This is a genomic window from Photobacterium sp. 2_MG-2023, assembly GCF_030547675.1.
In the GTDB taxonomy this organism is placed as follows: Bacteria; Pseudomonadota; Gammaproteobacteria; order Enterobacterales; family Vibrionaceae; genus Photobacterium; species Photobacterium arenosum.
The window spans coordinates 1-57671 of record NZ_JAUOQQ010000009.1 but is presented as its reverse complement, the minus strand read 5'-3'; the positions used below and the strand labels follow the sequence as shown (position 1 = coordinate 57671).

The window sequence follows — 57671 nt, the reverse complement described above, 5'->3', positions numbered from 1 at the left end:
ATAATCACCGATGCGTTGTTTTGCTTCGGTAAAGTTGTGATAGCCTGTTGTTGGCACCCATTCCGTTTTTAAGCTCCTGAAGAACCGTTCCATAGGGCTATTATCCCAGCAGTTTCCACGTCTACTCATGCTTTGTGTTATCCGGTAACGCCATAGCAACTGCCGAAATTTACGACTGGTATAGTGGCTGCCCTGGTCACTGTGAAACATGACATTCTTGGGCTGGCCTCGATATTCAAATGCCATTGCCAGTGCCTGGCAGGTTAAATTACTGTCTGGCGAGTAACTCATCGCCCAGCCAACAGGCTTGCGGGCGAACAGGTCGATGACAACTGCCAGATAAGCCCAACGGTTGCCAGTCCAGATAAAGCTCACATCACCACACCATACTTGGTTGGGCGCGGTGACGGCGAACTGTCTGTCTAACAAGTTCGGGATCGCGACATGTTCCTGCGTCGCTTTCTTATAAGCATGGCTGGGCAATTGGCAACTGAACAACTGCATCGCTTTCATCAAACGCCCTGCACGGTAACGGGATAACGTAAAATCATGCGACTCATCATTGGTGATGATGTCCGCCACTGTTCTGGCCCCCGCAGAGCCATTGCTCTGGCGATGTGCTTCTCGTACTAAACTGCGAAGCTTGATAGCTTCAGGAGATGGGCGCTTGTCCCGCTACTGCCAGTACTTAAACGTGCTCCGGTGGACATCCAGCACCTTACACAACTGCTTTACCGAATAACGGCATTTCTTGCTCTGACTCAGTCTCTCGATTAACGCGAGTGTTTCATGGAGTCCGACATCAACAGAGCAGAAGCTTTTTTTAGAATTTCCTTTTCTAATTCAAGGCGTTCAACCTGCTTTTTGAGGTCTCTGATTTCACGCTGCTCAGCCGTCATTGGTGCGGCCTGTGGTGTTTTACCGGCACGTTCATCACGTAATTGTTTTACCCACTTGCCGAGAGTTGAATAACCCACACCCATAGCTTCGGCAGCTTCCTTATTGCTGTAACCTTGATCAAGCACCAGTTGTGCTGTTTCGAGTCTGAATTCCGGACTGAAATTTGGACCTTTCTTCTTCGCCATTTTGTCACCTAATCTATCTATAGCTGCAATCATAGCAGCTCTAATCAGGTGGCCAAATTAACTATGCCACTACATTCACCCCCGAACGTTTTGCCGATGCAGTCCGAGGTCACTGGGAAATCGAAAATCGGTTGCACTGGGTGCTTGATGTCACGATGAATGAAGATGCTTGCCAAATCTATCGTGGCAATGCCGCCGAACTCCTGGCTGGTGTGCGTCACATGGCTCTTAACATGCTTCGATTAGAAACAAGCAAAAAGGCGAGTATCAGGCGCAAGCAGAAAATAGCAGCCATGAATGTTGCCTATTTGGAGCAAGTAATACTAGCGGGAATCCAAGGTTTGGATAAAAACTGAGCATACGTGCTCTCGCCCTATGGTCGGACACCTGGCACGATACCGAAAAACTTGAAAATATTGAGGGAAAACGGGAAAAGATTGATCCTACCCAACAAGCGGAAAGGAAGCACTACCCCCCAGAGCAGTACTTAAGAAAACAGCAAAATATCCAGTACGGAAGAGGGATAAGAACGCCACTCGCTCTTAAGCGAGTGGCGTTAGCATAGATATGCGAGTTTTTAACGTGGATTACAAATTTATGCAGTTTCCAGTACCATTCTGCGTTGAAGCAAACGATAGCAGGCAATTGCAATCAACAAGACTGTCATACCTGATGCTATGGTGACCATAAAGCCAGCTTTTACTCCAAACTCATCGATAACCCAGCCAGCTACTGCAGCCCCCATTGCAACACCAATTCCTAATCCGGTAATCATCCATGTTAAGCCTTCAGTCAATTTAGAGGAAGGAACGATACTCTCAACTAACCCCATGGCAATAATCATCGTGGGCGCAAAGAATATACCTGCGGCAAACACTGAAGCCGACAGTGTTGCTATGTCGTAGACATAAAAAAGTGGTAGCGTCATAGCAGCAGTTGCAAAGGATGCAATCAGGAATTGTTTTGGCAGTGATGCATTGAGTTTATATGCACCAAATGCAAGCCCTGCGAGGCAAGAGCCAACAGCATAGACAGATAAAACAATACTTGCTGCAACGGGTTGACCTTGTTGTTCAGCAAACGCCACGCTAATCACATCAATCGTGCCGACAATTGTTCCCAAGGCAATCAAAGCAAGTACGAGCATTTTCATTGGTAGGGGTTTAAGCGCAGACTCTTTAGAAATATCAGACTCTTGGTGAACTGGAGGCTCTGTGCTTTTTTGCATTACGAACACCATCACACCAACTGCCAGAAATATAGCTGACATGAGTGGCCCTGCTTCTGGCATCACTGCGATACTCAAACCAACGGAGATAGGCGGGCCGATGATGAAACAGACTTCATCCAGGACTGACTCAAACGAGTATGCAGTATGAAGTCTGGGGGTACCGCGATGAATTTCTGTCCAGCGTGCACGGACCATAGCAGGCATACTTGGCATACATCCGGACAACGCAGCGAAAATGAATAGTGTCCAGTCTGGAGCTCCGTAATGAGCACACAAAAGAAGCAGTGCAATTGAGATAACACTAATGCCTGTTGCTATAGGAAGTACACGACTCTGGCCATATCGATCTACTGCACGAGAGATTTGCGGTGCGATGAGCGCCATAGTGAATGTAAATGTTGCTGCGACGGTGCCTGCCAACCAGTACGACCCTTTCATTTGTGACAGCATTGTAATGATACCAATCCCAGTCATGGATATTGGCATGCGAGCAACGAGCCCAGCGAGCGAGAACGCAATGGTTCCGGGAACACTGAATAGTTCTTTGTATGGGTTAGCCATATTTACTCCGATAGTGTTGTAAAAACTTTCAGACCGTCTACATACGGTACGTATGTAAAACATATTGACATACGATGTGTATGTCAATTATAAATGCAATAAATTTCTTAACAGGACTCGTTATGACCCGAAAATCCAGAGCGGAAATGATGGAAGAAACTCGATTGAAGTTGATTGCGACGGCGAGAGAGCACTTTGGTACCGTTGGCTATGCGCAAACTGTCATGGATGAGCTAACTGCAAAAGCTGGCCTCACGCGTGGGGCCTTATATCATCACTTTGGCGACAAGAAAGGGTTATTTTGTGCAGTGCTGGCACAACTTGACAGTGAGTTGGATGCCCGACTTGCAGATATTTCAGCAAGTGCTCCGGATGCTTGGAGTGCATTCACTGGACGCTGTCATGCTTATTTAAAGATGGCCATTGAACCAGAAGTTCAGCGTATTTTGTTAAGGGATGCTTCCTCAGTACTCGATGCCGATGAGCTACAAAGCATTCGGTTACACTGTGTAACTTCTATTGCGGACATGCTGAGGCGCTTAATGGATGCTGGGACGATTAAAAGTTCATCACCAGAAATGTTAGCGCGCCTGATTAATGGTGGTTTGATGGACACTGCGCTATGGATTGCAAAAAGTGAAGATGACGAGCAGGCGCTTAGTCAGGCTTTGAATAGTCTGGATGTATTGCTCCATGGCTTGAAAATCTGAATTGAAGGGTACTGATAGTAAGTCAGATGAATTTGACTGCTTGAGCGCCCGCTCTTGCGCTGAGTACAACATTTTAAGGTTGTTAAGAATTATTAATTGATCATTAGCGATACCGACAGATAGTGGTTATGATTGTTTTTGACTGGCGAGCTGGTAGGTAAGGGGTGAAGGAGGACACACCGGTCGTCACTCTATAGGGCTGACGAATTCCCGCCAGAGGAAGCAGGGACGGGCGAAGAGAGTACCGCTCCCTGATACGTAACGGTTGAGGATGCATAAAAAAACCAGCCCGCAGGCTGGTTTTGTCTGTTTGAGATCAGGAGCGGGTTATTTTGCCATTTCCGCTTCTGGTTGGCTTTCTTCCAGATCACAGGCGATAAAGCCGCCTGTCTGGTGCGCCCATAAATGGGCATAAATGCCGTTTTTGCTCAGCAGTTCCTGATGGCTGCCTTGCTCAACAATCTGGCCCTGGTCGATGACGATCAGGCGATCCATAGCTGCAATGGTTGATAAACGGTGCGCAATCGCGATGACTGTTTTGCCTTGCATCAGTTGGTACAGGCTTTCCTGAATTGCCGCTTCAACTTCTGAGTCCAGCGCTGAGGTCGCTTCGTCCATCACCAGAATCGGGGCGTCTTTCAGCAGCACGCGAGAAATGGCTATACGCTGGCGCTGACCGCCGGACAGTTTCACACCGCGCTCACCGACCTGTGCATCGTAACCGACATTGCCGTGCGGATCGGTCAGTGTTTCAACAAATTCATGGGCGTGTGCCTGACGGGTAGCCGCCCGCAGCTCTTCTTCTGTTGCATCGGGTCTGCCGTAAAGAATGTTTTCGCGAATAGAGCGATGCAGCAATGACGTATCCTGCGTGATCATTCCGATATTGCCGCGCAGTGAATCTTGCGTGACATCAGCGATGTTCTGGCCATCAATGCGGATGGCACCGGATTCCAGGTCATGGAAGCGCATCAGCAGGTTGACCAGCGTTGATTTACCTGCGCCAGAGCGGCCGACCACACCCACTTTCTCACCGGGTTTGATATGCAGATTCAGCTGTTCGATAACGCCTTTGTCTTTCTCGCCATAGTGGAAGCTGATGTTATCGAATTCAATGCCGCCCTGAGTCACATCAAGTGGCTGCGCATCGGTTTTGTCTTCAATCGATACCGGTTTAGACAGGGTTTTCATGCCATCGACGACAGTACCAATGTTTTCAAACAGCGCACCGATTTCCCACATGATCCATTTAGACATGCCCTGCACGCGCAGCGCAATACTGATAGCTACGGCAATAACACCCACAGTAACGGCACTGTTCATCCACAGCCCAATTGAGACAGTGGCAATCACGAACAGCAGCAGGTAGTTAATGGCATCGACACTCAAAATGAATTTGGTTGCCAGGCGCATCTGACGGTACACAGTATCCAGAAACCCCTGCATGCTTTCTTCGGCATATTCGGTTTCACGGTTGGTGTGCGAGAACAGTTTCACCGTGGTGATATTGGTATAGCTGTCGACAATACGGCCGGTCATCATAGAACGGGCGTCGGCCTGTTCGGTGGCGATTTTTTTCATTTTCGGTACGAAGTAGAACTGAATACCGATATAGGCCATCAACCATACCAGGATAGGCAACATCAAAATGATATCGGCATTTCCCATCATGACAATCATGGCGGTGAAATACACGCTGATGTAAACCAGCACATCCACCATTTTCATCACGGTTTCCCGGACGGCCAGCGACGTCTGCATGACTTTGGTTGCAAGGCGTCCGGCAAAATCATCCTGATAAAACGAGACGCTCTGGCGCAGCAGATAGCGGTGCGCCAGCCAGCGGATCGACATCGGATAATTCCCCAGCAGGGTCTGGTGCATGATCATTGAGTGAGTGAAAGCAAGGAAGGGGATCACCACCACAATCAGCAGACCCATCATCCAGAGTTTTCCGCTTTCTTCAGCCAGAAAAGTGTCAGGTGAGTGTTGAGCCAGCAGGTCAACCAACTGTCCCATGAAGCCTAATAAAGTAACTTCAACAATGGCAATACAGGCGCTGAGAACAGACATTGCCAATAATGGCCAACCGAAACCACGTGTATAGTAGCGGCAAAATGCCAGCAGGCTGCCCGGGGGCTGCTGAGGCGTTTCGTCCGGGAAAGGCGCCGTCAGTTTCTCAAAGAATTTAAACATAAATTATTGATTCCAATTGTGCATGTGACGCAATAGGCGATAGCCTTAAAGGATGGCCGTAAGCATTACGGCTGAACACTGTTTACTGTTTGAGTGCTCTTTAATGTGTCAGAAATAACGGCAATATTTTATCAGAATCTGACCATAATGACGCATCAATTTTAGATGTCCGGAGTGAATAGGCGAACAGAATGTCTGACAGTCAGGTTCAGTTAAAGATAAACATGCTGAGGTCAGGATTTGAACAATCCCAGGATCAATCATTGACGGTAAGTTTGCCTGCGGGCAAACACCTTGCTCTTTCCGGCCGTTCGGGCAGCGGAAAATCGAGTCTGTTACAGGTACTGGCTGGTTTACAGCCTGCCAGTTCAGGTCATTTTTTGTGGCAGGGGCAGGAAATCAGCCCCGGCAACTTGCGCTGGTGGCGGCAGCAATTCTGCTATTTACCTCAAGCGCCAGTGATGGGGGGCGAATCGGTGGGGGATGCCTTACGGCTGCCATGGACACTGAAAGCCGTGAAAAGCGATATGCCTGACGATAAGCGTTGTGTGGATGTGCTGCTGTCACTGGAGATTACCCATGGACTGGAAAAAGCGGTCAGTGCGTTGTCCGGAGGTGAAAAGCAACGGGTTGCTGTTGCCCGGGCACTGTTGATGGACCGGCCCATCTGGCTGCTGGACGAGCCGACTTCGGCGCTGGACAGTGCCAGCCGTGATAAGGTGATGGCCCAGCTGGCGTTACAGCCACTCACGTGTGTGTCTGTGTCACATGATCCCCACTGGCTGGCATCGGCTGAGTATCAGATTGAACTGGGAGTCAGTCATGAATAATGCCATTGCGATTTCAAACCTGTCACTGGCCGGTTTCTATCTGTTGTTGCTGGTGCCGCTGGCGCTGTTTTACCGCTGGCAATTGGGACTGAGTAAGCCGACCGTCACTGCCGTGCTTCGCATGACCTTGCAGCTTGCGGTGGTGGGTTTGTACCTGCAAACCCTGTTTGATTTCCAGCATCCCGGTCTGAATCTGTTATGGCTGGGAATCATGGTGACAGTGGCAGGTTTCAGTATCTGTCGTCGCGCGGGGATTGCGCTCGGAAAAGCGACACTGGCCGTGATCACTGGTTTGCTGGTGTGCTTATTTGTGGTGCTGCCACCTATGCTGGTGGGTTTGATCCATGCTGATCCCTGGTGGCAGGCGCAATATCTGATCCCAGTCGCCGGAATGATTCTGGGCAATGCCCTGACCGCTAATGTACTGGCGCTGGAGCGCTGGTATGCCAGCCTGAAAGAAAAAAATAACGAGTATCAGTTTTATCTGGCAATGGGCGCGCCGCACCCGATTCAACCGTTTCAGCGAGAGGCGGTCAAAGCGGCGTTAATGCCGCAGTTAGCCAGTATGAGCACTCTGGGGATAGTGGCCTTGCCGGGTATGATGACAGGTCAGATCCTCGGCGGCACGGAACCTGTTCTGGCGGTGAAGTATCAACTGGCGATCATGATCGCTATTCTTGTTGCCGTCTCTGTGAGTGTCGCGGCCACCTTAGGCATGATGAGCCGGTTTGCCTTTAACCGCTATGGACAGTTAGTGCTCTAGGGGCACAGAGTCAATCTGTGCTCTCAGCCATTGCACAAAACAGTCAATGGCCGCGGAATGGCGGTGGCTGATCAGGTAATAACCCGCATTGGCCTGCAGGGGAGCAAACGGTGACACCAGCCGGCCTTTGTTGACGTCATCACCTATCAATGCCTGCCGCGCCATGGCGACCCCCAGTCCGGCTTCGGCTGCTGCCATTGCCATGTCTGTCCGGTTAAAAAAGTGGCCTCGCCGGCTGTCGGCCTGTATGTGCATGCTGTTAAACCAGTAGCGCCACTCGGTATCCCGCTCCGCCTGACGCCACGGCATCGCATCATGCAGTAACGTCACCTGGTGCCAGGCCTGTGGGTGCAACCAGTCGAACTTTGCCTGATAATCGGGACTCATGACAGGCAGCAGGGATTCCGCCATCAACAGGCTGGTTTTGCCGTCATCTTTAATTTCGTCGTCACGTCGGTAATCAATCACTAAATCGCAATCTGTGTCCCGGCTGTCGACCAGGGCGCCATCGGCGTATGTCTGGATATTGATGTCAGGGTAGTGCTGATAGAAATCATGCAATCTGGGCACCAGCCATTTGAAGGCAAATGAAGGGGTAAGTCTGAGGCGAATTTCACCTTCGGGCTGGGGATCAGTCTGAAGCTCCCGAATAACCTCAGCAATGTCAGTCAGGCTCCGGCTGACAACCTGATGCAGCCGCTGGCCCTGCTCGGTCAGGATGATGCCTCTGGCATGACGTTGGAACACCGGGAAGCCAAGTTGTTGTTCAAGCTGCCGTATTTGCTGGCTGACCGCACCTGTCGTGATATGTAACCGACTGGCAGCACCGGTAAAGCTGGTGGTTCTGGCGGCGACATCGAAAGTAGCCAGCGCCGCCAGCAGGTTGCCTTTTATGACTGACATGTTTTCTTAATCTCTTCGGGTCGCGCTGACATTGCCAGTCAGCTAGGCTTTCAGTATAAGCTTATAGAATAACTATACGCTGATGTTAATAATTATCGATTGTTAAGGTGATGTAAATCGCGCAATCTGCGCTTTTATTAAGGTGTGGAGAGCGTATTTGCGTTTTCTTACCGAAACCCAGCCACAGCGAAGAGAGAGACGTATGGAAGTCATTGTATTAGGAAGCGGTGTTGTTGGGCTGACGTCAGCCTGGTATCTGGCGCAGAAGGGGCATCAAGTGACGGTTATTGACCGCCAGTCCCGCAGTGCAGAAGAAACCAGTTTTGCTAATGCCGGGCAGATTTCCTACGGCTACTCTTCACCGTGGGCAGCGCCTGGCATTCCGGCGAAAGCCATTAAGTGGCTGGTACAGAAACATGCGCCGCTGAAAATCAAACCGTCGTTATCGCCGGATTTGTACAGCTGGATGGGTAAGATGCTGGCCAACTGCAACTATGTCAGTTATCAGCGCAATAAAGCCCGCATGTTACGCGTCTCAAATTACAGCCGGGAAAGTTTGATTGAGTTGCGCCAGCAACACGATCTGCACTACGAAGGCCGTCAGAAAGGCACATTGCAATTGTTACGTACTCAAGCTCAGCTTGATGCGGTCGGTAAAGATATTCAGGTATTGGATGAAAGCGGTATACGGTTTGAACTTCTGGACGCCGCTGGATGTATCGCAGCAGAACCGGCGCTGGCTAAAGTGCGGGAGAAAGTGGCGGGTGGCTTGCGATTGCCGGATGATGAGACTGGCGATTGCTATAAATTCTGCCAGCAACTGACCGCTCTGGCTGAGCAGGCCGGTGTCACTTTTGTGTTTGATACCCCAATTAAAGGACTGCGCCATGAAGCGGGGCGCATTGTGGCTGTTGATACCGATAAAGGTGAGTTCAAAGCCGATGCCTATGTGGTAGCGCTGGGCAGTTACTCAACGGCTATGCTGGGCACCTTAGGTATGCAATTGCCGGTTTACCCGGTCAAAGGGTACTCGCTGACCATGCCGCTGAAAGACAGCGACGGCGCCCCTGTGTCGACCGTGATTGATGAAACCTATAAAGTCGCTATGACACGGTTCGATAACCGTATCCGTGTGGCCGGTACGGCCGAGCTGGCGGGCTTTAATCTGCACCTGACCGAGCAGCGCAAAGAAACCATCGCTATGGTGGTCAATGATCTGTTTCCTGAAGGCGGCGATCTGAATCAGGCCGAGTATTGGACTGGCCTGCGTCCGATGACACCGGATGGCACCCCGGTTATAGGCAAAACGCCTTTTGATAATCTTTACACCAATACCGGGCACGGCACGCTGGGTTGGACCATGGCCTGCGGGTCTGGTCGTTTACTGGCCGATATTGTCAGTGGTAATGACACGGATATCGACACAGACGGCTTATCTATCCACCGTTATCTGTAACCGGCACGTAAATGCTATCTCCCGGTCAGGCTGCGTCCGCCTGATCGGGGCTACTCCCTCAATCTACATATCTTCGCGTTATTCACGCCTTACTGCCCGCACTTGGGTGATTCAACGTCAGTATTCAATACCTACCAGGCATTTCACTGCGCCTATGCTAAAGCTTTGATATGACATCAGTTGTACTGTATCTTTACGGGCTTTATACCATGATGCGCAGAGTATCCTGACGCCATCTGGTTATCTGCAGTTAACAAATAAAGACAGCGCGCCGCTCTATCTCAAGGAAAGAGAGTGGCTTACTGTGAATCAGGGAAATCTGGATAATGCATAAACGATATGTGATGTCAGCCGTGGCAATGATGTTGACCATGTCTGGCTGTTCTTCAATCAGTGAAGAAGAATGCCGGCTGGGTGATTGGCATCAGCTGGGCTTGGCCGATGGCCAGAAAGGGAAAAAGAATTACTCGGCCATTTACAGTGAAGAATGTGCGGAATATGGTGTATCTGTTGATCTGAAATCTTACCAGCAAGGCCGACGTGAAGGATTAACCTCATACTGTACTTACGAAAATGGCACTCTGGTTGGTCAGTCCAATGCAAGCTATGACAATGTCTGTCCGGCAGACTTAGCCAGAGATTTTCTGTCAGGTTACACGCCTTACCATAATCTGGCCCAAGCGCAATCCAGGTTGGACTCGGCAGAAAGCAGTGTGAATAACTACAAAGCGAGGCTGGAAGAGGACACGCTGTCCAGTGATGACAGAAAAACATTTAAAGCGGAGCTGAAATCGGCCAAGTCGCGGATGGAGCGTGCGGAGTTTGATGTTAACCGTTTTGAATATGAACTTGCCGTTCATAAGATTGACAGAGAAATGACTCAGATTCATAGTCAACTGACCTCGGAAACACTGCCTCAAACGCAAAAGACAGCGCTGAATCAACGCCTTGCCAGTCTGAACAATCAGCGTAAATATTACGAGACCTTATCGACAACAGAAAATACGATTCAGAATATCAAAAATATTGCTGATTTATTTTAAATGTGACTGAGTGGTGATCTGAAACTGCCTTAGTGTTTATTATCATCAAATTTAGCATTAATGAATTTAATGTCTGTTTTTGGGTAAAAACACAGTTTAAATTAACAGTATTATCATTAGATAAAGAATCTTGTTGAGGTCAGGGTGTGATCTTGAGTTAAAACTTTAATTCTTGTTGCATAGCATGTGTGCACATAGTTTGAAGTCTGCCTAGATTTAACAAAACAACTCCAATTTAACATTTTTGCAACCTTGTGTTTCGTCAACAATGTGTTGGCTAACAACACACAAGGAGTCACACATGCAAGTATGCATAACAACAAAAAAGACGCTTCTCGCCACTCTCATCAGCTCAACCATGTTGACCGGTTGTTATTGGGATGACCCGAAAGAAGCCGCGGCTTACGTCAGTAGTGAAATTGAACATGAAGATGTGGTAGAGCATTTGGTGGAGTTGGAAGCGCGTGCCACGCCGACATCGGATGGCAGCTCTGTGACCCGTGCTGCCGGCTCAGACGGATACCAGTATTCTGTTGATTACATCATCGAAGTGATGAAAGAACACGGCTATAAAGTGTCTACACAGGAGTTTGATTTCCGCGCCTGGGAAGAGCTGGCCGGAACAACGCTCAATGTTGACGGCGCTGATCTGATTAGCACTCGTGAGGCTGGAGAAGGTGTTGAAGCAGACTATGCCGTGATGTCCTATTCGGGTGATTCAAATGGTCAGCTGGCTGGTGACATCGTATTTGTCACGCCGGATTTTAACTTTGACAGTCCGAATTACGATGATACCGATGGTTGTGAAGCCACTGATTTTGAAGGTAAAGCGATCACCGGGAAAGTGGCGGCCATCCAGCGCGGTGGCTGTAACTTCACAACGAAAGTGGTGAACGCACAAAATGCCGGTGCCAAAGCGGTGATCGTCTTTAACCAAGGGAACGATGAAGGCCGTAAGGGTGTGGTTAACGGTACGCTGGGCAGCGATACAGCGGCGACAGTACCTGCTTTCGGCGCCCGGTATGAAATAGCTAAACAGTGGTTCGATGCCAGCCAGACTCAGCCCGTCCCTGTGGTACTTGCGGTCGATGTCAAAGACGAAATGGTCGTAACCCAGAACGTGATTGCGGAAACCAGACGCGGTAATCCGAATCAGGTGGTGATGCTGGGGGCGCATCTGGACTCAGTACCGGAAGGGCCTGGTATCAATGATAACGGTTCAGGTACGGCCGGTTTGCTGGAGTATGCAATTACGCTGGCTGACACCAGAGCGCCAGTGAAAAACAAAGTCCGGTTCGCTTGGTGGGCAGCAGAGGAAGCAGGCTTAGTGGGTTCAGAGTATTACACTAACACATTGTTTGCCCCTATCTATGATCAGGCTCAGAACGAGATTCTGGCAGAACTGGGACTGGACGATCCCAGCCAGTTGACAGAAGAACAGGTTGAGCTGGTTGAAGCCCGCTACACTAAGCTGAATAAAGTGAAGCTGTACCTGAACTTTGACATGATCGGTTCGCCAAACTATATCTTCGGTGTCATGGATGGCGACCTGTCGGATACCAAAGACAGCCCGGACAATGCCTATACCGGTGATTTCAAACCGCCATACGGTACTTCCGACATTGAATCGACATTCAATGAGTTCTTTACGGCAAAATCTGAGTTCACTGTGCCTCAGGCGCTGTCTAAACGTTCTGATTATGCAGGTTTCGCTGATTGGGGTGTGGCGTTCGGTGGCCTGTTCACCGGTGCTGAGAAAGTGAAAACGGCTGAAGAAGTGGATCAGTTTGGCGGTGAAATTGATGTGGCTTACGACAGATGTTATCACCAGGCCTGTGATGATCTGAATAACGTCAGCCAGAAAGCCTTGTTCGTTAATACTCAGGCCCTGGCCTATGTGACGACTTACTATGCGTTCAGTAAGCCATTATTCCCTGAAGTTGCTGAACCGGCAGTGAAAACCATGTCGCGTATGCCAAGCGACATGAAACCAACGCAAAAACTGCGTATTGGTGAGAAGCTGAAAGCTGCAGAGAGTCATTCGGATCACGGTCACTTCCACGGTGACTTTGATCAGGATCGCCAGTAATGACCAGCGATTAACGCTAAACATAAACAGCCACGCAAATGCGTGGCTGTTCTTTTATATACGGCAGTATTACTCGGCTGTAATAATATCCATCACCAGCTTGCCATCTTCGCGAATCGGGCCGTCTTCTTTCGCGCCCAGTGTGTATTCAAACACGCCGTTTTTCATCCCGCCATCTTCACCGTGGAGCATTAGCATTAGCATCTCGCCGGTGTCGACAGGTTCCGTGAGAATGGTGACTACATCCTGTTTTGTCATGTGATTGATTTGAAAAGCAGCCAGCCATTTTTCTGTTAACAATCCCAGGATGGTTCAGGATTTTGCCGTGATTCGATGACAGGAAAAGTGAGCGTTTTGAGGTTTTCAGTGACTTTTTGTTATTGGAGCCATCTGATTCTGTAGTATTAGTCAAACGGTTGAATAATAGATGTATTTTATATGTGCAAGTGACCATATGATGAGGAGCATGATGATTTTAGGACGGGGTCAGACAACCTGTTCTGATCACATGTACAAATCGTACTTGTAATTTGTCACTGTGAATGGGTGTTAAATGTCCAATAAATATCAATTTTTCTGTGTGCCGAATACCGCTCGAAAAGCGTTTACCTACCTGAATATGTCCTCCCCTACGTTTGCTGAAGAGAAACAGGCATTACTGCTTCAGGGATTAGAGGTAGAAGATGATGTGATTTATGCCTCCAGCGCGGAAGACGCCGTCGATAAGTTTCGCTCCAACTATGTACATCACCTGGAAGAGTACAATGCATCAACAAACCTTTTTTACACTTTGCTCCATGCCTTTCGATGGCTGAAAGCTAAGCTGGCGGGCAAAAGTTAGTTGTCATTATGTCAGTGGGGAAACGCTGAGCATAGCGTGAGTGTACTCAGGTGATGGGACAATAAAAGCTGTTGATGTGAGCCTGCGAAATGGCTCTTGTCGATTACGGGTGAGAAAAAAAACCGCTGAATTAACAGCGGCCTTTTTTAGCTTGTCCTGGCGGGCAGAAACTGCCGTTGCCGCCATGATGGTGATCATCATAGTCACCATTGGTGGTGGCTTTGATGTTCACACCGTCTACTTCGCCTTCAACATGTGTCAGCTGACAACCGGTCAGAGACAGGCTGATGGTCAGTAAACCGAGCAGAGTTAATGATTTCATTGTTAACGCCATAAAATGGGAAAAGCGGGCACTGTAAATGATTTTCGCAAGGCCTGTGTTAGCCTGATGTCAATGATTGCTGAGCCTGTCAAAATCCGCCTCTGGCAGGATAATCTGACAATATTGTGAAAAATTAGTTTTCATTCTGGTAAAAAGTTCTGCAAAGCCATTGTAAACTGATAGTAACCTTTGAAATAGTGACCTTCTTCGTTGGCTACCTGTCAGGAGGCAAACATGAAACGGGTCTTTTATATCAGTGATGACCTGGATGAACTTGAGCTGGTTGAACATGAGTTGGAACTGAGTGGTTTTACTTCTCCGCAAATCCATGTTCTCAGTAACAAAGATGCTGATGTGTCGAGCCACAAGCATTTGCATCCGGTGCAATCTGTGATGCGTAATGACGTTGTGCACTCAACTGAAATTGGCGCTGTGATCGGGGCGATTGCCGCAGCCGGCGTATTAATTGCGGCCTATGCCTCCGGGGTGACAGATGCGGTTGGCTGGGCACCTTTCATTTTACTGGCGATTGCGATTCTGGGATTCATTACCTGGGAAGGGGGATTGTTTGGATTCCAGGAACTGCATTATCAGTTCCGCCGGTTTAAAAACGTCCTGAAATCCGGCAAGCATGTATTAATGGTGGATGTTGAGCCGGAGCAGGAACTGCAGCTGGCCAGTATTACGCTGGCGCACGACAAACTCAAACCTGCCGGAACCGGGAAGTCTCCTCCGCACTGGGTTGTCGCCATGCAGCAAAAATGGCAGCGTATGATGAAAACTCTGCCTTAATCGCTTGGTTCTGGCGCTGACAAGGTGTCTGCCGGGTCATTATCCGCCCGGCAGACTGAAAAACCATTCTCTGAGAGCAAAGATATAGCTTGCTTCGCTCGCCATCAGACCTACCAGGACGAGCAGGACTAACGGCGGAAGGAAAATGGTATACACCAAAGCGAGCCTTTCCCAGCGCATGTGCATGAACACGGCGGCAATCAGCCCGGCTTTCAGTGCCATAAACAGCAGAATAAGGCTCCACCGTAACATGCCCTGCAAATGGAAATAGTCGACCAGATACGAGAGGGTACTGAGCACAAAGAGCAGTCCCCATACTTTAAGATACAGGCTGATTGGATGCTGCTGCTTCACTGAATCATGAGTGAGTTCAGAATTTGCCATCATGGCCTCCTTGACGGTTTGCCTGAGTTACCACAGATAAAAAAAGGCGAATATAAATACCCACACCAAATCAACGAAATGCCAGTACAGTCCGGTGATTTCAACAATTTCGTATTTTCCCCCCTGTATTCCCGTGGCATGTGGATCCACCTGTTTTTTGTCATATTTCCCCAGAGCGACCCGAATGGCGACTATCGTCAGATACAGCACGCCCACACTGACATGCAAACCGTGAAAACCGGTGATCATGAAAAATGCCGCACCAAACTGCGATGCGCCTTCTTCATTTCCCCACGGGCGAACTCCTTCGGCAATGAGTTTGCTCCATTCGAACGCCTGCATACTGACAAAGGCCAATCCCAAAAGCGCGGTTAACAGCATCAGTAAGGCAGTGGACCAGCGCTTTCCCTGATAGCCGCAGTTGACGGCCATCGCCATGGTTCCGCTGCTGGTGATCAGCACAAAGGTCATAATGGCAATCAGGATCAGGGGGATGGAATGACCGGCAATCGTTAAGGCAAAGACCTCGCTGGTTGGTGGCCAGATGTCAGTCGTGGTCATGCGGACCGACATATAGCCCACCAGAAAACAGCCGAACACAAAGGTGTCGCTGAGCAGAAAAATCCACATCATGGTTTTGTTTGCCGAGACGTGAAATGCCGCACGATCGCCGGCATAGTCGTTGACGACCCCTGTCCAACCGGTTTGGCTGCCCAGGGTTGGCGTCCGGGATGGTTGGGTTTCACTCATAATCAAGACCTCTCGTTCTGCCGGCTGTGCGGATCAGGTTAATCGCAGTAAGCCCAGCAGAAACAGCCAGATGAATAACAGGAAATGCCAGTACCGTGCGCAGAGCTGGAGCCATAAATGCAGGTTGTCCCTTTGCCCCCGCCAGACCTGATACACCACTACACCCAGGGCCAGAACCCCACCGATTATATGCAGTGCATGCAGGCCGGTCAGGAGATAAAAAAAGCTGTTAGCCGGGTTGGCCAGCACGCCCTGGTTGATCTTGACCAGCGCCTGCCAGGCCCATAACTGTGCGAGAATAAAGCCGAGCGTAAAACAGACCGCCATTATCAGCTCGGTCTGGCAGGCGGCAAGGGCAGGCAGCAAACGGGCTTTACGGCCGGCAAGGTGCATGGCCACACAGCCCAGTACCAGCAGTGATGTGCTCAGCATCAGTTGCCACGGTTCATTGAGCGCTTGCCAGTCACTCAGCGTGTGGCGGATGTAATAGGCCACGGTAAACAAGAAAAACAAGGCGCCAATAACTCCCATGAGTACCCACAAACCGGTCGAGGCAATCGCATAGGTGCTGGCAGGCTGGTAGTGGGCATTCGGGGCCGGACTCAGGTTGCCCGACGCCAGTGTCGAGAGTGCAGGCTTACGGCTCATGTTTCGGACTCCTCAGGCTCGCTGTCGGGCATATCCGTCGCGATATCGTCGGGCGGCTGGTTCTGCGGCAGATAATCTTCTTTGGCGCCGGGCACGCTGAAATCATAGGCCCAGCGATACACCACAGGGAGCTCATCGCCCCAGTTGCCATGTTTAGGTGGCGTATCAGGGGTTTGCCACTCCAGTGAGGTGGCACGCCAGGGATTGCCGCCCACAGCTTGTTCATGACGCCAGCTCCAGTACATGTTGAAGATAAACAGCAGTTGCGCCGCTCCGACAATCAGGGCCGCGATGGTAATGAAGGCATTGAGGTGCTGCGCCGATTCGGGAATAAAACTGTAGTCTTCCCAGGCGAAATAGCGCCTTGGCATCCCCATAACACCGAGATAGTGCATAGGAAAATAAATGGCGTAAGTCCCCAGAAACGTAAACCAGAAATGGATATGGCCCATGGTGTTGTTCAGCATTCTGCCGGTGACTTTGGGATACCAGTGATAGAGCCCGCCGAAAATCGCCAGGATCGGTGATACGCCCATCACCATGTGGAAATGGGCCACCACAAAATAGGTGTCCGACAAGGGAATATCGACCACCACATTGCCCAGAAACAAACCGGTTAAGCCACCGATGACAAAGGTGCTGATGAAGGCCAGAGCGAACAGCATAGGCAGCGTGAGATGAATGTCACCTTTCCAGAGCGTAAACAGCCAGTTGTAGACTTTAATCGCGGTCGGAACAGCTATCACCAGGGTGGTGATGGCAAAGAAAAAGCCGAAGTACGGGTTCATACCGCTGACATACATATGGTGCGCCCAAACGACAAAGCTCAGTACCCCTATGGCCAGAATCGCCCATACCATCATCTTGTAGCCGAAGATGTTTTTGCGGGCATGAATGCTGATTAAGTCCGACACTATGCCAAAGGCAGGCAAGGCGACTATGTAGACTTCAGGATGACCAAAGAACCAGAACAGGTGCTGGAACAGGATAGGGCTGCCGCCGCCGTGCTCGGTAAGCTGTCCCATGGATATCACGGCAGGCATAAAGAAACTGGTGCCGAGCAGTTTATCGAACAGCATCATAACCGCACTGACAAACAGGGCGGGGAAGGCCAGCAAAGCCATGGCTGAGGCGGTAAAAATACCCCAGACGGTCAGAGGCATGCGCAGCAGCGTCATGCCCCGGGTCCGCGCCTGCAGCACAGTGGTGACATAATTCAGCCCGCCCATGGTGGCGGCGACGATAAACACCGCCAGCGATATCAGCATCAGCACAATGCCCCAGTCGGTGCCGGGTGTGCCGGGCAAAATGGCCTGCGGCGGATAAAGGGTCCAGCCGGCGCCGGTTGGCCCGCCGGTGACAAAGAAACTGGCCAGTAAGATCAGTGAAGCCAGCAGATAAAACCAGTAACTGAGCATATTCAGAAAAGGGAAAACCATGTCTCTGGCACCCACCATTAACGGAATCAGATAGTTACCGAATCCGCCCAGAAACAGCGCCGTCAGCAGGTAGACCACCATAATCATGCCGTGCATGGTCAGCGCCTGATAATAGGTATTGGCATCAATGAAATCGAAGGTGCCGGGAAAGCCCAGCTGCAGGCGCATAATCCAGGACATGACCAAGGCAATCAGGCCCATAAAAATGGCGGTCAGAGAATACTGAATGGCAATGACCTTATGATCCTGGCTCCAGATATACTTGCTCCAGAACGATTGCGAATACCCGGAGCTGTGTTGGTGAGTCTGTGCTGTCATATCTCCTCCCGTCGCGAGCACTATTGCGCCAGAGACTGGATATAAGCGATCAGGGCATCGATTTCCTGATCATTCAAAGTATACGCAGGCATGACCGCAGGGTAGCCTTTTACCAGTTCGGCTTTGGCATCCAATATGGCCCGTTTCAGATAAGCTTCATCGGCCTGAAGCTGTGTATCATCCGACAGGGTTCTTGTATTGCCGTACAGCCCTTGCCAGGTCGGTCCGATGCCGGTCTTGCCGTCGCTGCTGTGGCAGGCGATACAGCCGTTGACTTGCGATAACGTCTCGCCCATCGCAATCAGATCGGCTTGTGAGAGTGCCTCGCCACTCGCGGTCGTGTCTGCGGGGCGCTGGGTTTGGGCAAACGTCGGCTGTGCGGCCAGCCAGCGACCAAACTCTGCTTCGTCTTCAACCACAACACGCCCGCGCATATTGAAATGCCCGACACCACAGAGTTCGGCACAAAGAATGTCAAACTGTCCGCGCTCAGTGGGCCTGACCCAGAAATGGGTGACGGTGCCGGGAACCAGATCCATTTTTGCCCGGAACTGGGGCACGTTGAAATCATGGAGGACGTCTTTGGATCGCAGCAGCACTTTGTAGGGCGCGTAAAGGGGCAAGTGCAGCTCGGGTAACAGAATTATCCGATCATCTGCACCGGCAGGATCATCCGGGTCAATGCCTAACGGGTTGGTACTGGACACAAACCGGGTGTCACTTTTGCCCAGCTGAGCGTCATCACCGGGAAAACGGAATCGCCAGCGCCACTGCTCACCGACGACTTCGACGATCCGTGCCTCATCAGGCACGCTGACAAATTGCCCGTACACCACTAAGCCCGGGGCCAGTAAAGCGATAATGCCGACAGAGGTAATGCCGATCAGCCAGGCTTCCAGTTTTTTGCTGTCGGGCTGGAACTGGGACTGGCGGCCGGGTTTATGTCTGAAGCGAATGACCAGCCAGGCAAGCACCAGGTTCAGAACGATAAAAAACGCTCCGGTAATGATGAGAGTCAGGTGCAGCGCATTATCAATTTCCCCCCAATTTGACGCAGCAGGCGTCAGCCACCAGGGGCTGTAAATATGGAAGGCAATGGAAGCAACGACAATAATGATCAGGGCAATGGCTATTGCCATATATCACCTTTTACCGAAATTGGTCGCATCCATGAGAGGAACAAAAATCGGTAACCCGAACCCTGAAAGTCAAACAGTATTGTTGCCCGCGCAGTGAAGGCTTTATACACAGCTGCCAGCCAGAAAAATGACAAAGTGGCTGTGTTTGATAGTCATATTGATTAAAAGCTTAGTGGACATCACCATGCTGTGCGAGTGATCAGAGGGCTTTCTCTGCAGACGGTTCGTAAATGAGAAAACTGGGTTTCACCGAAAAATGTCTTACTATGAGAGAGGTTATTCAGGCACAATCGCCTGATAGTCAATAAGATAAGCTTTCCCAAAAATGAGGAGGGGATGTGGCTGGTGCAAGTTTGTTAACCTTGCTGGATGATATTGCAACCGTACTCGATGACGTTGCCGTAATGAGTAAGGTCGCGGCCCGGAAAACCGCCGGGGTGCTGGGGGACGATCTGGCCCTGAATGCCCAGCAGGTGGCCGGGGTAAGAGCAGAACGAGAAATCCCGGTTGTGTGGGCGGTGGCAAAAGGTTCGTTTAAAAATAAGTTGATCCTGGTGCCGGCGGCCCTGTTAATCAGTGCTGTTGCTCCCTGGCTCATCGTGCCATTGCTGCTGACTGGCGGTTTGTTTTTGTGTTTTGAAGGTGCAGAAAAAGTCATTCACAAACTCACTCATGATGATGCAGAAGAAGAGCTGAAAGATCACGATCAACTGCCCGATGGCATGGATATTGATGAATACGAGCAGAACAAGATAAAAGGAGCAATCAGAACCGATTTTATTCTGTCAGCCGAAATTATCGTGATTGCATTAGGCACCGTTCAGGGCATGTCTTTGATGACGCAATTGCTGGTAGTCAGCCTGATTGCCCTGACCATGACAGTGGGCGTTTATGGCTTAGTGGCAGGGATTGTCAAACTTGATGATGCTGGCTTTTATCTGGTGAAGCAGCATCAGGAGAAGAGCCTGTTGCACCATTTTGGTCAGCTGTTGATTTCTGCGGCGCCTAAGCTGATGAAGTTACTGGCCGTTGTTGGCACCATTGCCATGTTTTTGGTCGGTGGCGGTATCGTGGTTCACAGTATTCCCGATTCGCATCACTGGCTGGTGGTTTTAACTGAGCGGTTGCATGCTCTGCCCGGTGCATCATGGCTGGTGCCCATGATGACCAACCTGATAGTCGGTATCGTTGCGGGCCTGCTGGTACTGGCTGTCATTTCGGCCTGGCAGCGTTTGCGCGGTAATCAGGCAGCATAAATCATTGACTTAAGGTATGCTGATGTCAGCTTGAGATGTAAGTATAAGAATGAATATGACGAAAAAGCCAAGACGCAGACCTTTTGTGATGCTGAACCGCCTGCCTTTGCTGGCGGTTCTGTTTTTCCCCGGTATCACAGCTGCCAGCAGTGAGCCGGGAACCGCAACAGTACAGGGAGCGGTATCATCCCAGAACACTGCCTCAGTGCTGGCAGATGCATTCGAACAATCAGCCCAACTGTGGCGGCGAGATGCTATCGCTTATGCCCGGTTGCCCAGCCGTGATGATATCGGCCAGATACTCACTACCTACGGGTTAGATGCGGCAGGAAAACCGGTTCCTGTCTCACAGCAAGACATTGTTCAGGAAAGTGTTGTTGTCCGTGATATGCAGCCATTGGTCGGGGCGGTTTATCACGAATATCTGATGACCAAAACCGCCTGGTTCGAACAATACGGCATGATGCCAGATACGCTGTCATTCCACAGTTATCAGTCGTTGCGTCAGGTACAGGTATTGACCGTGGATGCACAGCTAGTGTCAGCACTTGGCAGCCTGGACGGTAAATCTGTCGAGATAAAAACCAGTGATTTCCCGGCATTAATTGATGCAGACCAAGATGCAGAGACTGCTCTTTCCACCGTTACCCTGATGTTAGGCGATCGGGTGACAGACGCTGGTGAAGTGATAGCGATAGACACACTGCAACAGCTCTATAGCCTTCAGGGCGATCTCCCTCAAATCTGACAGGAACCAGCCGCAGGGCTGGTTTTTTCATCTTTATCTCCCGCCGATACCGCAGCAATGTCACTGTGGTATTTTTTGACTGATCATTTTGAGAATAATTGTTATTATTCTTCCCATTACTTTCCAGAGTGTCGCAGCGACGCTGGTGTGATTACACCAAACGGTAGAAAGGAATGTGCCCCAAAAAGATAATTCAACTTGAATGATAATAGTTATTATTTATTCTAGTATTATTGGCCTGGTAAGAATTTGCGTTTGCTCAAAGTGCAGCAAGCGAGTCCATGATAGTTTGGTGAATGGATGACAACAGTGTTGAATACAAAACAGAGCTCTGAAGCTGACCGCTTTCCCGGCACCATTGCGCGTGCCGTTCAGCCGGAAAATTTGATTCGGTTGTTCAATGATGCGGAGCGTTTGATACCCATAATGAAAGGTGTTTCCGCGCCTGACACCTTGTTTTGTATTAAGCGTGATGGCAACAACGATCAGTTGCTGGCCAGCCTGTATCAGTACTGGCAGCAGAACTATCCGGAAGCGGGGCAGCCTTACTGGACGACACGTAGTTGGTCTATGCTGACCTGGCAGCCGCTCTATCTGGCTTTTGTCTGTGTTTACAGTGTGCAGTCGGTGCCGCCACTGAGCCGTATCGTTCAGCAATATAACAATGCAGGGTGGGTGGCTGGCTACAGTTTCAGCCAGAATAGCCAATGGTGCGAAGGCAATACCCAGCAGCTGATTCAGTGCGCGGGCCGTGAGCTGGTCGATCTGTATGACGATCTGCGAGAGCAGATGGAACACCATACTCGTATTCGTCCTGGTTTTACCCGCCAGTTACTGGCGGATGCCGTCCTGGCGGTGCTGCTGCGTTACCACAATGCATTACCTGAGAAGATGCCGGCGGACGATGTACCCCAGCATGCCGCTTGGTGGCTGGAAAGTCTTGGCTTGCCCGCCAAGCATATTGAGACCCTGTACCGCTCCGAAGCCGACGGTCAGTGGCAACAACTGCGAGTCAGTTGCTGTATGCATTACCGGCGTGATGATGGCAGCTATTGCGAAAACTGCCCGAAGAATAAACTCTAGGCCTGGTTGTGCCGCACGCGATGCGTTGATCACAATCTTGCAGTGTAAGTCATAAGAAAAACTATGTTTGAACTCAACAACATCCGTGTACACCGTGGTGGGCGCGATATTTTGCGTATCGATCAGCTCACTATTGACAGCGGGGCTTTTACCATGGTGCTGGGCCACAATGGTTCAGGTAAATCAACACTGGTGAACTTGCTTGCCGGACAAACGGCGCCCGATGAAGGCGACATTCTGCTCAACCAACAGCCACTGACTGCGCTGTCTGCCAAAGCGCTGGCACGTGAAGTGGCTTTCCTGCCACAAAAGCTGCCGGACGTTGCCGGCTTGACGGTCAGAGAATTGGTGACACTGGGGCGCTTTCCCTGGCGCGGCACATTCGGTCGCTGGCAAAAAGATGATGTCGCCATCATTGAAGCAGCCATGCGCAAGACTGGCACCTTACGCTTTGCCGACAATCTGGCCGACCAGCTCTCTGGCGGGGAACGCCAGCGCGCCTGGGTGTCTATGCTGCTGGCCCAGCAGTCACCTGTCCTGATCCTCGATGAGCCGACCTCTGCACTGGATATTCATCATCAGTATCAACTGATGTCTTTGCTGGCAGAGCTGAACCGAGACACGGGCTGTGGCGTAATCGTCATCTTGCACGATCTGAATCTGGCTTTGCGTTTTGCCACGCACGTGGTGGCCCTGAAGCAAGGGCGCATTGCCTTCACCGGCCCGAAAGACGTGTTACTGGATGAACCAAGACTGTCTGCATTGTATGAGACGGACATTAAACTCATTGATCACCCTGTCAATTCAGATCACCTGACTGGCCAGAAAGTTGCTGTGGTGTGTGAATAACAGTGGCACGAAAAACAGAGAAGTTGTCGTTTTATGTTGAATAAATGGTTGAAAAATATGGGCCCAGTGGCGCGGATGAGCAAATGGACTGCCGTGGCAGCCTTGCTGTTCTCCGGTCAGGTGTTTGCAGAGATAACTGTCACCGACAGCCGAGGTGAGCACACACTGGCCGAGCAGCCCCAGCGTGTGGTTGTTCTCAACTGGGATCTGGCTGAACAAGTACTGGAACTGGATGTCACTCCTGTTGGTATGCCAAATATCAGTGGCTATCAGGAATGGGTTGTTCAGCCTGCTGTACCCGCCGGTGTGGCGGATATCGGCACCCGCACCGAACCGAATCTGGAGAAAATTGCGGAACTGAAACCGGATCTGATCCTGGCTGCCTCACCGCAAAAAGATTTGCTCCCCCGCCTTGAAGCTCTGGCACCTGTGTTGTACTACGAAACCTACAGCCAGTCGCTCAGCAGTGCAGAAGCTGCCATTGCGAACTTCCGCCAACTGGCTACTGTCTTTGATCAGGAAGCGCTGGCTGAGCAGAAACTCACGGCCATGTCTGAACGTTTTACTGAACTGAAAAATCAGCTTAATCAGGCGTTTAATGGTGAGTCACCCAGTGTGGTCGCGATGCGATTTGCCAATCAGACCTCTGTGTATATCTATGGCCAGAACTCCACCACTAATTATGCGCTTGAGCAGTTGGGTCTGACACCGGCCATGCCTTTACCTGCCACCGAGTGGGGCATTGTGCAGAAGCGGCTGACCGACCTGCAAAAAGCGGGTAGCAGCTATGTGCTCTACTTCCGGCCTTTCAATGAAGAGAAGCAGTTGCAGCGTTCGGTTATCTGGAATGCCATGCCTTTTGTCCGGGCTAAGCACGTAAGCAGCGTCGCCTCTGTCTGGAACTATGGCGGGGCGATGTCGATTCGCTATATCGCCGAAGCCATGGCCGACAGCCTGTTTGAAATTGCGCCCAATCAGGATGTGGTGACCGCTGTGAAGGGCGGGTAGGACTGATTCATGACCCGCTCTTTGTCTTTCTTTCCCATACTGCTGCTGGCCTTGTTGTCAGCCGTTGTTGCCAGTCTTCAGATTGGCTCTGATCTTTCTCTTTCCCGTCAGCTTGCCATAGTCACCGGCACCCAGGCGGAAGAATTTGCCGACATCATGTTTAGCTATGCCCAGCTGCCACGCCTGGTGATGGCGTTGATGGTGGGCGCTATGCTGGGGCTGGTTGGCAGCCTGATGCAACAACTGACACAAAACGCGCTGACCTCACCGCTGACACTGGGCACCTCTTCCGGCGCCTGGCTGGCGCTGATCATAGTCAACGTCTGGTTTCCTGAGCTGGTGGGTGATCACAGTGCCCTGGCCGCTATGGCGGGTGCCATGCTGTCTCTGTTTCTGGTGATTTTCATTGCCGGGCCGAAAAATATGACGGGGTTGCCCCTAGTGCTGTCGGGCATGGTGGTGAATATTCTGCTTGGCTCAGTGGCAAGCGCTATCATTTTGCTGAACGCGGAATATGCTAAGAACGTCTTTATCTGGGGCGCCGGCGATCTGACTCAGAACGGCTGGGAATCTGTGCAGTGGTTGTTGCCCCGCTTGTCAGTGTCACTCCTGCTGCTGGTGTTTGCGCCGCGCATTCTGACCCTGATGCGTTTGGGTCATCAGGGTGCTGCAGCACGCGGTCTGAATGTCGTTCCTGCTTTTATCGTGCTGATGGCTGTCGGCTTGTGGCTGGTGGCCGCGTCTATAACAGTGGTCGGTGTGATCAGCTTTATCGGACTGCTGACGCCAAATATTGCGCGGGCACTGGGTGCCAGAACCCCGAGGTTTGAGCTCACCATGAGTGCTTTGCTCGGGGCGCTGCTCTTAGTGGTGACAGATGCCGCCGCCCAGCTGCTCAGCCAGCTGACAGTTGACGCTATTCCGAGTGGCACCACGGCAGCAGCCATCGGTGCGCCGGCCCTGTTGTGGTTCAGTCGCCGTAAGATGAAAGCGCAGGATCAGGTGTCGATAAAGCTGCCTCCGAGCCGGGATCGTCTTTCTGCTTTGAGCCTGCCTGCCTTGATGCTGATTGTCGCTGGTATACTGTGTCTGACGGCTGTGTTTGTGACTGACGGCCACAGCTGGCATGTCGCGCTGCCAACGGCTTATCAGTGGGAACTCCGCTGGCCGAGGATGCTGACCGCTCTCAGCGCCGGAGTCGGGCTAGCCATTGCGGGCACTGTGCTGCAGCGGTTGATCTACAACCCGCTTGCCAGTCCGGATATTCTGGGGATCTCTGCCGGCGCAACCTTTGCTTTGGTGGGGGCCAGTGTTTTCCTGGGCATGAACATTTTTGCGGTGGGCTCTGTGCTGGCATTTGCTGGCAGTATGCTAGTGCTGGTCGTGTTACTGGTGCTGGGACGCCGTCATCAGTTTGCCCCTTCCAGCCTGATTCTGATCGGTATTGCCCTGACTGCCCTGATCGACGCCTTAGTGCAATTTGCTCTGGCGAAAGGCACGCAGGACAGCTACAGCATACTGACCTGGCTGGCAGGCTCAACCTATCGGGTGACGGAAGGCAAAGCGGTATTTCTGTTCGTTGGGGTGGCCGCCTTGTTCGTGTTCACACTTTCCACCTCGCGCTGGCTGACTCTGATTTCTGCCGGCAGACAGTTTGCGGCTGCTCGTGGTTTGAATGTCCCTGTCAGCAGCGCTTTGTTACTGGGGACTGTGGCTTTATTGTGTGCTCTGGTGACAGCCACTATGGGGCCGGTCGCTTTTGTCGGTTTGCTGGCACCACATATGGCCGTGATGCTGGGTGCCAAGCAGGCCAAAGAGCAGCTCTTAGTGGCGTCACTGGTTGGTGCATCTGTGATGTTAATTGCTGACTGGGTAGGGCAGACTGTGTTGTTCCCGGCTCAAATCGCGGCCGGCACTCTGGTGTCTGTGATAGGCGGAAGTTATTTTCTGTTTCTGCTGATTCGCGGCAGAAGCCGTTAGCAATACAGCGCCTCGATTGAGCAGATAAAAAAAGCCGGGTTAGCAGCAATGCAACCCGGCTTTTTGTTGTTACCCTTAAACCACCGCCTATGGCGGTGGTGATTGTTTAAAGCCGCCTTCACAGAAGGCGGATTAAGGGATTAACCTTCTATTTCCGCGTTGTGGTAAACGTTCTGCACATCGTCGCAGTCGTTCAGCATGTCGAGGAATTTGTCAAACGTGGCTACATCGTCGCCGGTGACCGGATGCATTGCCTGAGGAACAAAAGTGATTTCTTCCACTTCCATCACCAGATCAGGCATGGCGTCAGACAGGGCATTTTTCACTTTGAAGAATTCAGTGTGCGGTGCGAAAACAGTGATCATGCCGTCTTCCGCTTCGATGTCGGTCACATCTGCATCACCCATGATCAGGGCTTCCATTACGGCTTCTTCGTCATCGCCTTTGAACTGGAATACCGCCTGATGATCGAACATGTGGGCAACAGCACCTGGCGCACCGATTTTCGCGTTGTTCTTCACAAAACACTGGCGAACATCCATGTAGGTACGGTTGTTGTTGTCGGTCAGACAGTCAACGATTACAGAGCAGCCGCCAGGTCCGAAACCTTCGTAGCGTGCCGTTGAAAAATCTTCACCGCCGCCACCGCTTGCTTTATCAATAGCTTTTTCGATCACGTGACTAGGCACCTGATCTTTCTTTGCTTTTTCCATCAGACGGCGCAGAGACAGGTTGCTGTCCGGATCTGTACCGCCGTTTTTGGCGCTCATGTAGATCTCTTTACCGTACTTGGAATAGACCTTGATTTTAGCGCCTTGTGTTTTAGCCATTGAGGCTTTACGAACTTCGAAACTGCGTCCCATGGGGAATCACTCTCTGTAATTGATACTTTCGATATGTAGGGGCTGATTTTATCAGCACGGTCTGTATTTAGGCTAGTGCCTAGTTTCGCATTTACCAGCCGAAACGACAATTTGCCATAATCTGACCTGTGAACACCGGCTATTTTAGCTTGGTTTCCGACCTTTTAAGGCGAAGAGACTATAAAAATAACCGTTTTGGTGATTAAAAATAGTCCAGATACATGAAAAACACGGTTTATGGCTCAAAAAATAGACATTTGAATATCTTGGTACTTTACAGTGTGAATTGAGCTGGTATGATTCACCGCACTTACGGAGAGATGGCTGAGTGGTTGAAAGCACCGGTCTTGAAAACCGGCATACGTTAATAGCGTATCTAGGGTTCAAATCCCTATCTCTCCGCCACATTCCATAAAGTTGCTGTTTAACAGCGGTTTTAAAAGAATTGGAGCGGTAGTTCAGTTGGTTAGAATACCGGCCTGTCACGCCGGGGGTCGCGGGTTCGAGTCCCGTCCGCTCCGCCACTACACGAAACCCTAGCCGAAAGGCTGGGGTTTTTTGTATTTAAGCGCCCCCGAAAGTGCTGCGCACTTTGGGTCGCGGGCCGGAATGCCGGACCATCGATTCCCGGTCGTGTGCGACCTCAGCCGTCCGCCAGCACACCAAGCCTCAGCGGCAATGCTGGGGCTTTTTTGTTTATGTTTCAGATTGATAATCCGCCCTGCGGTCGGATAGTTGAAAACCGGGATGGTGATTTGTGCTGTGGGCAAGCCTCTTCTGTGTCGAAGAGGCTTGTTGGATGTGGAGGAGGTGGTGGCGAAACGATCTCGCGAAATGATTTACAGCTTGAAGCGGCCAACCAATTGATCAAGTTGCTTCGACAAGGCCTGAAGCTCGCCGCTGGATGCAGTGAGTTCGTTGGCGATGTCGGCGGTCTCTGAGGTTAAATGGTTGATGTCTTCAATATTGCGGTTGATTTCATGTACCACGGAGGATTGCTCTTCCGTGGCGGTGGCCACCTGAATGTTTTGCTCGCTGATTTGATCGATATAGGTGGCGATCTGGGCGAGTGACCCGGTCGCCTGGTTCGCTTGTTCTGCGACATCAGAACCTTGCTGGCGTCCCTGAGAGATTGCGTTGACGGCTCTGGTCGATTCATTCTGCAGTCTGTTGATCACTTCCTGTATCTCTTCGGTCGAACCTGCAGAGCGTGAAGCCAGGGTTCTGACTTCATCGGCAACGACCGCAAAGCCGCGACCCTGTTCACCGGCACGGGCAGCTTCAATGGCGGCATTCAGCGCCAGCAAATTAGTCTGCTCTGAAATGCTGCGGATAGTATCCAGAATGGCACTGATATCGGTGACCTGGTGCGCGAGCGCTTCAATCACACCGGTAATGTCACCCAAGTCATTGCTCAGCTCGCTCATTTTCTCTCTGGATTGCTCAACCACCTGGCTGCCATCCTGAGCCTGTGTGGTGGCTTCTTTTGCGATATGCGCCGCTTGGGCTGCGTTATTGGCGATTTCATTAACTGTCGCTCCCAGCTCATTAATGGCCGTCGCCACCTGTATGGTTCTGTCTCGCTGCGTTAAGCAGTTGCTTTGTGTCGTCTGGGCTGTCGTCGCGACGGCCTGGGCTGTTTTGGCTAAGTTTCTTGAGCTTTGCGCCACTTCTTCCACAGAACGGTGAATCTTGGTGAAGAAATTATTCAGCGTCTGGCTGATCGCGTTCAGCTCATCGTTACCGTCCAGTTCAATTCTGGTGCTGAGCGCCATGTCCTGTTCAGCCGTTTTAATGGTTTGCTGAAGAATCGCTACCCTTGAGCGCAGGTTCTGAATAATGATGAAAGACACCAGGAAAGAGACGATCAGCGCAACAATGATAATCATCACCAGATTGCGTTGCCCGTCATTGAAACTGCTCTGAGCTTCATTGTTGAAGGTTTCGGCCTGAGTTAACAGGGTATCCAGCAGCGTATTGGTGTCTTGACGCATGACGCCATAATCGACGGCGTACTGGGTGTAATAGCGGTAGGCATCGGACAGATTACCTTTTTCCAGCGCAGCCAGCATGGGGTTGAGATCTGAGGCGATCGTGGCTTCAAAGCGTTGTTGTAATTTCTGCGCTTCCCGGCGTAATTCAGGGTTAATCTGCGCAGCTACCGATTGCTCAATTGCAGCACGCATTTCCGGAATGTCTTCGGTGCGTGTTTCATTGATCCTGGTCTGTACGCCTTTGGCGTCTTTCAGGCCATCAATTTCCTGAAATAACATCATGTCGATCCCCACGCGCATTCTCGGAATGCGTGAAGCGACTTCAGCCATAGCGCGCATTGGCGTGGCGGTATTCATGTAAAGCCGTTCTGACTTTAGCCCTATTTGAGACATGGTCGAATAACTGATTATGCCGACAAGTAATAACATGATGCACGGAAGCAATACCGCGAGTATCAGCTTTGTTCTTAAGGTCAGTGTATTTATTAGCATTGTTATCTCTTATTAACATATCCATTGAATGAAAAGGGGCGGAATAACACTGAGACGTGGGGGAGTTTGCCGGTGTTAGCCTGCCTTTGTAACCCGATGTGAGCGACTTATTGTGTCTTTATTGTCCTGACTGATTTGAATCTGATTTGAATACAGACACGGCTATTATGTCATCGCACATCATTCGTTTATTTATTCATTTCATCAATGTCATTTTGGTTAATTATCTGAGTAAATAAATGAAGTTGGGCTGGAAGTAACACCTTTGGCTATGCACCATCGTTCGAAAGCGGGTATCGGTGCCTTTTTCAAACAGCAGCGACCAGTCAGGTATGACGGAATGTTGCACAAAGACGGGCTTTGTTCTGCCCCCTGACTGCAGGGGGCCGGGTGTTCAGGTTCAGCATGCGGGTGGTAATGACTGCGTATTCTGATCAAATAAATGGCAATACTCAGCGCGCAGGGAAACGGCCATACTGGCGCCGTTCTTCAGGTCATGTTGCAATGCTTTTTCACCATCCATCATCAGGCTCAGTTTGTCTATGTCGCCGGAATAGCAGTGAATATACGACAGCGCACCAAGGTATTCCGCCACATTGATCTGCATATTTAACACTGTGCTGCCATCATCCATCGAATCCGGTGTTGCAACCAGCAAGTGCTCAGGGCGTATACCCAGTGTGATGTGATCGCCCGGTCTCACTGTGCTGCCGTCCCTGTTGATAGTGATCTGGTGCTGATCGGCTAAAGATACAGTGGTGCTGCAAGCATCAACGCTGATAACTGTAACCGGAATGAAGTTCATTTTGGGCGAGCCGATAAAGCCTGCCACAAACTGGTTTGCCGGATGGTAGTAGAGATCCAGCGGCGCGCCCACCTGTTCAATACGGCCATCACGCAGCACCACAATTTTGTCGGCCAGCGTCATGGCTTCCACCTGATCATGGGTCACATACACCATGCTGGCAGACAGTGAGCGATGCAGCTCGGCAATCTGGATTCGCATGTCGACCCGCAACTCGGCATCCAGATTGGACAGCGGCTCATCAAACAGGAAAAGCTTAGGGTTGCGGACTATGGCCCGGCCGATTGCCACACGCTGTCGCTGCCCGCCCGACAGCGCCTTGGGCAGTCTGTCGAACAGGTGATCGAGTTTAAGCATCTTACCGGCCAGCTCGACTTTTTCTTTTACTTTGTCTTTGGGTTGCTTATCAATATTGAGCGCAAACGCCATGTTTTCCCATACTGTCATCTGCGGGTACAGGGCATAAGACTGAAACACCATGGCGATGCCTCTGTCGGCCGGTGCTTCTCGGGTGACGTCTTCTCCATCAATAAAAATAGTGCCGGAAGAGGGCTCCTCAAGGCCTGAAATCATTCGCAGCAACGTGGATTTCCCGCAACCGGACGGGCCGACAAAGGTGACAAATTCTCTGTCATTGATTTCCAGATCGATACCTTTCAGTACTTCGGTCTGGCCGTAGTGTTTTTTGATGTTTCTCAGTTGAATGTGAGCCATGACTATTCCTTAATTCCACCTTGAGTCAGACCTTGAATAAAGGCTTTTGATGCGAGTAAGAATGCGATCAGTGTGGGTGCCATCATGATGATCAGTCCGGCAAACATCATGTGCCACTGGATGGCAAATTCGTTCTGAAACTCCTGCAGTCCCAGCGTTAGCGGATATAAACTGCGATCTTGCAAAAACAGCAGCGGGAAGAGGTACTCGTTCCAGGCACTGACAAAAGACAACAGGGCAACCGTGGCGATGGCAGGCTTGACCAGAGGAAGCACTATCTTCCAGTAAATCTGAAAGGGCAAAGCGCCATCGACCCGCGCCGCCTGCTCAATTTCCGGTGAAAGGTGTTTAAAGAAGGTACTGAGAATAAACACCGCCACAGGCATCATACTGGCCGCCTGCACCAGAATAATTCCCAGCAGTGAGTTGAGCAGATCCAGGCTTTGCACTACCACAAAAAGCGGCGCCATTGCCAGACGCAGCGGCACGATCACCCCGATCATAAAAAGAATGAAAATGGTGCGGTTGCCCCGAAACTCAACCCGGGCCAGCACAAAGGCCGCCATGGTACTGAACAAAACAGCAACCGCGACGGTGCCAACGCTGATAATCAGCGAATTCATAAAGTAACCACTGAAATTGGCCATTTCCCAGGCCGCGGCATAGTTATCAAACTGCCAGCTGTCCGGCAGAGAAAAGGGCGCACGAATCACCTGGCCCAGGCTGCCTTTCATGGAGTTGATAAACGCCAGGCCAAAGGGGATAGCGACCACCAGAGCCCAGGCCAGTAACAGAAACTGCACCAGTACCTGCTCCATTGGGCGAAGTTTGAAAATCCTTTCCATAAGCTGTCCTATCGGTTACGCATATTGCGAAGCGCGAGATAAATGGTGGCCGGTAAAATCAGCACTGATATCACCATACCGATAGCGGCAGCCATGCCAAGGTCGGCAGTGCCGGAGCCGCCGCTGGTGCCAAATGCGGTACGGTACTGAAAGGTGCCTAAAATATCGGTGGAATAATAAGGACCGGCATCCGGGCCCATCAGAATCAGCACGTACTCGGCATTATTGAAGACATCGACCATGGTCAAAATGGTAATCAGCACGAAGGCGGGTGCCAGCACGGGAAAAACCACATGACGGATACATTGCCAGCGGTTGGCGCCGTCCAGTACTGCCGCTTCCAGCAAATCAGCCCGTACGCCCAGAATGGCCGACAGAATCAGCATGATGGAGAAGCCAAGCTTCTGCCAGGACTGAAACAGGGCAATGGTTGGCAGCGCGGTATCGGCTTCTCCCAGAAACATCAGCGGCGAGCTGATCAGATCCCAGTGCATCATCAGCTGATTTAACGGGCCGCGCACGTCAACGATTAACTGACCAAGAAAAGCAACGGCCACGGCCGCCAGCGGATAAGGCATGAAAAACAGCAGTTTATATGCTGATTTACCGGCGGTGTTCCAGCTCAGCAACAGCGCGAAGGTGGTGCCTAATCCCAGAAAAAGACTGATACAAATGGCAAAAAATACAAATGTCTGCTGAAACGCATTCCAGAGCTGGTTGCTCATGTACTCATCGGCGAGCAACTTGGTGAAGTTGTCGAAGCCGACAAAAGTTGCCGGCCCGATTCCCGGCCAGTCGAAGAAGGACAGCACCAGTGTGCCGATTAAAGGTAACAGGTTGAATATCCCGTATAACAGACAGCCGGGGATCAGCAGCAGGGCGTACTGGAGTTTCTCTTTTTGCCGGAAACTCAAACCTTGCGCTTTCTTAACATCGCCGCGCAGCAGCTCAGCGGGCAGATCGTCTGAATAGTCATCAGGGCTAGGGGCGTGTGGCATAACGACTCCGTTTGGGGAAATGGCCTGCCGGAGCAGGCCAACAGAAAAAGGTTACAGGTTCTTCGCTTTAAAACCGTTTTCGATTTCCTGCGTCAGACCCTTGGCATCGACTTTACCTGCCAGAAATTTCTGGTAAGCCGGGCCGACGATTTCCTCATACTGCACGTTAAAAGGCCCCTTCCAGGTCAGGTAGGGTTGCGCGTGCTGTGAAACAAAGCTGGCCGCTTCGGCCTGATATTTCCCCTGGTAGGTAATGCCTTCGGCGTAAGTCGACAGCTCGCCAACATGATCTGCAAATAACTGGGCGAATGCTTTGGTGGCGGTGAAGGCCAGCAATTTATCGGCAGCTTCGCGTTTACTTCCTTTGGCATTGACCAGATAAGCACCGTCTGCAAAGGCATAGACTTTGCCGCCGTGCCCCGGAATCGGCATCAGACCTAGCTCTACACTGGGATCGGTTTGCGCGATAGTCGAGAGTGGCGAGGTGGACCACAAACCATCAATGATCATGGCAGAATCACCCAGCGCGATATTCGCCCGCATTCCGTTATAGTCCTGTGCCGCTGCTGATGGATTAATGTACGGCTGCCAGCTGGCGAACGTGTCGGCTACCTGCTGATAACCCTCAGCGGTAAAGGGAGACTGACGGCTGGCGACCTGTTTCATGCCTTCACCGGACAGACCGGCTTCCAGTCCGGCGCTCATCATCGCCAGTGCCCAGCCAGCGCGGCCCGGTACTTCCAGCGGGATCACCCGGTTCTCTTTCAGGGTTTTCATCACAGCCACGAACTGCTCAGCTGTTTTGGGCTCGTCGAGGTTCAGCCTGTTGAAAATGGCCTTGTTATAAATGATCTGAACGGTCTGCACCGCAAAGGGCACGCCATAGATCTTACCGTCGGAACCGGTAGCTGCAACCAGAGTGGCTGGCGAAATACCGCTGATATCGACCGTGGCGGGCAGCGGTGCTATCACGCCGGCATTGGCGTACTGATCAATAAATGAAGCGCCGGGACGCCCCTGAAACAGGTCAGGCCCGTTGTCACTCTGCAAGCCCAGACGTAAACGGGAGTTGTAATCGACACCCTTGAAAACTTCCACCTTGATGTTGACGTCATCCATGGCTTTCGAGACCGCCTCCCATAGCGGGCGCTCCTGTTTGCGCCAGGTCCAGAGGGTGAGGGTTTCTTCCGCGAATGCAGACATGGGGGTGGCCACCAACAAGCCCAGCAGGGCAGAGATTGCGGTAATTCCTGACTTACGTTTCATATCGCCTTCCTTATGATATTTAGTTTCGGTTGGAAACTAAGTAAAAATGTAGAGAAATTAGCCGCGGATGCAAGGATCAAAATCACAATTATGTTAACAAGCAGATAACAATTATAAGGGTAACCTTGGAATGCATGGTTAAGTTAACAGAGTTAGAAATAAGGGAAATTAAGCCTTGAATTCAGCGGAGAGATTGATTAACAATAAATTCAACACAATAAGTTTCTAATGGAAACTAAATGATTAGAAAGGCACCAAACATCAAACAGGTTAACACCTCTCGCGTTATAGACGTGCTGTGGCGATACCAGAACATTTCCCGTATTGATATTGCAGACCGGCTGGGACTGGATAAATCGACAATTACTAAAATCGTCAGTTCGCTGGCAGAGAAACAACTGATTACTGAAGTGTCCAACCGGAACGGCCCCCCCCAGAGCGGACGGCCAAAGGTGTCTTTGCAACTGAACAAGCAACTCGGTGTTCTGGTTGGCGTAGAGCTAACCGACAGCCAGATCAACCTGTCGGTGCTTAACCTTGCCTGTCAGATCCTGTACCGCAAGATAGTGAGCTATCACCCCGGCACGCAACCGCTTGAGCAGCTGGGAGATGTGCTGGCGCCTGTGCTTCGCGAGGTAGAAAGCCGCTGGGGGAAGGTACTGGCAATCGGCCTGGGGATGCCGGGTCTGGTCACACCGGATACCGGGGTCGTCTCTGTTTCCAGCGCCTTTGAGATCTCGCAACCTGTCGCTCTGGCAGAGCGGCTCTCGGCACAACTCGGCTACCCAGTGTACTGCGATAACGACGCCAACTGTGCGGCCTGGGGGCAGATTATGCTGTCGCGGCCACAGGGCAGCGGCAATCTGTTGTACGTGCTGTTCACCTCGCACCACCGCCATGACGACAGCCGACATCTGGGCATCGGGCTGGGGTTCGTACTGAACGGCCAGCTGTTTTACGGTGATGACTGCCTGTCTGGCCAGTTCGATGTCGAAACCGGGCCGCATCAGAGCCCGGTGAGCGAGCCTGAGATACTGGCCCAGTTTGTTGATAAATTAGCCACCTTAGGCCGGTTGCTTAATGTGCACCAGATCGTTTTTGGTGGCGAAGTTGAGCCCTATGTCAGGGACATTGAACGGCTGATTCACGCCAATTTGGCCGCATTCAAAGGTCATCAGACCTGGCAACCGGCCACAGAGATTTCGACACTGGGTACGCAAGCCGTATCGGCGGGCGCTGCCGCTCTGGCATGGAGTAAAATCACTTCGTCAGACTTGGTGTTGTTCGAGGTACTGGACGCTCAGCGCATTTTATCGTAAGGACGCAATATGACCCCGGATTTCAGCCAGCTCTTTCCGCAGCCAGCAACCCTTAAACTGGATCACAGTGTAGCGCGGACCGACTACAGCGCCTTGCTTGCCGTGATCCCTACTACGATGGCGCAGGTGATCCCCTCGCCGAGCGTGAGCTATCGGCAGGATGACAGTCTGCCAGATCAGGGCTTTGTGATTCGGGTAGCAGCGCGCGGGATTGAAATCGCCATGGCAGACGAGCCCGGCCGCCTGTATGCGCACCATTGCCTGGCACAGCTCATCGAGCTCTGTCACGGCCAGGTGCCATCACTGACTATTAGCGATCAGCCTGCGTTTGCCAAACGCGGGGTCATTGTCGATATCAGCCGCGACAAAGTACCGACCATGGCGGCCTTGTTTAAGCTGGTGGACTTCTGGTCGGCATTGCGAATCAACCAGTTACAACTGTACACCGAGCACACTTTCGCCTATCCGCAGCATCAGGCCGTATGGCAGGATTATTCGCCGATGACAGCCGAAGAGATCCAGGCGCTGGATCGCTATTGCCGGGAGCGGGGCATTGAGTTGATCCCCAATCAGGCCACCTTCGGGCACATGGAAAAGTGGCTGTGCCATCCGCAATACCGGCACCTCGCTGAGCAGACAACCGGCTTTTATGATCATCGGGGCGACTTCCGGCCAGAATCCTTTGGCCTGAACCCTCTTAGTGACAGCGTCACTGAATTTATTGCTGGCTTACTCGATACCCTGTTGCCGAATTTCTCGTCCGATACCCTGAACCTGAATTTTGACGAAACCATGGATCTCGGCGCAGGGGCCAGTCAGCAGGCCTGTGAGCAGCAGGGCAAAGGACAGGTTTACCTCAATTACCTCAATAAAGTGCTCGGGCTTGCTCATGCAAGGGGCAAATCCTGCCAGATTTTCAGTGATATGCTGTTTCAATACCCGGACATTTTGCCCCATCTGCCAGGCGATCTGGAGTTGCTGAACTGGGGCTATGAAGAAGATCATCCCTACGATGACGAGCACCGGCAGCTGGCTGAGTTTGGCTACCCGTTTCAGGTGGTGGTATCGACCAACACCTTTGCCTCAGTGGCTGGCCGGGGGCAGGCCGCCAGAGTGCACATGCGCCGGGCCGCTGAATCGGCCCTGAAATACGGCGCCTGTGGTTATCAGATTTCCGAATGGGGCGATATGGGCCACGCGCAGCAACATTTCACCGCCTTACCCGGTTATGTGTTCGGCGCCGCCATGGCCTGGGATCCGCATCGCCATGCCAGTGTGAACGCCGGGCTGTTAGTTTGCACTCACTTTGGGGAAGCCTACACGCAGGCACAGCCTTTGATTGATCGCCTGCAGGATGCCTATCTCACCAGCGGCGTGGTCACGCCGAACTGCGCCTTCTATGGCCCGTTCGTGTTTGACCAGCGCTCAGGCCGCCATATCCGCCGCGCCGAGATCGCCAGCGCCGAGCAGATTGCCGCGGCAATGGACGACTTATCCAGCCTGAAAGCCGACATCGCCGGACTGCCCGCTTCCGCACTGCAAGCCGAGATGTTATGGACGGCAGACTGCATGCTGCTGGCCAGTCAGATCGCCCTGAGCTACGCCAACGCCGGGCATCGTGATATCACCGCTTTACCGCAGCAAGAAAAAGCCCGCATTCTGGACAAACTCGCCCTGGTTGAAGAGGCCTACGCCGATCTGTGGTTGCTTCATTACCGCCCCGGCGGTCTGCGGCAAAGTGCCTCGCGGTTGGGGTATTTACGGGAGTTGTGTGCAGATAAAATAGGGCAATAAGCCAAATCGCCACCTCTTAGTGAGCCATTTTGCACTGTTCAATGAACCGGTTATTTTCGCTGTCAAAACTTGGTAGAATTTTATTGGTTGAATAAATGCTGTTAGAACAATAGCCTATATTTAGGGTGTTCCCCGTGAGTACGGGGATGAACCGGTTATTGGTAAGGTCGGGTTAGCAGCCCCTTCGTGTTCCCCGTGAGTACGGGGATGAACCGCTCAATGTCATGATATACAGGCCCGGAAATCAGGTGTTCCCCGTGAGTACGGGGATGAACCGCAGGTTCGGGATCTAATTGTTGAGTTATTCGGCGTGTTCCCCGTGAGTACGGGGATGAACCGGCTGCAATGGACTCATCTTTCTGAGACAGCATGTGTTCCCCGTGAGTACGGGGATGAACCGACCTGATTAACACCACCATTGCCCCTGAGCATGTGTTCCCCGTGAGTACGGGGATGAACCGCTGTTGCCATCCATCCGGCCTAAGTCCGGCAAGTGTTCCCCGTGAGTACGGGGATGAACCGGTTTGGCGACAGTACCTCTCTGGTATGGATGTGTGTTCCCCGTGAGTACGGGGATGAACCTCGTGCTTCCCGATCTGGTTTCGATGGATGTGAGTGTTCCCCGTGAGTACGGGGATGAACCGACTCTCCACAGTCTGAAGCAATTACAACTTCAGTGTTCCCCGTGAGTACGGGGATGAACCGCGTATGCGTTATCCGTGACACCGTCTTCACCGCGTGTTCCCCGTGAGTACGGGGATGAACCGCATTTACGCCGCCGCGTAAGGGGGATCAAAGCGTGTTCCCCGTGAGTACGGGGATGAACCGCGGTAACCCCATAAATGAGAACGGAATATGGGGTGTTCCCCGTGAGTACGGGGATGAACCGCCTGATTTCTCGTTCCACCCTTGGGAGTATGGGTGTTCCCCGTGAGTACGGGGATGAACCGTAGATTTTCTTCGATAATTTCCGGTGAGGTCGGTGTTCCCCGTGAGTACGGGGATGAACCGAACTATGTTGAAAGCGTGACGGGGCGAGTGAAGTGTTCCCCGTGAGTACGGGGATGAACCGCTGTGTGTATGTACCGTCGTCTTTTTTGCCGAGTGTTCCCCGTGAGTACGGGGATGAACCGGTTTTTTCTGGGGCCAGCTCGACAAAAATAAAGTGTTCCCCGTGAGTACGGGGATGAACCGAATGTATCGGCTACACCTTTACGCACACCTTCGTGTTCCCCGTGAGTACGGGGATGAACCAATAATCGAATCAACCTTTGCCTCTACTGTTGCGTGTTCCCCGTGAGTACGGGGATGAACCGGAGTCTTTAACCTTTCCGGCACTATCAACAGCGTGTTCCCCGTGAGTACGGGGATGAACCACCCATTGAATCTGGACATGAGGGGAAAGCGGGGTGTTCCCCGTGAGTACGGGGATGAACCGATTCCCTATAATGCTTAGATATGGATTTGAGCGTGTTCCCCGTGAGTACGGGGATGAACCGCTCAAACCTGATTGCTTTGCCAACTTCTTCTGGTGTTCCCCGTGAGTACGGGGATGAACCGCTCGATTTTTCTTTGCATTGCTGAGCGTAGCGGTGTTCCCCGTGAGTACGGGGATGAACCGAGCGGGAGCGCTTAGCGTCAGATCCTGATAGCGTGTTCCCCGTGAGTACGGGGATGAACCGCTCAACCCGGGCAACGAGCGTCACAAGCTCACGTGTTCCCCGTGAGTACGGGGATGAACCGTGACCACGCCCGGCGTTGTAACCAGCGGCAGCGTGTTCCCCGTGAGTACGGGGATGAACCGTAGAAGGCAACAAGCCTTATAGCCTACCGCCAGTGTTCCCCGTGAGTACGGGGATGAACCGTGCTCAATCATCATGGCCACGGCATCGGCGCCGTGTTCCCCGTGAGTACGGGGATGAACCGAGACTCGGATTGATCGCATTTTGTTTTATCACGTGTTCCCCGTGAGTACGGGGATGAACCGGAGATTCGCCCCAAGCTGGATGGACTCGACCGGTGTTCCCCGTGAGTACGGGGATGAACCGGGTTACAGCGTTGGGTGATTGACCGTTTTGAAGTGTTTCCCGTGAGTACGGGGATGAACCGGCAGCGGGAATGGCCAGGCAAACCATAGCCAAGTGTTCCCCGTGAGTACGGGGATGAACCGACTGGAACAGTGCGCCGTTCCCGGCTAACCTAGTGTTCCCCGTGAGTACGGGGATGACGATTGCAACAACTCTGCATGCTCCGTGTAGGTGTCCCCCTGTTTTCTACTGCATGGTATAGAGAGATTGATTTCATACCATCGACTTTTATAGCTCAATCACAGTATTCACCTGATTTCATTTGTATAGTTCGGCTTAAGATGATTGATTGTGGTGCGGTGATGCCAACTTATTTCCAATATTGGGGAAAAGCCAAACGCGATCCTGAGCAGCCCGGTGCAGATTATCATTTACTTCCGTACCACTGCCTGGATGTTGCCGCGGTCGGCTACTTGTTGCTGGATCCGAACAAACCGCTCACCCAGGATTTGGCCGACTTTCTGGAAGTGACTCCCGAACAGCTTCGTGGTCTCTGGGCTTTTTGTCTGGCACTGCACGATCTGGGGAAATTCGCAGCGGCGTTTCAGTTGCTTTCTCCTGCAGGTTATATCGCTTTGCAGGATCCAAAGAAAGCTAAAGGCTACGACGGCAAAGCATTTCGTCATGACCGGATGGGGCTGTACTTCTGGGAGGAGCGCAAAAAGGACATCACGGCAAGTTTATTCGGTGATACAGTCTGTGCCCCAAACGAATTAAAACGAGCTGCAGGGACGCTGATGATTCTGATGGATTGCGTGCTGGGTCATCATGGGCAACCTGTGAGCCATCAGGAAACGCGGACCATCAAACGCTTTACTGAACCACATAATCTGGATGATGCACATCAGTTCATGCTGGATGTCATCGAACTGTTTCAACCGGCTTTGCCGCTGGAAAAATTCCTGTCCAAAACGTGGCGGCAACGCTTGAAACAGGTGAGCTGGCAGTTTGCAGGACTGGCCGTACTGGCCGACTGGATAGGTTCAGATCAGAATTTTTTTAAATACTGTGACGAACCAATGCCATTGAATAATTACTGGCCAGAGGCATTATTCCGCGCCCAGAAAGCGCTCGCAAATACCGACCTAAACCAGCAACCTCAGATACGGCCTTTCCTCTCTGTTCATGAACATTTCGGGTTTAACCCAACGCCTTTGCAGGCGTGGGCTGAAACTGTCCCCATTCGCCAGACACCACAGCTCTTTATTCTGGAAGATGTCACCGGTGCCGGGAAAACAGAAGCGGCACTCACATTAACCCATCGCCTGATGCAGTCGGGCGTGGCTGATGGTTTCTATTTTGGTCTGCCGACGATGGCAACATCTAACGCCATGTTTGATCGGGTTGCCGATCATTATCTTCAGATGCTGGCGCTGGAAGACGGGCAGCAACCCAGCATTGTGCTGGCACACGGTGCACGGGAGATGAACGAACGCTTCCGGGAAGCCGTGCTCGTTTCTGGCCCGGCCGATGCCGATTATGATCGCCGCGATCACACGGCCACTGCGCAGTGTAACCAGTGGCTGTCGGACTCACGCAAGAAAGCTTTATTGGCCCCTGTGGGGGTTGGCACCATTGATCAGGCATTACTGGCGGTGTTGCCCCGGCGTCACCAGTCGCTGCGTTTACTGGGGCTGAACCGGAAGGTCCTGATCTTCGATGAAGTCCATGCGGCTGATGAGTATATGTTTGAATTGCTGGAAAGTCTGCTGACGCTGCATTTCCATCAGGGCGGTTCGGTCATTTTACTGACGGCGACATTGTCACAAAAGCAGCGTCAGCGCCTGAGCAATGCCTGGCTGAAAGCGGCTGAACTGCCTTGCCGACCTTTGCTGAAAACCGAATTCACCGATTACCCACTGGCGACACACATTACTTCTGATTCGGTGTTACCCATTCAGGAACAGAAGTTGGCAAGCCGCGCATCGGTGAGTCGGGAAGTGACCGTTGTTCATCGGACCAGTTTTGACGAATGCCTGCAAACCCTGTTTCGTGCCGTCGAGGCCGGACAGTGCGTGGTGTGGGTGCGTAATACGGTGAATGATGCATTGGAAGCGTTTGACGCGGTATGCAGCCGGATGGCGAATCCGGACGACTGCCTGTTGTTCCACAGCCGGTTTGTGCTGGCCGATCGTAAGAGAAAAGAAGACCGGGTGCTGGCGACGTTCGGCAAAAAGGCTAACGCAGCTGATCGCCGGGGCAAAGTGCTGATTGCCACTCAGGTTTTTCAGGAAAGTTTAGACGCTGATGCCGACGTGATGATCTCCGATCTCTGCCCGATTGACGATCTGATTCAGCGTACCGGGCGTTTACATCGCCATACCCGGAATGCATCGGGTGAATATCAGCAAGATTGCCAAGATGCCCGACAGCCGCCTGTGCTCTATCTCCATGCGCCGGATTGGGACGACACACCCGAAGCCGACTGGCTGAGCCGGGGTTTTCAGCAAACCCAGTCCGTTTATCGATCGCCCGGCCGTTTATGGTTGGGATTACGCAAGCTGCGTCATCTGGGCGCGATCCGTATGCCGACTGAGGCGCGTGAGCTGATTGAAGCGGTTTACAGTGACGCATCGCTGGCACAGATCCCGCCCTCCATGCAGCTCATGGAAGATGATCATTACGCGAAAGCGCGGGGGATCAGTGCGAAGGCAAAATCTGTGCTGATTGACTGGCAGCAATATGGTTATTGTGAACGCAGTGCGAATGGTTGGTTTGAAGATATGACAGAAATCAGCACCCGCTACAGCGACAGGGAAACGGTTGAAGTGCTGCTTGTTCGTGAAACGCCAGCAGGGGCACTGGTTCCCTGGGTGGATGACGATCGTTTTGCCATTGCACTCAGTACCGCCAAGGTGGCAAAAACGACCTATGCCGACAAACTGGCACCGGTGCCCGAACATCTGCAACATGCCGTAGAAGCGCTGCAACAGCGCTACCGGCAGGTTCAATTCATGACGGTCTGGCTGCCGGAGCAAGACCCGAATTTTACCTATCACGCAACAACAGGTTTTTGTGAACGTCAGACACAGGAGGTGTGATGAACTTAGTTCACGATGCATGGCTGCCATTCAGGCTTCAGGATGGCAGTTCAAAGAGTCTTCCCATCACAGCGATTTGCGATCCTGAGATAGTGGATTTCTTTCTGCCAAGGGCAGATTTTCAGGGGGCGGCGTATCAGTTTGCTATCGGGCTGTTGCAAACTGTCTTTGCACCGGAAGATCAAGAACAGTGGGAAGAATTTTTTGAAGCGCCACCCGATGCTGAGACTTTGCAACAGGCGTTTGACAAGGTTGCTCACGCATTCAACGTGACTGGGGATGGTCCGCTGTTTATGCAGGATTTTGACCTGCTGGAAAGTGCCAAGCCAACCACAGTGGCCGGACTCTTGATTGAGGCGCCCGGCGGGAATGGCATTAAGCTGAATACGGATCATTTCATTAAGCGCGGTGTGGGTGAAGTGATGTCACTGGAAATGGCGGCACTGGCTCTGTTCACCTTGCAGATCAATGCACCGGCTGGTGGGGTCGGGCACCGGGTCGGGCTACGTGGCGGCGGCCCGCTTACCACTTTGGTCATGCCAGCACAGGTGTCGGCAACGTTGTGGCAGAAGCTGTGGCTCAATGTGATTAATCGCGAGACGTGGCGTTACGATGAACCTGATTTGCACGATGGCTCCGTATTTCCCTGGCTGGCACCAACCCGCACCAGTGAGAAAAAAGGTAGTGAAATTTACGCGCACGATGTGCATCCGCTTCACATGTACTGGGCGATGCCAAGGCGAATCCGGCTGGATGTTGAAGAGAAAACCGCAATCTGTCAGATTTCCGGTGAATCTGCGGCACAAACGGTCTCTGTCTATCGCACTCAAAACTATGGTGCGAACTACAGCGGGACTTGGTCGCATCCGCTCACGCCTTACAAATCCAACCCGAAAAAGCCGGATGAGGAGCACTTGTCAGTGAAAGGCCAGCCGGGCGGGATTACTTATAAAATCTGGGACAGTCTGACACTGAGCAGTGCTCAGGAAGGGCTGCATTGCGCTCAGGTCGTCAGTCATTTTTATGAATTAGGGTATGACTGCCGGGAAATGATTGGCGATTATCCGCGGCTGTGGGCCTTTGGCTACGACATGGACAACATGAAAGCCCGTGGCTGGTATGCCAGCGTGCTGCCTTTGTTCTCGCTCGAGCCCGAACAGCAGGCAGATTTGGTGCAGCAGGTGAAAACATTGCAAAACCTGGCTTCCAATGCGCTTTGGCAATGCCGGACCCAAGTCAAAGCGGCCTGGTTTGATAAACCCGGCGAGGCCAAAGGTGACACTGCCTTCATTGATCTGGCGTTCTGGCAGCAGAGTGAATTGGCTTTTTATACCGCGGTTCAGCAGATGGTTGAAAATGCCGCGCAGGATGAATCTGATTTATCACCGCTGCAGGCCAAAGACTGGTTACTGGCTTTACGCCGGGTTTGTCTGGACTTGTTTGACGATTATGCACTGTCGGAACTGGGGAATGAACGTTCCATGGCAAAACGGATTCAGGCTCGTCGGGCGTTAGCAGGCTGGTTATTTGGCGGGAAAGAAATCAAACGTTTTATCACGGATCATCACATCGAATTTAACAAGGAGACTGCTTGATGATGGATGAGGCTACAAAAAATGTTGTGCATCGCTGGTGGCAGAGCATGTATCTGTCACCCGCACAGCTTCAGGAAAAGGGCATTGCCCCGGCTCCCAGCGGTCAAAAGGCACAGCTGAAGCGCTGTGAGTCGGCTGATGCAGCCATGATGTCACCCGGTTTTCGGGTGCTCTGGGAACGGTTGCCGGAAGATATTCAGGCGCCAGAGAACGCGGAATCTTATGAATGCTGGGCGACAATTGCTGCGGCTTTGGTGCATGTGAAAACGGAAACCAGCATCAATCTTGCCACGGCGGCAGGCATGAAAGGTGAAGGGGATAAATCCGTGGTGAGTGAACTGCGTTTTGCTCAGTTGCAGAGCGCTAAAACACCGGATGAGTTTTTGCGCCGTCTGCGCCGGACCTTGCAGCAGGTGGGCGGCCAAGTGTCCGTGATCAAACTCGCAGAAGATATTGAGCACTGGTATCGGGAACATACGGGTTTTCGCCCGCGCCAAGCCGATAAACGCATCAGCGTGAAATGGGCAATGGACTATTACCGCGCCGCCTCAGGCAAATAAATCAAATTCAGAAAGGGACCACATCATGAGCCAATTTATTCAGTTACACCTGCTGACCTCTTATGCGCCATCCAACCTCAATCGAGACGACTTAGGTCGCCCGAAGACCGCTAAAATGGGCGGGTTTGATCGTCTGCGTGTCAGTTCCCAAAGCCTGAAGCGTCACTGGCGCACCTCTGATCTGTTTGAGCAAGCGATGCAGGGAGAACTGGGTATTCGCACGAAACGATTCGGTCATCAGATTTTTGAAGCCCTGACGGCGGGCGGTGTGAAAGAAAAAGACGCCGAAGCCTGGGCAAGTTCGATTGCGGGTGTATTCGGTAAAGGGAAAAAAGATGCGCTTGAAATAGAACAGCTTGCCCATATCAGCCCGGCGGAACAGGATGCGGCGTTGTCGCTGGCTGCGGTGCTGGCGGCTGAAAATCGAGCGCCTAACTCAGATGAGTTGAATTTATTGAAAGCAGAGCAAACTGCGGTTGATATTGCCCTGTTTGGTCGAATGCTAGCCTCTAGTCCGGCGTTTAATGTCGAAGCTGCCTGTCAGGTCGCCCATGCGATTAGTGTGCACAGCGTGGTGGTTGAAGATGATTACTTTACTGCGGTGGATGATCTGAACAGCGGTAAAGCGGATGCTGGTTCCGCGCATATCGGTGAGCAGGGCTTTGCTGCTGCTCTGTTCTACAGTTATATCTGCATTAACAAAACATTGCTGGTTGAAAACCTGGGCGGTGATGAAACACTGGCAAACCGGGCGATCCGTGCCCTGACTGAAGCCGCTGTGAAGGTGTCACCAACCGGGAAACAAAACAGCTTTGCCTCCCGTGCGTATGCCAGTTTTGTGCTGGCAGAGAAAGGGGAGCAGCAACCGCGTCAGTTGTCCGTTGCTTTCCTCAAGCCTGTGCAAGAAGATGATCAGGGTGAAGCGGCTGTGAGCGCGCTGGTTACGCAAGCAGAGAAATTTGATCGCGTGTACGGCGACTGTGCAGATGCACGCTATTCGCTGAATGCCTTTACCGGAGAAGGTTCACTGGCTGAATTGCTGAGTTTTGTGGCGGAATAAACCGGAGGCAGGATGAAGAACTATTTGGTTTTTCGATTATACGGCCCGTTGGCGAGCTGGGGACAAGCTGCGGTGGGCGGTGACCGCCCGACCGGGATTCAGCCGACCCGTTCAGCAATTCTTGGCTTGTTAGGTGCAGCGCTGGGGATCCGGCGAGAGGATGAAGCCGGGCTGAAAGCGTTGCAGTACAGTGTTGAAGTGGCCGTGAAACAGACCACGCCCAGCACCTTGATGCGGGATTATCACACGGCGCAGGTACCTTCACAGAGCAATAAAGTGGTGCACCGTTCCCGTAAAAGCGAACTCAGTGAAGACAAACTCAATACCGTGCTGTCGAGCCGGGATTACCGCTGTGACGGGCTGTGGATCGTTGCGGTGTCGCTTACCGATAAGGCAAGTATCAGTCTGGTTCAGTTGCAGGCTGCGTTGCTCAAACCGGTATTCACGCTGTGTCTGGGGCGGAAATCTTGTCCGCCAGCCTTACCGCTGATGCCAAAAGTTATCGAAAACCGATCGCTGAAAGATGCGTTGGACACGTCATTTCCGGCTTTGACCCGCTCAGAGAAAGAAGATGCATTCTGGTTGGGTCATACCGGCCGGGTGACCTATTTCTGGGAAGGGGATAAGCATGCGATTGAAGACAAGCGTGTACTGACGGTGCACCCTTGGGATGAACCGGTCCATCGCCAGCGCTGGCAGTTCCGGCAGCGGGCTATGTATCAGTTGTCGGTTTCTGAAGTGGCTGGATCCGAATTGCATGGCTCTGAAGAAACAGGGAAGGAGGATGGGCATGTATCTGTCTAAAGTGACGCTTGTTTCGTCGGGACAGGCTGCGGCGCTGTTTGCCCGGTTCGGCGGCAATGGTGCTTATTCAGGCCATCAGATGTTATGGCAGCTCTTTACACACGCAAGCGATCGCCCTTTCCTGTTCCGGGAAGAAATCGGGTCAGGCGGACGACCTGAATTTTATGTATTGTCTCAGATTGCGCCCACGCAAGATCTGCCGGTTTTTCTGGTTCAGACCAAGGTGTTTTCCCCTCAGATTCAGACCGGACAGCGGCTGGCCTTCAAGTTGCGGGTGAACCCGACCATTTGTGTGACGGACGAACAGGGTAAAAGCCGCCGTCACGATGTGATGATGCATGCGAAATATCAGATAAAGCAGCCCGGTAAAACCGAACGGGAAGCAGAAAAAGCGCTGATGATTGAGGCAGCACAGCAGTGGATCTGCGATGAAAAACGCTTAGCCACCTGGGGTATTCAACTGGATGTGCTACCGGAGATTGAGCGCTATACCCAGCATAAAAGTCAGAAAAAATCTGGCCGCCCGGTTCAGTTCTCTAGTGTGGATTTTCAGGGCATCCTGACGGTCACAGATCCGGAACGTTTCCTGGCTCAGTATTCGCAGGGCTTTGGGCGCGCTAAAGCGATGGGGTGCGGGCTGATGCTGATTCGTTCAATTTAGACGAGCTTTCAGGGCCATCATAATCATGGCCCTGTGTTTTGACAGGGAGGTGAAATGGCTTTTATTCCGCTGAAACCGATCCCGATTAAAGATCGCAATTCGATGATTTTTGTCGGGATGGGACGGATAGATGTCCGCGACGGGGCTTTTGTGGTGATCGATGAAGTCAATGGCGAGCGGATGCATATCCCGGTCGGCTCTATCGTGTGCATCATGCTGGAGCCGGGCACGCGGATCAGTCATGCTGCTGTCAAACTGGCCGCTACAACGGGGACTTTGCTGATTTGGGTGGGGGAAGCAGGTGTCCGGTTGTATTCCGTTGGTCAGCCGGGTGGGGCAAGGAGTGACCGCTTACTGTATCAGGCGAAACTGGCTCTGGATCCGGACTTGCGGTTAAAAGTGGTGCGGAAAATGTTTGAACTGCGTTTCGGCGAACCGGCCCCAGAACGGCGCAGTGTGGAACAGTTACGCGGCATTGAAGGTTCCCGCGTGCGGCAGACCTATCAAATGCTGGCAAAGCAGTATGGTGTCGACTGGAAAGGCCGCAATTACGATCCGAACGATTGGGCCAGAGGGGATGTGGTCAATCAATGCATCAGTGCGGCGACGTCCTGTCTGTATGGGGTCACTGAAGCTGCGATTCTGGCAGCCGGTTATGCGCCTGCGATTGGCTTTATTCATACCGGGAAACCGCTGTCATTTGTCTATGATATTGCGGATATTTTGAAGTTTGAAACCGTGGTGCCGATTGCCTTCAAAATTGCTGCGAAACAACCCCGATCGCCGGATCGAGAAGTCCGGCTGGCCTGTCGCGAACTCTTTCGTTCCGACAAGGTGCTGAGGCGGTTGATTCCATTGATCGAGGAGGTGTTGAGTGCTGGGGAAATTGAACCACCACTGCCGCCGGAAGATGCACAGCCGCCAGCAATTCCTGAGCCGAAGTCGATTGGCGATGCCGGACACAGGAGTAAATAGTCATGAGTATGCTGGTGGTTGTCACCGAAGCGGTGCCGCCCAGATTGCGGGGTCGACTGGCCGTTTGGCTGTTAGAAGTGCGCGCCGGTGTGTATGTAGGGGATGTGTCGCGCCGGGTGCGTGAAATGATCTGGGAACAGGTGACTGAACTGGCCGAAGACGGCAATGCCGTGATGAGTTGGGCAACCAATACCGAGTCGGGATTTGACTTTCAGACTTACGGCGAAAATCGCCGTGAACCCGTCGATATGGATGGCTTACGCCTCGTACTGTTCAAGCCGGTTGATGCCTCAGATGCGTAGTTTTCAAAGGTGAAAAGTCTGGTAGAATTTTTGAGGTGAGAAAAGTCTATATAGAACAATGATCTAAAATTAGAGTGTTCCCCGTGAGTACGGGGATGAACCGCGCTTTTTCTCCAAAGTTAAACGCTTTATCTGGTGTTCCCCGTGAGTACGGGGATGAACCGTTAAGGTCACTGAAGCGCCGCCAGTGGTCATTGTGTTCCCCGTGAGTACGGGGATGAACCGGTAACCGACCGCATTGTGGACTTTCACCACCGGTGTTCCCCGTGAGTACGGGGATGAACCGGACTCGGCGGCGATCCCAGCACCGAAAAACAAGTGTTCCCCGTGAGTACGGGGATGAACCGCTAGGATCTGTGTTATTTTCGGCCAGGACTCAGTGTTCCCCGTGAGTACGGGGATGAACCGTGATTGTTTTATCTTGGATGTACCTGCTGTAGGTGTTCCCCGTGAGTACGGGGATGAACCGCAAAATAGGCATATCAACGCCTCCCCATGACGGTGTTCCCCGTGAGTACGGGGATGAACCGCAGCTGATCGGCACAGCAGCCCCCATGGTCGGGTGCTCCCCGTGAGTACGGGGATGAACCGTTTAATGACGCCTGGGCCGACACTCAACAGGTGTGTTCCCCGTGAGTACGGGGATGAACCGCTCAGGGTCAAATGCCGGCCGCTATCAAATTCGTGTTCCCCGTGAGTACGGGGATGAACCGCCCTGAGTTCTGGGGCTGCTGTATAGTGCGCAGTGTTCCCCGTGAGTACGGGGATGAACCGCCTGGGCAATACAAGGGCATGGTTCAGATTGAGTGTTCCCCGTGAGTACGGGGATGAACCGCTGAAAGAGCAGAGCTTTGCGGATTACCTCGAGTGTTCCCCGTGAGTACGGGGATGAACCGTCTTTCCGGTCTTTGGGCGCCATCTTGTTCGGGTGTTCCCCGTGAGTACGGGGATGAACCGAGCGTAACGCCTCTGGGAAATGGGAAAAAAAAGTGTTCCCCGTGAGTACGGGGATGAACCGGGCCAGCGCATTTGTCCATTCCGTTACGCTATGTGTTCCCCGTGAGTACGGGGATGAACCGAGGTATCCGGCGACAAGAGCGATCTTGATATGGTGTTCCCCGTGAGTACGGGGATGAACCGAGTAAATCGGGCATTGGCCTAACGTTCCATTAGTGTTCCCCGTGAGTACGGGGATGAACCGCGTTGAGGCTAGGAGTTAGGCGCAAGAAAATAGTGTTCCCCGTGAGTACGGGGATGAACCGCCACGCCGCATTTAAACCAGTCGCAGGAAACGGTGTTCCCCGTGAGTACGGGGATGAACCGGGCAAAGGCAACCCGGGTGTGCTGGCGGCCATGTGTTCCCCGTGAGTACGGGGATGAACCGCGGGACGGCGACCACCCAGACCAGCACCTGGGGTGTTCCCCGTGAGTACGGGGATGAACCGACAGTCAGTTTTTAGAGACCCGAACCTTTCAAGTGTTCCCCGTGAGTACGGGGATGAACCGCTGACCCTGCGCCACCTGTGTATGGCCGTTAGGTGTTCCCCGTGAGTACGGGGATGAACCGATTTGGTTAGATACCTAATGCTATTGTGAATCGTGTTCCCCGTGAGTACGGGGATGAACCGATCAGGTGCTTGTATGTTTCGCGCGATACAAAGTGTTCCCCGTGAGTACGGGGATGAACCGGTAGGGAAAGGCCGCAAACTTACTTTAAAAATGTGTTCCCCGTGAGTACGGGGATGAACCGAACTTGGCCGAGACTTTCCCCAGCGCTTGCAAGTGTTCCCCGTGAGTACGGGGATGAACCGTTTGCAAACCCTAACCAGGGCGAGTGCCAGATGTGTTCCCCGTGAGTACGGGGATGAACCGAGCGCACTGAAATAGCCGTGATGGCTGCGATAGTGTTCCCCGTGAGTACGGGGATGAACCGAAAATCTCTGGTCTGAGGGCTGATAAAAAACAGTGTTCCCCGTGAGTACGGGGATGAACCGTGCTGAGTGCATCAGGGCGAGTTTCAGTATCAGTGTTCCCCGTGAGTACGGGGATGAACCGTTCGTTACCAGCTGAATACGTCCGCAGTATCGCTGTTCCCCGTAAGTGTGAGGATTAATCGACCGGAGCAACTTTGTTGTCATAGTTCAGGGTTATTAGGGTTACTTCATTTGACCGATGTCAAGAGGTAGAGTTATTATAACTCTAGGTGAAATGCATAGAGAGGAGCAGTGAAAAGCAGAGACTTAATTAAAGAGCTGGAAGCAGCAGGTTGGGTGTTGGTCAGAGTGAAAGGAAGTCATCATCAATTTAGACACCCAAGCCATAAACTGCCGCTAACGGTTCCCCACCCGAAAAAGGATTTAGGAGTGGGGTTGGTAAAAGCCATTAAGAAACAGGCGGGACTGTAAAGCCCGCTTAATTTCTGTGATTCATTGTTGAAGGAGATCTTATGTTGTATCCAATTGCAATCGAAATAGGCGGTTCTGATGACACTCATGGTGTGGTTTTTCCTGATTTGCCAGGCTGCTTCTCTGCCGGCGATACATTGGAAGAGGCCATGGCAAATGCTAAAGAAGCGGCTCACTTGCACTTAGAGGGATTGGCTGAGCATGGTGATATGCCGCCGAAGCCAAGAGCTTTGTCAGACTGGCAGAGTGATGCTGAATATGAGGGCTGGGTATGGGGTGTTGTTGAAATTGATATCGAGCCTTATTTGGGGGGAGCGATAAAGAAAAACGTTACCTTGCCCAGGCTGCTACTGAAGAAAATAGATGACCGGGTAAAGGAAAATCCGAAGTACAAAGATCGTTCGCATTTCTTGCAGATTGCAGCCGGTCATGAGTTGGAGCGTTAAACGCGGATAGCTTTTATCTGTGGGTGATCCTAAATTCAGGACAGTCCCAAAAATCTCGCTTAGTCAGTACATGCCTGATGCTGAACCGTTCCGAAGCACAGCAGTTGCTTCAGCCCAAGCAATCCCCACACCAGGGAAAAATTCATGGATGAATTTTCAGGTTGTCGGCGCCGGGAGCGCCTACAACCGGCCCGGACAACACCAGAGAACAAAAGGCATTTCTGGGTACTCTTTTGGCCTAAAAAGAGTATCTGGCACGCATAAGAATATGCTGAGTGGGGCGCTGAGTTTGAAGCGTGACATACCGCGATATGCAAATTTCCCCCTGTGTTATCAGATGAGAGCACAAGGGGAAAGTGGAGAGTTAAGCTTAACGCTTTGGATAAAGATCTAGCTGCGTAAGCACATGCCTGATGCTAAATGGTTCCGAATACTGGGCCTGAATTTTTAAGATTTCAGACTTTTCGATCCCTTCCAGTCGATCAGAAAATGTCACATCCAGAGGAGTTAAGATTTCTTCGTAGTCACTGTTCAACTCGCTATTGTTATCGTATTCAATCGCAGCGCGAAGCCGTTCGGTTTGTTCTGCGGTGCAAATTCTTTGGTTGTAATTATACAAATAGCCAATGACAGATTTCTTGCTTTCCTCGGTGAGTGAATCAAACCATGTATTGTCAGGAAAATCGGCTGTATTAGCACGAGCGATATCAGCGCAATGCTCATATTGAGCATCCCATCTTTTAGCCGCCCCTGTGCTATTGACAGAAGATTGTGCGCAACCAGTAAAGCCGGTAAGCACAAAAATGAGGGTAAATAATCTACTTAGCTGCTTCTGAGACACGCAATCATGCTCTCTTATATTATTTATGCAACAGGCAATAGTTAATTAAAGCCTGCTCAATATTCTGCTTCTGAGTCAGGAAGACGTCACCGAAAATGATGGTGCTCTCTTGCGTTTCAATGACGCGGTAAAGCAAACGAAAACCGTCATTGTTGTATTCCCTGAATAGGGTTATTCCAAGATCCAGCAAGGTCTGTGAAATTGGGGCGGCGTAAGGTGTTGAGCCTACTAAATTTTCGAATTTATCTATCGTTTTCTCTAGCCTGTTCAATACTTGCGACTCACTGGTATGTGGTGCTAAGTGGTCGATGACATCTTCAAAGGTGTTTGCAAAAGTGTCGGTATAATTAATCTGTACTGGCTTGATCATTATCACTTTTCTCTGAATTAGCACGACGTTTAGCCAGTTTTTGTTTGAAGTCCGAACTGGGCATTACACGGCCATTGTTCGCGTCATCAACCGAGAAGGACAACAGTTTCATTAAGGCAACTGCTTCATCGCGTTTTTTTCTCTCTTCATAGGATTCAATCACATAGGCTGGTTTCCCGTTCTGCGTGATCGTCATGGGTTCATCAAGCGGCAGATTCGCTGCGTGCTTTTTGAGATAGCTGATGGTTTCCACTTTCATGGTTCTCTCCTGCCTTGCGTATGGTTTCTCAGATGTAAACACACCTGAAGACTAGCATAAAGCTAAATTTAGTCCATATTCAGGCCATTGTGGCGGGTGTTCCTTTCTGGCCGCTCGGCGAACGTCACATCCAGCGGGGTTAAGATTTCTTCGTCGCCACTATTCAACTCGCGATTGTTGTCACATTTGATAGCAGAGCGAGAAGTACCGCGTTTACTTCAGCTCAAGCAATCCCCACACCAGGGAAAAATTCATGGATGAATTTTCAGGTTGTCGGCGCCGGGAGCGCCTACAACCGGCCCGGACAACACCAGAGAACCAAAAGGCATTTCTGGGTACTCTTTTGGCCTAAAAAGAGTATCTGGCGCGCACAAGAAAATGCTGAGGTGTGCTCTGAGGTTACGCGCGACATACCACTACATATCCCTGCGTTACCAGATGAGAACATAGAGGTTAAAACGCTTTGGGTAAAAATCTCGCTGAGTAAGTACATGCTTGCTGCTAAACGGTTCCGAAGTACCGCGTTTACTTCAGCTCAAGCAAACCCCACACCAGGGAAAAATTCATGGATGAATTTTCAGGTTGTCGGCGCCGGGAGCGCCTACAACCGGCCCGGACAACACCAGAGAACCAAAAGGCATTTCTGGATACTCTTTTGGCCTAAAAAGAGTATCTGGCGCGCATAAGAAAATGCTGAATGGGGCGCTGAATCTAGGCGCGACAAACCAATACACACCACCTAAACCCACCATAATAAAATGCTATCGTCACCACAAAAATTTTTTGTGTTGTGCGCCCAATTTTTTATTGCGTGGAAAAGGTGATGACTTTACTATCGCGCCGCTTCTTGATGATAGCCAATCCGAGTACATCACAGCTGATATTGTGGCAAGGCGATAGAGCAACTATCCAAGAGTGACTTTGACTGCGCTTGTGCGCTTTTTTTGACGCTCCACTTTTCATCATCGCGGATGAAAAGTGCTATCGATTGTTGGAGGCCAGCTATGGCTCATGCTCACTCTGTATTAGATTTTCATTCTTTCACCGCTCAGACTCTTGCGGCTGACGAGGTTCAATTGATTGAATCTTCAGTGGCACAGTTCGGTGCGCCGTTATTACTGCTCGATTGCGATGTGATTCGCCAGCAGTACCGTGCGCTCAATAATGCGTTGCCTAATGTGACCCTTCACTTCGCGCTCAAGCCGCTGCCGCACCCGGCTGTGGTGAGAACTTTGCTGGAAGAAAGGGCCAGTTTTGATCTGGCGACCAGCGGCGAAGTGGATCTGGTGGCGCAGGAAGGCGTACCTGCCGAGCGCACTATTCACACCCACCCGATTAAGCGTGACGCTGATATTCGCGACGCGCTGGCGTACGGCTGCACTGTGTTTGTGGTGGATAACCTGAACGAGCTGGCGAAGTTCAAACCGTATCACAACGACGTTGAATTGCTGGTGCGTCTGAGTTTCCGTAACGCTGAGGCCTTTGCTGATTTGTCGAAGAAGTTTGGCTGTTCACCGGAGCAGGCGCTGACGATTATTGAAACGGCTCAAGCCTGGAATATCCGTATTAAAGGCCTGTCGTTCCATGTGGGATCACAAACCCTGCATCCGCAGAAATACGTTGATGCGATCCGCACTTGTAAGCAAGTGATGGAGCAGGTGGTGGAACGTGGTTTACCGGCGCTGAGCACGCTGGACATTGGCGGCGGTTTTCCGGTTTCTTACTCGCAGCAGGTGATGCCGATTGACCAGTTCTGTGTGCCGATTAACGAGGCGCTGAACGAACTGCCTGAAACGGTTCAGGTGCTGGCAGAACCGGGCCGCTTTATTGTGGCGCAGTCGGTCACCAGTGTCGCGTCCGTGATGGGGCAGGCTGAGCGTGATGGCCAGATGTGGTATTACCTGGACGACGGGATTTATGGTTCGTTCAGTGGTTTGATGTTTGACGACGCCCAGTATCCGCTGGTGACTCTGAAGCAGGATGGTGAGTATGCGCCGAGTGTACTGGCCGGCCCGACCTGCGACAGCATTGATGTGATCGCTGAAAATATCATGCTGCCGAAACTGGATAACGGTGATGTGATCATCGGCCGCATGATGGGCGCTTACACCAGCGCGACCGCGACCGATTTTAACTTCTTTAAACGTGCGCAGACGGTATTGCTCAATGAGCATGACCAAAGCTGCGAACGTATGATTGGCTGATGGAATCAGTAAGCCCTCACTTCGGTGGGGGCTTTTTCTTTGCGGCTTGTTCTACGCGGTTAGATACAGAGAATGGCGGTGCAATCGCTCATCGAAGGCTAAGTCTTGCCTTTTTGATGCTCTTCATTTTCAAGCGCTTTGCTGGTGATTTCCTGATACAGCCCGATAAGGCTCGTGACCAGGTTTTGCCACTCGGGGTGGCGCTCAACAATAGGCATGATGCGCTGAGCATCTTCGAAGACTTCTTTCAGAAATTGAATATCATGTTCATTCAGGGTTTCACCATTGTCTACCCGCTTTTTCATGGCTAATGCTCTGGGTAAACGCTGAGATTCCAGGCGCACAGCCAGAGCCTGTAAAATCCCCGCCTCTTTTTCTTTGTTATCCATAGAAGTACCTGCAAATCGACAGAACAGATGACTTGAGTGTAGTCGCTGATTTTGGGGAGGGCATGCTGGCGATTGCTTTGCCGGCTGGCACAAGGATCGTGAGGTATTCACAGACAATTTAAGGTGAGCGCCTTGCTCGCTGTTTACTGATATGCTGATTGTGATGACAGAGACGAGGACACATTATGAGTGATCAAGTTTTATCGCTGGTACTGGCACTCAATACTGAGTTGCCGGATCGTGATGCGCAGATTAACGCGGCGGTGAAGTCGGCGGAAAGTGAGTTTCAGCCATTGCTTCATCAACTGGCCTGGACGGATGATCGGCACATGAGCATTGTGCCGGATTCGATGACGATAAAAGACATTGTTATTGCGGGAACAAAGGTCACTGTGACAGTAGATTTTAACTGGTCGATCTTTGAGGCTTGCCTAATTGTGGATCATGTCTCAAAGAACGAAGCAAAACTGCAGTTTGAACTGGTGGACGATTCGCTGGTGATGAACCAGACATTTCCGCCGCGCTGGCGTTACGACCAATAATCATGGATGTCATCTGAGGCCGATTATTTGGCACGGTTCAAAATCAGCGTTCCTGTTGGTGCGTGTGGGGCAATGAACCAGGGGCGGGGCATGATATCCAGACCCAGGTTGCGATCATACTTGGATTCAATGTCAAGCAAGGGGGTGTAGGTGTCCATTTCGCTCTGGCTGGTGTAAACCAGTACATAGTGAACCGGAGGATGGTACAAACTGAGAGGCAGGGTGATTTCGAGTCTATCCGGCTCCTGATAGGAGAAAGGGCGGTAGCGATAGGCTGTCAGGCTGTCGATCAGCAGGAAATCTTCGGTATAAAACTGCACTTGAGGGGCAAAGACAGTCTGGCTGACGAGGCTTGTCAATATCAGATCTTGCCGTCTGAGGTGAGGGGTGAGTTTTATCAGTTTGACGAAACTGCGTCCGGACGATAGTTCTGCGATCACATCATCGCGCGAGAGGGTAAAAAGCACGGGTAATTCATCGCAGCAGTCCAGCGAAGGTAATTCCCTCACGACGGTAAACAATCTGGTCGCTGAGTCTAAGTGCTGACGTGCATTTTTTGATTCAGTGACACTGATATTGGGCACGCCATTGACCGTGTTGGGACTAAAGCCGTCTGTCAGCGAACAACTTGTTAATATCAGTGCCAGTAAGCAAGCAGGCAGGAAGCGCATATTGGCCTCAGTAGTGTTTTACCACCATGTTTCAAACATAGCATCTGCTGCTGCGGTTGATGGTGTTCAGCGCGACAAGCCGCTGGTAAAGCCAGCCGTCCTTTTCCTCACACTTTCATTTTCGTATTGCATGTCTTGCAGCGGTAGATTGCACGGCAGGTAAACTTTTCCCATAGTGTTCGTTTCACACGGTAGAGCATTGGATTATCGCAACACATTGTTCCCTCAGATCTTTCAACAGAGACGGATGCCGCCAGTGTAATCCGTCACCTTACTTATCAGTGTGACAGATATCACATCGGTTTTCTTGGTGACATAAAGCTGACTGCTACGTGACGTTAAATTGACTTTGCGTAGCGGTTTTTTGCTTCTTAGACTTTTGAAACAAGACATTGCGTATGAAGTATCGGGACTGTGTAAGCAGGGTAAGCAGGGTAAGAGGGAAGAGGACAGGAAGTGTTCAGGCGTTCGTTCAGGCGTTAATGGGAGCTTTGCTCCCATTGAAAATGAATGGTAAAGCTCAAAAGGAGGGGAACTCAGAAGGCCGGAATCTGATTGATGCAGCGTTAGACTTTCGTTTTCTTGTTGCAGTTTTTACAAAGGTAGATGGCTTTACAGGTTAATCGTTGCCAGATGGCGCGTTTAACCCGCATTAAATCAGGGGAATCACAACACATTTTTTTTCCTTTTTTCGTGTGTTTTTTGACGACCAACAGATTGTAATGCACATCGTTGCTCAATGGAAAGTGATATTGCTCGCAAAAACCTGTGGTTGGACATAGTAATGGCGTTGAATGTAGGGGTTTTTGACGTTGAAGTTCAGGGGATTAGTGGCGTGTGACGAATTTTTGACGAGACGCAGGTATAAAAAAGGTTCATCTCGGATTAGCGGGAAACAGATACGAAAAACGGTTGGATAAGTTATCGTGTAATCGCCAAACAACA

The 57671-nt window shown here is 51.6% G+C and carries 49 protein-coding genes, 2 tRNA genes, 2 pseudogenes and 2 CRISPR repeat arrays (1 of these 55 running past the window's edge); of the genes and pseudogenes, 31 read left to right on the top strand and 22 right to left on the bottom strand.

Features of this window, described 5'->3' with window-relative positions; translation table 11 throughout:
* Positions 1–1118: pseudogene (locus Q4491_RS09220) on the bottom strand (IS3 family transposase) (it extends 114 nt beyond the left edge of the window).
* Positions 1119–1162: 44 nt separating this feature from the next.
* On the opposite strand from Q4491_RS09220, the pseudogene Q4491_RS09215 reads away from it, so the two are divergent.
* A pseudogene (locus Q4491_RS09215) lies at positions 1163–1441 on the top strand (ISAs1 family transposase); the annotation flags it as partial.
* 239 nt (positions 1442–1680) lie between these two features.
* Here Q4491_RS09215 and Q4491_RS09210 read toward each other — a convergent pair.
* Complete coding sequence (locus tag Q4491_RS09210; protein WP_218387072.1) at positions 1681–2877, bottom strand: MFS transporter; 1197 nt, start codon at positions 2875–2877, stop codon at positions 1681–1683.
* Positions 2878–2999: 122 nt separating this feature from the next.
* Here Q4491_RS09210 and Q4491_RS09205 point away from each other — a divergent pair, with 122 nt between their 5' ends.
* The gene (locus Q4491_RS09205) at positions 3000–3587 is read left to right on the top strand and encodes a TetR/AcrR family transcriptional regulator (protein ID WP_218387074.1); all 588 of its coding nucleotides are present in this window, start codon (positions 3000–3002) and stop codon (positions 3585–3587) included.
* Between the two features lie 327 nt (positions 3588–3914).
* Here Q4491_RS09205 and Q4491_RS09200 read toward each other — a convergent pair whose 3' ends face one another.
* Entirely contained in the window at positions 3915–5783 is a 1869-nt protein-coding gene (locus Q4491_RS09200; RefSeq protein ID WP_192017197.1) for an ABC transporter ATP-binding protein, read from the bottom strand.
* 263 nt (positions 5784–6046) lie between these two features.
* Between Q4491_RS09200 and Q4491_RS09195 the strand changes: the two genes are divergently transcribed.
* Both Q4491_RS09195 and Q4491_RS09190 read left to right on the top strand, forming a co-directional pair.
* Complete coding sequence (locus Q4491_RS09195; protein ID WP_330872802.1) at positions 6047–6613, top strand: ATP-binding cassette domain-containing protein; 567 nt, start codon at positions 6047–6049, stop codon at positions 6611–6613.
* Entirely contained in the window at positions 6606–7376 is a 771-nt protein-coding gene (locus tag Q4491_RS09190; protein WP_303456786.1) for an ABC transporter permease, read from the top strand. Before Q4491_RS09195 ends, Q4491_RS09190 begins: the two co-directional genes overlap by 8 nt.
* On the opposite strand, the gene Q4491_RS09185 is transcribed toward Q4491_RS09190, so the two are convergent.
* Entirely contained in the window at positions 7365–8279 is a 915-nt protein-coding gene (locus Q4491_RS09185) for a LysR substrate-binding domain-containing protein (RefSeq protein ID WP_303456783.1), read from the bottom strand. The two genes, Q4491_RS09190 and Q4491_RS09185, sit on opposite strands and share 12 nt — an antisense overlap.
* Before the next feature lie 202 nt (positions 8280–8481).
* On the opposite strand from Q4491_RS09185, the gene Q4491_RS09180 reads away from it, so the two are divergent.
* From Q4491_RS09180 to Q4491_RS09170, 3 genes are all read left to right on the top strand, one after another.
* The gene (locus Q4491_RS09180; RefSeq protein ID WP_237795718.1) at positions 8482–9735 is read left to right on the top strand and encodes a D-amino acid dehydrogenase; all 1254 of its coding nucleotides are present in this window, start codon (positions 8482–8484) and stop codon (positions 9733–9735) included.
* 326 nt (positions 9736–10061) lie between these two features.
* Positions 10062–10778, top strand: coding sequence for a DUF2799 domain-containing protein (locus Q4491_RS09175; protein ID WP_303456779.1), 717 nt, complete (start codon positions 10062–10064; stop codon positions 10776–10778).
* 301 nt (positions 10779–11079) lie between these two features.
* The gene (locus Q4491_RS09170; protein ID WP_303456777.1) at positions 11080–12867 is read left to right on the top strand and encodes a M28 family metallopeptidase; all 1788 of its coding nucleotides are present in this window, start codon (positions 11080–11082) and stop codon (positions 12865–12867) included.
* 69 nt (positions 12868–12936) lie between these two features.
* On the opposite strand, the gene Q4491_RS09165 is transcribed toward Q4491_RS09170, so the two are convergent.
* Complete coding sequence (locus Q4491_RS09165) at positions 12937–13125, bottom strand: hypothetical protein (RefSeq protein ID WP_303456774.1); 189 nt, start codon at positions 13123–13125, stop codon at positions 12937–12939.
* A 295-nt stretch (positions 13126–13420) separates the two neighbouring features.
* On the opposite strand from Q4491_RS09165, the gene Q4491_RS09160 reads away from it, so the two are divergent.
* The gene (locus Q4491_RS09160) at positions 13421–13708 is read left to right on the top strand and encodes a hypothetical protein (RefSeq protein WP_192017190.1); all 288 of its coding nucleotides are present in this window, start codon (positions 13421–13423) and stop codon (positions 13706–13708) included.
* Between the two features lie 130 nt (positions 13709–13838).
* On the opposite strand, the gene Q4491_RS09155 is transcribed toward Q4491_RS09160, so the two are convergent.
* Complete coding sequence (locus Q4491_RS09155) at positions 13839–14030, bottom strand: hypothetical protein (RefSeq protein ID WP_192017189.1); 192 nt, start codon at positions 14028–14030, stop codon at positions 13839–13841.
* A gap of 234 nt (positions 14031–14264) precedes the next feature.
* Between Q4491_RS09155 and Q4491_RS09150 the strand changes: the two genes are divergently transcribed.
* Complete coding sequence (locus tag Q4491_RS09150; RefSeq protein ID WP_192017188.1) at positions 14265–14822, top strand: NAD/FAD-utilizing enzyme; 558 nt, start codon at positions 14265–14267, stop codon at positions 14820–14822.
* 39 nt (positions 14823–14861) lie between these two features.
* On the opposite strand, the gene Q4491_RS09145 is transcribed toward Q4491_RS09150, so the two are convergent.
* Genes Q4491_RS09145 through Q4491_RS09125 form a run of 5 tightly spaced genes read right to left on the bottom strand, consistent with a single transcriptional unit; the run spans position 14862 to position 19500 of the window.
* The gene (locus tag Q4491_RS09145; protein WP_192017187.1) at positions 14862–15209 is read right to left on the bottom strand and encodes a cytochrome C oxidase subunit IV family protein; all 348 of its coding nucleotides are present in this window, start codon (positions 15207–15209) and stop codon (positions 14862–14864) included.
* A 24-nt stretch (positions 15210–15233) separates the two neighbouring features.
* On the bottom strand, positions 15234–15956 hold the full coding sequence (locus tag Q4491_RS09140; protein ID WP_192017186.1) for a cytochrome c oxidase subunit 3: 723 nt from the start codon (positions 15954–15956) through the stop codon (positions 15234–15236).
* A gap of 33 nt (positions 15957–15989) precedes the next feature.
* The gene (locus tag Q4491_RS09135; RefSeq protein ID WP_192017185.1) at positions 15990–16604 is read right to left on the bottom strand and encodes a cytochrome c oxidase subunit 3; all 615 of its coding nucleotides are present in this window, start codon (positions 16602–16604) and stop codon (positions 15990–15992) included.
* A complete protein-coding gene (ctaD, locus tag Q4491_RS09130) occupies positions 16601–18361 on the bottom strand; it encodes a cytochrome c oxidase subunit I (protein ID WP_303456767.1) in 1761 nt (586 codons plus the stop codon). The genes Q4491_RS09135 and ctaD overlap by 4 nt, the downstream gene beginning before the upstream one ends.
* A 20-nt stretch (positions 18362–18381) precedes the next feature.
* The gene (locus Q4491_RS09125; RefSeq protein ID WP_192017183.1) at positions 18382–19500 is read right to left on the bottom strand and encodes a cytochrome c oxidase subunit II; all 1119 of its coding nucleotides are present in this window, start codon (positions 19498–19500) and stop codon (positions 18382–18384) included.
* 338 nt (positions 19501–19838) lie between these two features.
* On the opposite strand from Q4491_RS09125, the gene Q4491_RS09120 reads away from it, so the two are divergent.
* The 6 genes from Q4491_RS09120 (at position 19839) to fhuB (ending at position 26424) form a co-directional block, all read left to right on the top strand.
* A complete protein-coding gene (locus Q4491_RS09120) occupies positions 19839–20756 on the top strand; it encodes a DUF808 domain-containing protein (RefSeq protein WP_303456764.1) in 918 nt (305 codons plus the stop codon).
* Positions 20757–20811: 55 nt separating this feature from the next.
* Positions 20812–21504, top strand: a complete 693-nt coding sequence (locus tag Q4491_RS09115) for a hypothetical protein (RefSeq protein WP_303456761.1) — start codon at positions 20812–20814, stop codon at positions 21502–21504.
* 309 nt (positions 21505–21813) lie between these two features.
* A complete protein-coding gene (locus tag Q4491_RS09110; RefSeq protein ID WP_218387098.1) occupies positions 21814–22587 on the top strand; it encodes a siderophore ferric iron reductase in 774 nt (257 codons plus the stop codon).
* Positions 22588–22650: 63 nt separating this feature from the next.
* Positions 22651–23436: an ABC transporter ATP-binding protein gene (locus Q4491_RS09105; protein WP_303456756.1), complete on the top strand. Its 786-nt coding sequence runs from the start codon at positions 22651–22653 to the stop codon at positions 23434–23436.
* A 75-nt stretch (positions 23437–23511) separates the two neighbouring features.
* The gene (locus Q4491_RS09100; protein ID WP_303456753.1) at positions 23512–24444 is read left to right on the top strand and encodes an iron-siderophore ABC transporter substrate-binding protein; all 933 of its coding nucleotides are present in this window, start codon (positions 23512–23514) and stop codon (positions 24442–24444) included.
* A gap of 9 nt (positions 24445–24453) precedes the next feature.
* Positions 24454–26424, top strand: coding sequence for a Fe(3+)-hydroxamate ABC transporter permease FhuB (fhuB, locus tag Q4491_RS09095; protein WP_303456751.1), 1971 nt, complete (start codon positions 24454–24456; stop codon positions 26422–26424).
* 140 nt (positions 26425–26564) lie between these two features.
* On the opposite strand, the gene Q4491_RS09090 is transcribed toward fhuB, so the two are convergent.
* On the bottom strand, positions 26565–27287 hold the full coding sequence (locus tag Q4491_RS09090) for a YebC/PmpR family DNA-binding transcriptional regulator (RefSeq protein ID WP_192017176.1): 723 nt from the start codon (positions 27285–27287) through the stop codon (positions 26565–26567).
* 314 nt (positions 27288–27601) lie between these two features.
* Here Q4491_RS09090 and Q4491_RS09085 point away from each other — a divergent pair.
* Together Q4491_RS09085 and Q4491_RS09080 are read left to right on the top strand one after the other, a co-directional pair.
* A tRNA-Ser gene (locus Q4491_RS09085) sits at positions 27602–27692 on the top strand.
* Between the two features lie 42 nt (positions 27693–27734).
* Positions 27735–27811: transfer RNA gene (locus Q4491_RS09080), tRNA-Asp, on the top strand.
* Positions 27812–28126: 315 nt separating this feature from the next.
* Here Q4491_RS09080 and Q4491_RS09075 read toward each other — a convergent pair.
* The 5 genes from Q4491_RS09075 to Q4491_RS09055 form a co-directional block, all read right to left on the bottom strand.
* Positions 28127–29773, bottom strand: a complete 1647-nt coding sequence (locus tag Q4491_RS09075; protein WP_218387103.1) for a methyl-accepting chemotaxis protein — start codon at positions 29771–29773, stop codon at positions 28127–28129.
* A 400-nt stretch (positions 29774–30173) separates the two neighbouring features.
* A complete protein-coding gene (locus Q4491_RS09070; RefSeq protein ID WP_303456744.1) occupies positions 30174–31292 on the bottom strand; it encodes an ABC transporter ATP-binding protein in 1119 nt (372 codons plus the stop codon).
* A gap of 2 nt (positions 31293–31294) precedes the next feature.
* Positions 31295–32137, bottom strand: coding sequence for a carbohydrate ABC transporter permease (locus Q4491_RS09065; RefSeq protein WP_218387106.1), 843 nt, complete (start codon positions 32135–32137; stop codon positions 31295–31297).
* Between the two features lie 8 nt (positions 32138–32145).
* Positions 32146–33135: a carbohydrate ABC transporter permease gene (locus Q4491_RS09060; RefSeq protein ID WP_218387110.1), complete on the bottom strand. Its 990-nt coding sequence runs from the start codon at positions 33133–33135 to the stop codon at positions 32146–32148.
* Between the two features lie 51 nt (positions 33136–33186).
* The gene (locus Q4491_RS09055) at positions 33187–34401 is read right to left on the bottom strand and encodes an ABC transporter substrate-binding protein (protein ID WP_237795728.1); all 1215 of its coding nucleotides are present in this window, start codon (positions 34399–34401) and stop codon (positions 33187–33189) included.
* Between the two features lie 239 nt (positions 34402–34640).
* On the opposite strand from Q4491_RS09055, the gene Q4491_RS09050 reads away from it, so the two are divergent.
* From Q4491_RS09050 to Q4491_RS08995, 12 genes are all read left to right on the top strand, one after another.
* Positions 34641–35720 carry an ROK family transcriptional regulator gene (locus tag Q4491_RS09050; protein WP_192017170.1) on the top strand — a complete coding sequence of 360 codons (1080 nt, stop codon included), beginning with the start codon at positions 34641–34643 and terminating at the stop codon, positions 35718–35720.
* A gap of 9 nt (positions 35721–35729) precedes the next feature.
* Positions 35730–37514: a family 20 glycosylhydrolase gene (locus tag Q4491_RS09045; protein ID WP_303456732.1), complete on the top strand. Its 1785-nt coding sequence runs from the start codon at positions 35730–35732 to the stop codon at positions 37512–37514.
* 125 nt (positions 37515–37639) lie between these two features.
* A CRISPR array of direct repeats spans positions 37640–39745; the repeat unit is 29 nt; unit sequence GTGTTCCCCGTGAGTACGGGGATGAACCG.
* A 158-nt stretch (positions 39746–39903) separates the two neighbouring features.
* Positions 39904–42642, top strand: coding sequence for a CRISPR-associated helicase Cas3' (gene cas3 / locus Q4491_RS09040; RefSeq protein ID WP_303456728.1), 2739 nt, complete (start codon positions 39904–39906; stop codon positions 42640–42642).
* A complete protein-coding gene (gene casA / locus Q4491_RS09035; protein WP_303456725.1) occupies positions 42642–44237 on the top strand; it encodes a type I-E CRISPR-associated protein Cse1/CasA in 1596 nt (531 codons plus the stop codon). Before cas3 ends, casA begins: the two co-directional genes overlap by 1 nt.
* Entirely contained in the window at positions 44237–44797 is a 561-nt protein-coding gene (gene casB, locus Q4491_RS09030) for a type I-E CRISPR-associated protein Cse2/CasB (RefSeq protein ID WP_303456722.1), read from the top strand. Before casA ends, casB begins: the two co-directional genes overlap by 1 nt.
* A 25-nt stretch (positions 44798–44822) precedes the next feature.
* Complete coding sequence (gene cas7e / locus Q4491_RS09025; protein ID WP_303456719.1) at positions 44823–45857, top strand: type I-E CRISPR-associated protein Cas7/Cse4/CasC; 1035 nt, start codon at positions 44823–44825, stop codon at positions 45855–45857.
* A 12-nt stretch (positions 45858–45869) separates the two neighbouring features.
* Positions 45870–46661 (top strand): type I-E CRISPR-associated protein Cas5/CasD, encoded by a 792-nt coding sequence (gene cas5e / locus Q4491_RS09020; protein WP_218387129.1) that lies wholly within the window; start codon positions 45870–45872, stop codon positions 46659–46661.
* Positions 46648–47322: a type I-E CRISPR-associated protein Cas6/Cse3/CasE gene (gene cas6e, locus Q4491_RS09015; RefSeq protein WP_303456717.1), complete on the top strand. Its 675-nt coding sequence runs from the start codon at positions 46648–46650 to the stop codon at positions 47320–47322. The genes cas5e and cas6e overlap by 14 nt, the downstream gene beginning before the upstream one ends.
* Before the next feature lie 54 nt (positions 47323–47376).
* Positions 47377–48297, top strand: a complete 921-nt coding sequence (cas1e, locus tag Q4491_RS09010; RefSeq protein ID WP_218387133.1) for a type I-E CRISPR-associated endonuclease Cas1e — start codon at positions 47377–47379, stop codon at positions 48295–48297.
* 2 nt (positions 48298–48299) lie between these two features.
* Positions 48300–48599, top strand: a complete 300-nt coding sequence (cas2e, locus tag Q4491_RS09005; protein ID WP_218387134.1) for a type I-E CRISPR-associated endoribonuclease Cas2e — start codon at positions 48300–48302, stop codon at positions 48597–48599.
* A gap of 74 nt (positions 48600–48673) precedes the next feature.
* A CRISPR array of direct repeats spans positions 48674–50715; the repeat unit is 29 nt; unit sequence GTGTTCCCCGTGAGTACGGGGATGAACCG.
* A gap of 109 nt (positions 50716–50824) precedes the next feature.
* On the top strand, positions 50825–51004 hold the full coding sequence (locus tag Q4491_RS09000; RefSeq protein ID WP_218386760.1) for a type II toxin-antitoxin system HicA family toxin: 180 nt from the start codon (positions 50825–50827) through the stop codon (positions 51002–51004).
* Positions 51005–51045: 41 nt separating this feature from the next.
* Positions 51046–51450 (top strand): type II toxin-antitoxin system HicB family antitoxin, encoded by a 405-nt coding sequence (locus Q4491_RS08995; RefSeq protein WP_303456705.1) that lies wholly within the window; start codon positions 51046–51048, stop codon positions 51448–51450.
* A gap of 370 nt (positions 51451–51820) precedes the next feature.
* Here Q4491_RS08995 and Q4491_RS08990 read toward each other — a convergent pair whose 3' ends face one another.
* From Q4491_RS08990 to Q4491_RS08980, 3 genes are read right to left on the bottom strand one after another with little or no spacing between them, the layout of a single operon-like run.
* Positions 51821–52291: a hypothetical protein gene (locus Q4491_RS08990; protein WP_303456702.1), complete on the bottom strand. Its 471-nt coding sequence runs from the start codon at positions 52289–52291 to the stop codon at positions 51821–51823.
* A 19-nt stretch (positions 52292–52310) separates the two neighbouring features.
* Positions 52311–52661 (bottom strand): type II toxin-antitoxin system RelE/ParE family toxin, encoded by a 351-nt coding sequence (locus Q4491_RS08985; RefSeq protein WP_192014508.1) that lies wholly within the window; start codon positions 52659–52661, stop codon positions 52311–52313.
* Entirely contained in the window at positions 52639–52920 is a 282-nt protein-coding gene (locus tag Q4491_RS08980) for a type II toxin-antitoxin system Phd/YefM family antitoxin (protein ID WP_303456699.1), read from the bottom strand. Before Q4491_RS08980 ends, Q4491_RS08985 begins: the two co-directional genes overlap by 23 nt.
* 1004 nt (positions 52921–53924) lie before the next feature.
* Here Q4491_RS08980 and Q4491_RS08975 point away from each other — a divergent pair.
* Entirely contained in the window at positions 53925–55124 is a 1200-nt protein-coding gene (locus Q4491_RS08975; protein ID WP_303456697.1) for a type III PLP-dependent enzyme, read from the top strand.
* 98 nt (positions 55125–55222) lie between these two features.
* Here the strand turns inward: Q4491_RS08975 and Q4491_RS08970 are convergent, their stop codons facing one another.
* A complete protein-coding gene (locus Q4491_RS08970) occupies positions 55223–55513 on the bottom strand; it encodes a hypothetical protein (RefSeq protein ID WP_192014505.1) in 291 nt (96 codons plus the stop codon).
* Positions 55514–55698: 185 nt separating this feature from the next.
* On the opposite strand from Q4491_RS08970, the gene Q4491_RS08965 reads away from it, so the two are divergent.
* Positions 55699–56055: a hypothetical protein gene (locus Q4491_RS08965; protein ID WP_192014504.1), complete on the top strand. Its 357-nt coding sequence runs from the start codon at positions 55699–55701 to the stop codon at positions 56053–56055.
* A 23-nt stretch (positions 56056–56078) separates the two neighbouring features.
* On the opposite strand, the gene Q4491_RS08960 is transcribed toward Q4491_RS08965, so the two are convergent.
* A complete protein-coding gene (locus Q4491_RS08960; protein WP_192014503.1) occupies positions 56079–56726 on the bottom strand; it encodes a MalM family protein in 648 nt (215 codons plus the stop codon).
* Positions 56727–57671 lie beyond the last annotated feature (945 nt).

Excerpts from the sequence above, each read along its gene's own strand:
- Q4491_RS09210 (WP_218387072.1), bottom strand. The coding sequence starts at position 2,877 with ATGGCTAACCCATACAAAGAACTATTCAGTGTTCCCGGAACCATTGCG.
- Q4491_RS09205 (WP_218387074.1), top strand. The coding sequence starts at position 3,000 with ATGACCCGAAAATCCAGAGCGGAAATGATGGAAGAAACTCGATTGAAG.
- Q4491_RS09200 (WP_192017197.1), bottom strand. The coding sequence starts at position 5,783 with ATGTTTAAATTCTTTGAGAAACTGACGGCGCCTTTCCCGGACGAAACG.
- Q4491_RS09190 (WP_303456786.1), top strand. The coding sequence starts at position 6,606 with ATGAATAATGCCATTGCGATTTCAAACCTGTCACTGGCCGGTTTCTAT.
- Q4491_RS09185 (WP_303456783.1), bottom strand. The coding sequence starts at position 8,279 with ATGTCAGTCATAAAAGGCAACCTGCTGGCGGCGCTGGCTACTTTCGAT.
- Q4491_RS09180 (WP_237795718.1), top strand. The coding sequence starts at position 8,482 with ATGGAAGTCATTGTATTAGGAAGCGGTGTTGTTGGGCTGACGTCAGCC.
- Q4491_RS09175 (WP_303456779.1), top strand. The coding sequence starts at position 10,062 with ATGCATAAACGATATGTGATGTCAGCCGTGGCAATGATGTTGACCATG.
- Q4491_RS09170 (WP_303456777.1), top strand. The coding sequence starts at position 11,080 with ATGCAAGTATGCATAACAACAAAAAAGACGCTTCTCGCCACTCTCATC.
- Q4491_RS09165 (WP_303456774.1), bottom strand. The coding sequence starts at position 13,125 with ATGACAAAACAGGATGTAGTCACCATTCTCACGGAACCTGTCGACACC.
- Q4491_RS09160 (WP_192017190.1), top strand. The coding sequence starts at position 13,421 with ATGTCCAATAAATATCAATTTTTCTGTGTGCCGAATACCGCTCGAAAA.
- Q4491_RS09155 (WP_192017189.1), bottom strand. The coding sequence starts at position 14,030 with ATGAAATCATTAACTCTGCTCGGTTTACTGACCATCAGCCTGTCTCTG.
- Q4491_RS09150 (WP_192017188.1), top strand. The coding sequence starts at position 14,265 with ATGAAACGGGTCTTTTATATCAGTGATGACCTGGATGAACTTGAGCTG.
- Q4491_RS09145 (WP_192017187.1), bottom strand. The coding sequence starts at position 15,209 with ATGATGGCAAATTCTGAACTCACTCATGATTCAGTGAAGCAGCAGCAT.
- Q4491_RS09140 (WP_192017186.1), bottom strand. The coding sequence starts at position 15,956 with ATGAGTGAAACCCAACCATCCCGGACGCCAACCCTGGGCAGCCAAACC.
- Q4491_RS09135 (WP_192017185.1), bottom strand. The coding sequence starts at position 16,604 with ATGAGCCGTAAGCCTGCACTCTCGACACTGGCGTCGGGCAACCTGAGT.
- ctaD (WP_303456767.1), bottom strand. The coding sequence starts at position 18,361 with ATGACAGCACAGACTCACCAACACAGCTCCGGGTATTCGCAATCGTTC.
- Q4491_RS09125 (WP_192017183.1), bottom strand. The coding sequence starts at position 19,500 with ATGGCAATAGCCATTGCCCTGATCATTATTGTCGTTGCTTCCATTGCC.
- Q4491_RS09115 (WP_303456761.1), top strand. The coding sequence starts at position 20,812 with ATGACGAAAAAGCCAAGACGCAGACCTTTTGTGATGCTGAACCGCCTG.
- Q4491_RS09105 (WP_303456756.1), top strand. The coding sequence starts at position 22,651 with ATGTTTGAACTCAACAACATCCGTGTACACCGTGGTGGGCGCGATATT.
- Q4491_RS09100 (WP_303456753.1), top strand. The coding sequence starts at position 23,512 with ATGAGCAAATGGACTGCCGTGGCAGCCTTGCTGTTCTCCGGTCAGGTG.
- fhuB (WP_303456751.1), top strand. The coding sequence starts at position 24,454 with ATGACCCGCTCTTTGTCTTTCTTTCCCATACTGCTGCTGGCCTTGTTG.
- Q4491_RS09090 (WP_192017176.1), bottom strand. The coding sequence starts at position 27,287 with ATGGGACGCAGTTTCGAAGTTCGTAAAGCCTCAATGGCTAAAACACAA.
- Q4491_RS09075 (WP_218387103.1), bottom strand. The coding sequence starts at position 29,773 with ATGCTAATAAATACACTGACCTTAAGAACAAAGCTGATACTCGCGGTA.
- Q4491_RS09070 (WP_303456744.1), bottom strand. The coding sequence starts at position 31,292 with ATGGCTCACATTCAACTGAGAAACATCAAAAAACACTACGGCCAGACC.
- Q4491_RS09065 (WP_218387106.1), bottom strand. The coding sequence starts at position 32,137 with ATGGAAAGGATTTTCAAACTTCGCCCAATGGAGCAGGTACTGGTGCAG.
- Q4491_RS09060 (WP_218387110.1), bottom strand. The coding sequence starts at position 33,135 with ATGCCACACGCCCCTAGCCCTGATGACTATTCAGACGATCTGCCCGCT.
- Q4491_RS09055 (WP_237795728.1), bottom strand. The coding sequence starts at position 34,401 with ATGAAACGTAAGTCAGGAATTACCGCAATCTCTGCCCTGCTGGGCTTG.
- Q4491_RS09050 (WP_192017170.1), top strand. The coding sequence starts at position 34,641 with ATGATTAGAAAGGCACCAAACATCAAACAGGTTAACACCTCTCGCGTT.
- Q4491_RS09045 (WP_303456732.1), top strand. The coding sequence starts at position 35,730 with ATGACCCCGGATTTCAGCCAGCTCTTTCCGCAGCCAGCAACCCTTAAA.
- cas3 (WP_303456728.1), top strand. The coding sequence starts at position 39,904 with ATGCCAACTTATTTCCAATATTGGGGAAAAGCCAAACGCGATCCTGAG.
- casA (WP_303456725.1), top strand. The coding sequence starts at position 42,642 with ATGAACTTAGTTCACGATGCATGGCTGCCATTCAGGCTTCAGGATGGC.
- casB (WP_303456722.1), top strand. The coding sequence starts at position 44,237 with ATGATGGATGAGGCTACAAAAAATGTTGTGCATCGCTGGTGGCAGAGC.
- cas7e (WP_303456719.1), top strand. The coding sequence starts at position 44,823 with ATGAGCCAATTTATTCAGTTACACCTGCTGACCTCTTATGCGCCATCC.
- cas5e (WP_218387129.1), top strand. The coding sequence starts at position 45,870 with ATGAAGAACTATTTGGTTTTTCGATTATACGGCCCGTTGGCGAGCTGG.
- cas6e (WP_303456717.1), top strand. The coding sequence starts at position 46,648 with ATGTATCTGTCTAAAGTGACGCTTGTTTCGTCGGGACAGGCTGCGGCG.
- cas1e (WP_218387133.1), top strand. The coding sequence starts at position 47,377 with ATGGCTTTTATTCCGCTGAAACCGATCCCGATTAAAGATCGCAATTCG.
- cas2e (WP_218387134.1), top strand. The coding sequence starts at position 48,300 with ATGAGTATGCTGGTGGTTGTCACCGAAGCGGTGCCGCCCAGATTGCGG.
- Q4491_RS08995 (WP_303456705.1), top strand. The coding sequence starts at position 51,046 with ATGTTGTATCCAATTGCAATCGAAATAGGCGGTTCTGATGACACTCAT.
- Q4491_RS08985 (WP_192014508.1), bottom strand. The coding sequence starts at position 52,661 with ATGATCAAGCCAGTACAGATTAATTATACCGACACTTTTGCAAACACC.
- Q4491_RS08980 (WP_303456699.1), bottom strand. The coding sequence starts at position 52,920 with ATGAAAGTGGAAACCATCAGCTATCTCAAAAAGCACGCAGCGAATCTG.
- Q4491_RS08975 (WP_303456697.1), top strand. The coding sequence starts at position 53,925 with ATGGCTCATGCTCACTCTGTATTAGATTTTCATTCTTTCACCGCTCAG.
- Q4491_RS08970 (WP_192014505.1), bottom strand. The coding sequence starts at position 55,513 with ATGGATAACAAAGAAAAAGAGGCGGGGATTTTACAGGCTCTGGCTGTG.
- Q4491_RS08965 (WP_192014504.1), top strand. The coding sequence starts at position 55,699 with ATGAGTGATCAAGTTTTATCGCTGGTACTGGCACTCAATACTGAGTTG.
- Q4491_RS08960 (WP_192014503.1), bottom strand. The coding sequence starts at position 56,726 with ATGCGCTTCCTGCCTGCTTGCTTACTGGCACTGATATTAACAAGTTGT.